Genomic DNA, 55,643 nt, shown 5'->3' with positions numbered 1-55,643 from the left:
ACGATAAGTTTAAAATTAAAGTAAGGGTAAAGGAAAACCGCTCTGTTCATTTGGGCGGCAATTAAATAAGATTAACCACTAAATCGTTACTAAAGACAGGTGGACTGCTCCAATGGAAAGCACCGAGAAAAGGATTATTAAGATTTTCTTGATGATCAGAATATTCATTAATATAGACAAAGTGCCTCTCAAGCAGATCCTTCGAAATCGATTGCCGGAAAAGTTCTCCGAATAAGGTAGTTTTCTCTGGTCAAGACAGATGTAACAAAGGAGATGCCGAAGTATTCGTTCCAAATGCCGTATTCAATCCTTCCGTTTAAAAGAGCCTCCTAAGGCTCTTCTGCTAGATTTTAGATTTTGCAGCTGCGGACTGCATATTGGTGTAAACATCAAAAAACATGGCCGAGCCAAGCGATAAACCATAATTCAAGGTTTCCTTTTCCATCACATTGTGATACGTATCGGAAGGACCCTTTAACATTGGAGGACTACCTCCCTGCTTGTTGATAAAGCAGTTGTCGCTTGAAGGAGTGGCATAATTAAGAATTATCGATTTGTATCTTTCAATGAACAAATCTTAGGGCTCTTTTTAGATACGGCCGTACATATAAATTTTTAGAAGATTGCCATGACTTATAAAAAGCATATTTCGCAAAGCAACGACTTACTTGACCGATTTTCGTCGGCTTTTGCGGGCCTGAAAAGTCATTCCAATCTTCCCAGCGGCACCACCCCGTTCATTTGGGCCATTGCGGTTCTCATCATCGTCATCTTCTCGGCTTTCTATTTCAACGTCCGTGCAAATAACGAAACCATTCTCAGAACTAATCTGATGAAGAGCACGGCAAAGGTTGCCGATAACATCGAAATGAGAATGCGGGGCATCTCTGCCTCCATGGCCCGCATGATCGAAAAAATGGAGCTGGACGGTATCAACCCCGCCGTTGTAAATAAGTATGGCAGAGAAATCATCTCGTCGAGCCCCGAAGTTATTCTGCTTCGTGTCATTGAACCGAGCGGCAAAGGCCTGGAGTCTGTTGTAAATCCTCGGCTTGGCAGAAGCGATCTTCGTCAATATAACTATCTGGATTATCCGCAGGTCGTCCGCGATGCGATCGGAGACGCCTTCCTCTCTAACCGCGTTTCTTACTCTTCTTTCTGGTTTACGCCCGGCGACATTTCTTCGCCTTCTGTCGTCATCATTTATCCCTTTGCCATCGGCGAAAAAACATATGCTCTCCTCGCCAGACTGTCGTTGAACAAACTTTTGGAAGTTTCAACTCCTCAGTCGCTGCTTTCCGATTACGAATTCTCGTTCCTTCACGGAACAAAAGAAATTGCCGGCCGAGCTGCCTACAACCCGCCGGATGACTACACCATCCCGAGTTACGTACGCGCAGCTGACCCGCTGCCGCCTTCCATTCAGTTGTACGGCTGCAACGTTCTTGAAAGCCCGATGATCTTTGCCAGCCCGCTGATTTATTGGCTGGGCGCTCTGATGCTGTTTCTGCTTCTATCACTCTTTTTCCTCAACCGCGAAATGCGCAGGAATCAGTCTGATCTTGAACGCGCATTAAAAGAACTGGAACTTCGCCGCTCCATCGAAGATTCCATGAACCTGGCTTTAATCATCACCGACTTGGACAACAAGATCGTCTATACAAACGGTCAAACTGAGGAAATTACCGGTTACTCCGAAGAAGAACTTTTGGGCAAGACACCGCCTTATCCCTTCTGGGGAGACGGATCTGAACTTCCATCACAACTGCTGAAAGACTGTCCTCATGAAGAACCCGATAAGCCGTACCGCTTTGACCTGACGATCCGCCGCAAAAATGATGAAACGCTTGAAGCGCTGATGCTGGCGATGCCTTTCTACTCGGCATACAACGAACATATCGGCTGGATTTATATGATCCAGGACAACACTGTCGAGACTCAGTCCATGAACCTCACGAACGACTCTATCGCTTCCTACGAAAGACTTCTGAACTCTGTCTTGTCTTGTATTTCCGCCGTGATGCAGAAACCGACCGGGAGTATGTTAGGTATTCACAATAACCACTACACGGAACAGCTGGGAAATACCGCCGACGGTCACTTAGAGATTTCCAAGGCGTTTAAAGAACCGTTCGATCCGCAAGGCAATCGCCAAGGAGAGGTTTGGGTCGACTCTCTTGGCCGCTGGTTCTCCGTAGCAGAAGCCAGAGTGACACTTCCGGGCGGCTCTCACGTCACCCTTCAGTCTGCCCTCGACATCACTAAGAGAAAAATCAATGAGCAGGAATTCGAAGAGCAGACCAGTAAGATGGAAAACTCTTCGCGCCTCATTACGCTCGGCGAGATGGCCTCTACGATTACGCACGAAATCAATCAGCCGCTCACCGCGATTACCGCTTATGCCAATACAGCGCTGGAAGTGATTGACAGGGCGCCGGGAGTAAACAAGGCTCAGGTGCTGGAGATCTATCGAAAGATTGCCAATCAGGCTGCGCGCATCGACAAAATTATTAAGAACATCAGAGCGTTTGCTAAACGCCGCCCGACAACATTGGAGTGTGTGTCTTTGAATAGCGTATTCTCCGACACAATGGAGCTCGGACGTCTGATCGAGAAGAAATATGCCGGTGTCCAGGTGGTTTACGAGCTGCCTGCTGTCGTTCCTGATGTAATTTGCGATCCCGTCCAGATCATGCAGATTCTCATGAATCTTATTCGTAATGCTGCTGAGGCTATTTTGGAACACGGCAGTGAGGACAAAACCATCACGGTCAGTGCTAAGGTCGGCGCTAAAGACGTTGAATTGTCTGTCGGCGATCACGGCCCCGGAATCAGCGATACGATGAAAGCAAGCCTGTTCACACCCTTCTTTTCTACTAAGAAGAACGGCCTCGGCCTAGGTCTGAGTACTTGCCAGACAATAGCAGAGTCTCATAACTCGAGGCTCCGTGTAAGAGACAACGAAGGCGGCGGCACTGTATTTTTCTTCGACCTGAAGATTTGTTTCACGAAAGATTCCGGGGCTCAGAAACAAAAATAATTGTGTTTCAATTTAAAGAGATACGCCTTCTGTACTATCCAGGGGTGTGATTAAGATATATAATATCTTCACGTGATACAAGATATCTCAGTTAGCGATTCTTATCATCCTATAGATTAAGATAATGGATTGCTTGTAAGAATATATTAATTAGAAAGGCACATGATGATTCAGATGACCTCGAAACCCTACACTCAGGAATCTCCGGATACCGCAGGTGTTGTGTATATCGTTGAAGACGACGAAGCCGTACGTGATTCTCTCAAGTGGCTTCTCGAAGCTTCCAGCTACCGCGTTGAACTTTTCGAAAGCGGTGAAATGTTCCTCGCCAAATTCGATCCGAACGCTATCGCCGTTCTCGTCCTTGACGTCAGAATGCCGGGCATGAGCGGTTTGGAAGTTCAGGAACACCTTATCGCCAGAAAGTGCGATATTCCTATTATCTTTATCTCCGGTCACGGCGACGTTTCTATGGCAGTCTCTACCTTGAAGAAGGGGGCGGTTGACTTCATTGAAAAACCCTTTGACCAGGCCGCCCTGCGTTCTTTAATCGAAAGAATGCTGCAGGAAGCCCGTCAGCGTAAAGCCAAGGCTGAACAGCGCTCCTTGAACGACGCTCTTCTGAGCAAACTGACTCCCAGAGAGCAGCACGTTCTTGAAAGAATTGTGAGCGGTCGTCTGAATAAGCAAATCGCCGCAGACTTGGGTATTTCCATTAAGACCGTTGAAGCCCACCGCGCTTCCATTATGGATAAAACCAATTCCGGCACCGTTGCAGATCTGATGCGCGTCGTGATGAATGCAAACAGACCTCCTGTCAAAGACTCCGGATCTATGAGATAGTCTTTTAGACAGCGTCACAAAGGAAGGCACTCCGCCTTCCTTTTCTTTTTGCGGCCTCTTCTCGGCCGAAGATCTTTTGTTACTCGTTTTTGTGGGCAAAGGTTTTAGGCTCTGTGAATATCCTTACAATGGATCGATCTTACTTACTCTTTTCATAACAATGAACGCAAAAATAATTGATGGAAAAGCACTCGCACAATCCGTTCGAGCAGGCTTGAAGGAAAAAGTAGAACAATTCAAATTAAGTTCGAGGGCACCCGGACTGACGGTCATTCTTGTCGGTGATAATCCGGCAAGCCAGGTTTACGTCCGCAACAAGATCAAAGCCTGCACCGATGTCGGCATTACCTCTAAATTGGAAAAGCTTCCTGCTGAAACTTCAGAAGCGGAGTTATTAGCACTTTTGGAGAAACTCAATGCCGACGATTCCGTGGATGGAATCCTTGTACAGCTTCCCCTGCCCCGTCATATCAACGAGCAAAAAGTCATTGAGACTATCCGCGCGGACAAAGACGTCGACGGCTTCCATGTTGCCAATGTCGGCTCTGTTGTTACAGGCATCGGCGGTTTCCGCAGCTGCACGCCATACGGCGTCATCAAAATGCTGGAATCCGTGGACTATCCTCTCACCGGCGCCCACGCTTTGGTCATCGGCAGAAGCAATATTGTCGGGAAACCCATGGCGATTATGCTGCTTGAGAAAAATGCGACTGTCACCGTCGCTCACAGCAAAACGAAGAATTTGAAAGAACTCGCACTCCAGGCCGATGTCATCGTCGCTGCCGTAGGAAAAGAAAAAGTCGTCACGGCTGATATGGTTAAACCCGGCGCCGCCGTGATTGATGTCGGTATGAATCGCAATGCCGAAGGAAAACTTTGCGGAGATGTTGACACCGAAGAAGTCGCCAAAGTTGCAGGCTATATTTCTCCGGTTCCCGGCGGTGTCGGACCGATGACCATCGCAATGCTTCTCTCTAATACGGTTGAAGCTTATGAAAAGCGTCTGCAAAAAATATCTCGGTAAGGAATCTATACATGTCTGATTTAATTAACATCCTGAGCATCATTGACGATAAGACCCAGCTGATCAATTTTCCCAAGCTTGATCCGAACAGCTTTAAACCGGCGGTGCTTGCACTGATTCAACGTCTGAAAGACACCGTAGCTTCAGTAAAAGCTTCCGATAAAGAACCGACTTGGGACACCTTAGTTACGCCGATTGAAGATGCTTCTGAAAATCTCTCCTATGTTTGGTCGGTTGTCGAACATTTGAACAGCGTGGCCGATACGCCCGAGTTGAGAGCTACGATTAATGAACTTCTTCCTCCGATTTCCGAAGTATTCAGCGAACTCGGTATGGATGAGGAACTCTATGCAAAGTACAAAGCCTTGAAAGCCGAGAAAGCTTTTGAGAAATTCTCCTCAACCCGTCAGAGAATCATTAACAAAGAGTTAGAAGGCTTTGTTCTCTCCGGCGCCGAATTAGATGACGCCGGCAAGAAGAAGATGGCCGAGATCAATCGAGAGGAAGCCGAACTTTCTCAGAAGTTCTCTGAAAATCTTCTCGACTGCACTAATGAATTTGCGCTTTACCTCCCGGAAGACACAGATGAGCTCAAAGGTGTCCCTGAGGCCGAACTGCATCTCTATGCCCAGCAGGCAGCCGCCGAAGGCGCCAAAGGCTACAAGGTCACCTTGCATATGCCGAATTATCTGCCGATCATGCAGTACGCAGAAAATCGAAAGCTTCGTGAGAAGATGTATCATGCATACGTGACTCGCGCCTCTGAGTTCTCACCTGCCGGCAAAGACAATCTGCCGATCATTAATCGTCTGCTCGAACTGCGGGTCGAAGACGCTCATCTTCTCGGCTATAAAAATTTTGCCGAAGTCTCCTTGGTTCGGAAAATGGCCGAGTCTCCCGAACAGGTCGTTTCTTTCCTACGCGAGCTAGCTGCCAAAGCCAAACCGGCAGCAGAAAAAGAAATGGAAGAGCTCATTGATTACGGCAGGAACCAACTCGGCATCAAGGACGTCCAAACTTGGGATCTTTCCTTCATCAGTGAAAAACTCCGTGAAGCAAAGTTCTCTTACTCTGAAAATGAAGTAAAGCAATACTTCACGGAACCCGCTGTTCTTAAAGGAATGTTCGGACTCGTCGAGAAGATGTTCTCGATCAAAATCAAAGAAAAAAAAACGCCCGTCTGGAACGATGACGTCAAATTCTTTGTCATTGAAGACAAGGAAGGCAAAGAAATCGCTGGATTCTACATGGATCTTTATGCCCGCAGCGGAAAGAGAGGCGGCGCATGGATGAACGATCAGATCTCCCGCCGAGAGGTCAACGGAAAAATTCAAAAACCGATTGCCTACCTCGTCTGCAACTTTGCCGCACCGGTCGGAGACAATCCTTCCCTTCTGACGTTAAGAGACGTCGAAACGATTTTCCACGAATTCGGCCACGGACTTCATCATATGCTGACTCGCCAGACAGAATTGGCCGTTTCCGGCATCAGCGGTGTGGAGTGGGATGCGGTTGAAATGCCGAGCCAATTCATGGAGAACTTCGTTTTGAATTGGGATGTGATGCAGACCATAACGCACCATGTCAAAACCGGCAAGACTATGCCGCGCGAACTCTTCGACAAACTGGTGGCTGCCAAGAACTACGGCGCCGGAATGGCAAACGTTCGTCAAATCGAATTTGCCCTCTTCGACATGCTCCTTCATATGGACACCCATCCGGAAAAGGACACGGTCAACAAGATCTTGAACGAAGTCAGAAAAGAAGTCGCTGTCGTATTCCCGCCTGAATACAACCGTTTTGCCAACTCCTTCTCGCACATCTTTGCAGGCGGCTATGCGGCAGGCTACTACAGCTACAAGTGGGCTGAAGTGCTGTCTGCAGACGCCTTCTCGCTGTTCCAGGAAAAAGGCATTTTCAATCCTGTGGTCGGAAACAAATGGCTGGACGAAGTTCTCTCCCGCGGCGGCAGCCGTCCTGCAATGGAAAGCTTCGTTGCATTCCGCGGCCGTAAACCTTCGGTCGACGCCCTCCTCCGCCAATACGGACTTGTGGAGTCCAAATGAGCATCACGATTACTACTTGGAACGTCAATTCCCTGAAGGTTCGTCAGCCGCAGGTTTTAGACTTCCTGAAGGAGACTGAAAACAGCATTCTCTGTCTTCAGGAACTCAAGATGCAGGAGGCAGACATCGACGCTAGCGCCTTCAAAGAAATCGGATACACGCTGGATGCATTCGGCCAGAAAACCTACAACGGCGTAGCCACGATCCTTCGTGATCCGCTGACTTTTCTTCCGGACGAGGAAGTTCGCAACATCCCCGGTTTTGAAGATCCGCAGAGCCGTCTCTTAGGCACAACGGTGCGGGTCGGCAGCGAAAGGCTCCGCGTCATCAACGGATACTTCCCGAACGGGGAAACGGTTGAGAGCGAAAAGTTCCCTTATAAACTTTCTTGGCTGGAAGCCTTAGCCGAATGGCTCCCGAGCCAGTTAGAGCAATACCCCAACCTCGTTTTGCTCGGCGACTTTAATATCGCTCCGGAAGACAGAGATGTTTGGGATCCGGAATCCTGGGCCGAATCCGTGCTTTGCACACCAAAGGCCAGAGAAGCTTTTCAGCGTCTTATCGATCTCGGATTAACGGATTCCTTCCGCGCTTTTGAACAGCCGGAAAAATCCTATTCCTGGTGGGACTATCGAATGATGGCTTTCAGAAGGAATCGCGGCCTTCGCATCGATCACATTTTGATTTCCAAGGCTCTTGTCAGCAAGAACCTTGGCGTTAAAATCCACAAGAAAGTTAGAGGAAATGAGCGCCCGAGTGATCACGCACCCGTGACACTAACGCTCGATCTTTAATTCCTGAGCCGGCTGTATCGCCGGCTTCCTTTTTAGCTCTCTGGCGCGAAGCTGACCGCACCCTCCGTCAACATCTTGAGCTGCAGAATCACGGAATTTAAGCAGTATTCCGTTAGCCCGGCATGCTTCCTTAATTCTTTCGATCTGCTCTGCCGACGGGCGCTTATAGGGACTGCCTTCAACAGCGTTGACGGGAATCATGTTGAGGATGGCCTGCCGCGACCACAGCGGAGCGAGCGCTTCAATTTCATCAACTCCGTCGTTGACGCCGTTAATCAAAGTCCACTGATATTGGATCGGATATTTCCCAACCTCTGCGTACTTTGCGCCGAACTCTAATATTTCCTTGACAGTCAGCTCCGCAGCTCGGGGCAACAGACTTCTGCGCTTCTCATCCATTGCGCTGTGCAGAGAAATTGCCAGAGCCGGTTTGATTTGGGATTCCATTAAGGCTTTGAAGAGTCTTTTATCGCCGACGGTAGAGATAACAACTTCTTTATATCCGATGCCGGAATACCGAACGATATGTTCAACCGCAGAAAAAACGGAACGAAGATTATGAGAAGGCTCGCCCATACCCATCAAAACTACCTTCTTAACAGGCGCATTCCTCATGGCGTATTGAACTTGCCCGGCAACCTCCAAGTCAGTTAGCTGACGTATGAGACCGCTTTTGCCGGTCATACAAAAGACACACCCGACTGCGCATCCGACTTGCGTAGAAACACAAACGCCCTCTCGCGGAAGAAGAACACATTCGATCAGCTGACCGTCGGAAGCTTTAAGAACCCAGCGCGTTCCGGTCTCGGATTCTGCCTTTTCCTGAGCAGTTAATTGATTGGCTAAGTATTCCTCCATTTGAGGCAATATCGCCTCGGTGGCAGCAGGCAAGCGCACCTTACTGCGGTTCAGAGGTTTGCCGGAATACCAATTGCGCCAAAAGCGTTCGATGTGAACGCTTTTGCAGCCGGCTTGGATAAGTTGTTGTTCAATGTCAGCGATCTTCATAGAAGCAAATATTATCAAGCTCGTCAGTCTTCGCTTTCAAGTTTGAGCTCGGCGATTTTGCGTGTAATTGTATTTCGGCCGATACCAAGTCTTGTTGCAGCGTCGACACGCCTTCCGTGCGTATATTCAAGCGCGGTTCCGATCACAATGCTTTCGAAGGTATCGGCAAGCTGCTTCATAAGATCTGGAGACTGATTTTTCAGCATCTCTTTGACCTCTCCTTTGAGCAGTTCCTCCCAGCTTCCGCCTGCAGGTGTGCTGCCGGAAACCTCGCCGTTTTTATGAACTTTTTCCGCTTCACCGTTGCGAACTTCCTCAGGAAGATCCGTCACTCGGATATGCTGGGAAGGTGCCATCACGACAAGCCAATTGCAGAGATTTTCTAATTGACGAACATTGCCGGGAAACGGGAAACGCTTCAAAAACTCCATCGCCTCTTCGGACATGAGCTTGGGTTCGACACCAAGATTCTCCGCTGACTTCTGAAGAAAATGATTGACCAAAAGCGGAATGTCTTCGGGTCTTTCCCTTAAGGGCGGCAAACGCAGACGAATGACATTGAGTCTGTGATACAAGTCCTCGCGGAACCGATTTTCCCGAACCATCGCCTCGAGATTTTGGTGCGTTGCCGCAATGATTCTGACGTTGGCTTTTAGAGACTGATGTCCGCCGACGCGATAGTAATAACCATCGGACAATACTCTCAGGAGCCTGGTCTGGAGTTCAGCAGGCATATCACCGATTTCGTCCAGAAACAGCGTGCCGCCTTCGGCTTGTTCGAAGCGTCCGTGACGAATCGCGCTGGCGCCGGTAAACGCCCCCTTCTCATGACCGAAGAGTTCGGTTTCCATTAAGTCTTTCGGAATTGCCGCCATATTGATCGCGACAAACGGGGCATTGGAGCGCGGGCTGTGTTTATGAAGCGCTCGAGCTACAACTTCCTTGCCGGCGCCGGATTCTCCGGTCAAAAGGACGGTTGCCTTGCTTTGAGACAAACGTCCGATAGCGCGGAAGACTTCCTGCATGGCTGGCGCCTTACCGATGATTTCGGAAGCAGTCTCTTCAGCAGGAGTCTGTTCTTCTTCCTCACTCTCTTCCGTTGCACGCCGTACGAGTTCAATCGCTTTATCGATGTCGAAAGGTTTGGGAAGATATTCGAACGCACCGCCTTGGAAACTTGCCACGGCACTGTCCAGATCCGAATAGGCCGTCATGATGATGATCGGAAGTTTTGGGTAGGACTTCTTAATTTCGGCGAGCATTTCCAAGCCGCTTTTGCCCGGCATATGAATGTCACTTAAAATCAGGGCGGGCTGTTCTTTCTTGATCGCCTGCAGCACAGACTCGGCTTCACTAAAAGTTTTGCAGGGAATATCTGCCTTTTGAAGTGCTTTTTCTAATACCCATCTGATGGAACGATCATCGTCCACGATCCAAACATTTTTCATAACGATAAGGGAAACAAGATGCTGAAATCGGTACGGCCGGCTTCACTGCTGACCGAGATACTGCCGCCGTGCTGTTCAACGAAAGTCTGAACCAATGAGAGTCCGAGGCCGCTCCCCTGTTCTTTTCCGCTGACCAGCGGATAAAAAATACTGTCAGCCAGTTCTTTGGGTATGCCTTCTCCGTTGTCGATCACATGGATATTTAATGCCGTGCGGCAAAAACTTTGACCGACCTGAACATGATGGACAACACGGGTTTTAAGCGTGATACAGGCCGTACCCTGTGCTATTTGCTCGGATAAAGCTTCAGCGGCATTGCGCATTAGGTTCAAGGAAATTTGTGTCAGCTGACCTCTGTCGGCCATCATTTCAGGTACACTGATGTCATAATCGCGAACAACCTTCAACCCTTCCGGGAATTCCGACTGCACTAGAAGGCGAACACGTTCCAGGATTTCGTGAACATTGGTTGGCACAGGATGATAAAGCTGACGGTAAGGCGCGAGGATCTTATCGACAAGATGCTGGAGACGGTCGGCTTCACTAATGATCACTTCGGTAAATTCTTTATTTTCCGGATCGTGAAGCTCCCCTTCCAAGAGCTGTGCTGCGCCTCGAATCCCTCCGAGAGGATTCTTAATTTCATGAGCGAGATTTCTCAGCAGGCGCCGAGTATTTTCAGACAACTCATTCATATGACGTTCTCGCGTCATTTGAAGGGTCTTATCTGCCGGCACAATCTCGGCCAAGAGAATATTTTCGTCATCCGGGAAAGGATGAATGGTGACTAGAACCGGAATCAGTTCTGCCGGAGGACGCAGGAAATGGTCTAGTTCGTTCGGAACCAAAAATGAAGGCTCGGGATGCGCACGGTAATTTGCGAGCCATTCATCCGACGAATTCAGGTAATACTGAAGTTTTCTTTCTTTTAGAAGTTTGAGCGACTGCCCGGATAGAAATTGAGCCGCGGTATTGGCGTAAAGAATATCGCCTTCTTTATTACATGCAAAAAGACCGAGCCTGAGGAGATCGAAACTTTCTAAACGCTTAGCATCAAAACTCACGACATCCTCCGCTCGGTCATTTTGCTGTCTTTACTCAGACAGCCTCAAATTACTCTACTAGCTCGAATAGTACATGTCGTATTCTTCAGGTGTCACCGCCATCTGAGTACGTACGACTTCTTCATGCTTGAGTGCAATGTAAGAGGTGATCAGATCTTCGCTGAAGACTCCGCCGGCCGTCAGGAATTCATGGTCGGCAGCCAAAGCTTCCAAGGCCTGTTCCAAAGAAGAACATACGGTCGGGATCTTAGCGTTTTCTTCCGGAGGCAGATCATAGAGGTTCTTGTCAGCAGCTTCGCCCGGATGAATCTTGTTCTGGATACCGTCCAAACCGGCCATCAGCAAAGCAGAGAAAGCCAAATAAGGGTTGGCCATCGGATCGGGGAAGCGAACTTCAACGCGACGTGCCTTATCACTGGAAACGAACGGAATACGCAGAGAAGCAGAACGGTTACGGGCGGAGTAAGCAAGTTTCACAGGAGCTTCAAAACCCGGGACTAAACGACGATAGCTGTTCGTCGTCGGATTCGTAATCGCGTTCAAAGCACGAGCGTGTTTGATGACGCCGCCGATGTAATAGAGAGCCGTATCAGAAAGCCCTGCGTAGCCGTTGCCGGCGAAGATATTCTTGCCGTCTTTCCAAATAGACTGATGAACGTGCATACCTGAGCCGTTGTCGCCGACAACAGGTTTCGGCATAAAGGTTGCAGTCATGCCGTAGGCTGCTGCCACATTCCAAACCGTGTATTTAAGAATCTGAGTCCAGTCAGCGCGTTTGGTCAGTGTGCTGAACAGCGTACCGATTTCGCACTGGCCGCAGCCGCCGACTTCATGATGATGAACTTCAACGGGAACGCCCTGTTCTTCAAGAAGTTCGCACATCTGAGAGCGGACATTGTAGAGAGAGTCAACCGGAGGAACTGGGAAATAACCGCCTTTGACAGTAGGACGATGGCCGCTGTTGGCGCCGTTCATATCCTTGCCGTTGCTCCAATAGCCTTCTTCACTTTCGATTTTGAAAAAGCTGTGATTCATTGTGGTGCCCCAGCTAACACCGTTAAAAATGAAGAATTCCGGTTCAGGTCCGAAGTAAGCATTATCGCCGATACCGGTGCTCTTTAAGTAAGCTTCAGCACGATTGGCAACGCTGCGAGGGTCGCGATCGTATCCCTTGCCGGTAGAAGGCTCAACAACGTTGCAGGTCAGGATCATTGTCGGAATATCTTCGTCGGCGAACGGGTCCATACGGGCGCTGTCCGGATCCGGCATCAGCAGCATATCGCTGGCCTCAATGCCTTTCCATCCAGCGATGGAAGAACCGTCGAAAGCGTGACCTTCTTCAAACTTGTCTTCATCAAAAGCAGAAACCGGTACGGAAACGTGCTGTTCTTTGCCTTTGAAATCAGTGAAGCGCAAATCAACAAATTTGACGTTGTTGTCCACAAGCATCTGCATGATTTCAGCGCTGGTCTTAGCCATGGATATCTCCTTAGTAAATTTGGACGTAGCAATCAAAAAATATGTTCAACAAAGCTTATGCAAATTTCGTGCCAATTTTCGACATGCACGAAATCATGCATTCTCAAAGAGCCTCAGTAAGCAATCGCAAAAACTTTTGTAATAATGCACCTTTTTAGTGCAAAAAGGAACAATTTAGGGATTTTTTTTTATTGATTTTTGATCCGCAATAGAACATTGCGGCGAAATGGTGCATTTCTTCCGAGTGAAACAATTAGCGGCCGAAATCGGCCGCATAGTTTGATGTCGTACGCTGAGATCCTGTCAAAGAAAAGCTTCAAGCACCTCGTTCAAGAAAAGCCAGCCCTTCTCTGTCGTTTTGATTCTCTTGAGATGGTCGCAGACAAGACCTTTTTCTCGAAGTTCCGTCCAAATCGACTCAATAACATCGAAATCGAGGCCGGTCCTCTCGGTGTAAAAATCGAAGGGCACGCCCTCTCTCAGCCGAAGCGCATTAAGCATGAATTCAAATGGCAAATCTTCCGGATCAATGAGTTTCCGCTCGGCGATTTGAGTCTGATGTTCTTTAAACGATAAAAGCCATCGGGCCGGATCGCGATAGTTATAAAAACGCTCCGGACGTCCTTGAATGGTTATTTTTCCGTGGGCACCGGGACCGACGGCAAAATAATCTCCGAACTCCCAATAGTTAAGGTTATGCCTGCAGCGGTACTCTCCTTTGGCATAGGCAGACACTTCATAGTGATCAAAACCGCGGGCTGCGGTTTTATCCCTGACCAAATCGGACATATCTGAAAGCACATCGTCATCAGGAATCCCTTTGGGCGGAAATTTGGCAAAATAGGTGTTCGGCTCCAGGGTCAGCTGATAGCAGGACAAATGCGTCGATCCGAAAGAAAACGCGGTTTCCAGCTCTTCGTCCAGTTCCTGAATAGTCTGGCCGGGAAGCCCGAACATTAAATCCAGGTTGAAGTTCTCAAAGATCTTTCCGGCGCTTTCTGCAGCCCGCCTGGCTTCCTGCGAGTTGTGAACCCGGCCTAAAGCCCTCAATTTAGCGTCATCAAAACTTTGAATTCCGATCGAAAGCCGGTTGACACCGGCCTCCCTGAAGTCTTTAAATTTCTGTTCCTCAAAAGTGCTGGGGTTGGCTTCCAGCGTAATTTCGATGTTTTCGTGGAACGGAATATTGTTGTCGGCCGCTTCAATGATTCTGCCGATGGTTTCCGGCGCCATCAGAGAAGGAGTGCCGCCCCCGAAAAATATACTCTTCAGCTTTCTTCTCTGGACACGGGCGCCCTGCTCTTTGAGCCCTTCAATGATGGCAACCTCATAGAGTGCTTCCGGCGCCGGCCCTCTCAAGCCGTGAGAATTAAAGTCGCAGTAAGGACATTTTTTTAGGCACCACGGCCAGTGAATATATAAAGAAAGCGGAAGTTCTTTCAATTTACCAATTCCAACGTTCGGTTAATAAAGTGCGCATTTTTCTCATGGCTTTGCCGCGATGGCTGACGGCATTCTTTTCTTCGGCCGTCATCTGAGCAGCGGTCTTTCCGTCCGGCGTCACGATAAAGAAAGGATCGTATCCGAAGCCGCCCTCGCCTTTCGGTTCATAACCGATCGTGCCGTTCCAAAAATCAATCGCGATCAGCGGCTCGGGATCGTTTTCATCACGGATGGCGACAATAACGCAGGTGTAATGAGCGTTACGATTGTCTTTGTCTTCAAGTTCTTTAATCAGTTTTGCGTTATTTGCAGCATCTGAGCTCGGCTCGCCGGCAAAACGTGCACTCAGTACGCCGGGCGCGCCTTTTAAGGCATCCGAGCAAATTCCCGAGTCATCGGCAATGGCCGGAAGACCGGAATGCTTCGCTGCCCATCTGGCTTTTGCCAGCGCATTTTCCACAAAGGTACCGAAAGGCTCTTCTGCAGAAGGGATTCCCAAAGAACCTTGAGAAATCACTTCGGCACTCATCGGAGCAAGAAGCTCCTGCATTTCTTTCATTTTCTTTTTGTTATTGCTGGCGAGAACAATTTTCTTAGACATGTCTTTTTACTCCTCGGCAAGAGCTGCTCTCTGAGCTGCAAACAGCTGCTTCAGGCCGTCTTCAGCCAGCTTGAGCAAAGCATCGAGGTCTTCCCGACTAAAGGGTTCTCCTTCAGCGGTTCCCTGCAGTTCAACAAATTTTCCTGCGTCTGTCATCACGACATTCATATCCGTATCACTTAAATGATCTTCGTCGTAGTCGAAATCAGCAACTGGAACACCTTCATAAATACCAACTGAAAGTGCAGCGACTTGTCCTTTGAGCGGAGATTTTTCCAAGGAGCCGTTTTTAATGAGCCAATTGACGGCATCAGCGAGTGCCACATATGCACCGGTAATCGAAGCGCATCTTGTACCGCCGTCTGCCTGGGTCACATCGCAGTCAATTTCGATCATTCTCTCGCCGAGTGCTTCCATGTCCACCACTGCGCGCAGAGATCTTCCGATCAGACGCTGGATTTCCTGTGTGCGGCCGCTTTGCTTTCCTTTGGCGGCTTCTCGGTCCGTGCGAGTACCGGTAGCGCGCGGCAGCATTCCGTACTCCGCAGTCACCCAGCCTTTTCCCTGATCTTTGAGCCAGCCCGGGACCTTTTCTTCAACCGAAGCGGTGCAAATGACCTTGGTACCTCCGACTTCAATTAAAACGGAGCCTTCGGCGTATTTTGTGTAGTGACGTGTGATCTTTATCGGGCGCAGTTCGTCTGCTTTGCGGCCGCTGGGACGGCTCCAAGTTTCTTCTGTCATTCATATCTCCTTCAACAATGTTCTGTCATTCTAATGAAGGCAGATTCGTAAACCATAATTTCCACCCGATCCGAACCTTGTGGAAGTTAGAGCCGGCTTCAAGGAAGGTAAAATACGGCGGCAGAAAGACCGTGCAATCCAGTTCAATCAAGCGCGGCAGAGAAGGAGTTTTGAATGAGTAATATTTCGAGTATGACGGGTTACGCGAATGCCAAAGTCCAGACCGACATGGGCTTGCTGAGCATCGACATGAGAAGCGTTAACTCTCGTTTTTTAGACTTAAGTTTCCGCGCTTCCGAAGAAATTCGTTTCCTCGAACCGAAATTCAGAGAGATCATCTCCGGCAAAATCGCCCGCGGCAAGATGGAATGCCGCTTGAATTTAGTGGATTCCGGCTTATCGGCGGATACAGCCTTAAATGAAGAAGCCCTCAACAAGCTTATGGCTCTTCAGACGCAGGTCTTAAAGACAGACCCCTCCGCCACAGCCCTGCGCGTCGCCGACATTCTGAATTATCCCGGCATCGTCGCCGCTCCGGTCCCCGATCCCGAAGTCTTCGCAAAGCAAGTGCTGACAGGCTTTGAACAGTGCCTCGCTGCATTTAACGAAAGCCGACAGCGTGAAGGCGCTGCTTTAGCTCAGGTTCTGCTCAAATACTGCACACAGATTGAAGACCTCGTCAATACGCTTCGTCCTAAGATTCCTGAAATTCTTCAGGCGCAAAAGGACAAACTCACCGAAAGACTTGAAGAAGCATTAGGCACCACGCTGGCAGACGGCGCTCAGATCACCAAAGAAGAAGTCAATGAACGCATCCGTCAGGAAATCACGCTTTACGGCATCAAGCTTGATGTCAACGAAGAGATGGAAAGACTGTGCACCCACGTCAAAGAAGTGAGAAGAACACTGGATCGCGGCGGTCCCGTCGGCCGTAAACTTGACTTCCTAATGCAGGAACTCAACCGTGAAGCCAATACGCTCGGCAGCAAAGCCGTTTCAATTTCGATGACGGACACGTCCGTCAATCTGAAGCTCGTGATTGAATCGATGCGCGAGCAAATTCAGAACCTCGAATAATTTTTCTTTTTCTGATAATCGAAGGGGCGCCCATCGGCGCCCCTTCTTGTTTCTTTAGCAGTTCAAATGATTAGTTCTTGCTGCGGTCGATATGACGGTGAGCAGAGATGAACGGCATCATGGAGCGCAGGCGAGCACCGACGACTTCAATCGGATGAGCGGCCGTCTGAGCACGGATGGAGCGAAGCATCGGAGCGCCGACTTGGTTTTCAAGGAGGAAGTTCTTAGCGTAAGAACCGTCCTGAATGTCGCTCAGAGCTTTCCTCATCGCAGCGCGAGCCTGGTCGGAAACAACCTTTGGACCGGTGACGTAGCCGCCGAACTCAGCGTTGTTGGAGATGGAGTAGTTCATATCTGCCAAGCCGCCTTCGTAGATCAGGTCAACGATCAGCTTCATTTCATGGCAGCATTCGAAGTAAGCCATTTCAGGAGCGTAGCCGGCTTCAACCAGGGTTTCGAAGCCCATCTTGATCAGTTCGGCAATACCGCCGCACAGAACGCACTGTTCGCCGAACAAGTCGGTTTCGGTTTCTTCTTTGAAGGTGGTTTCAATGATGCCGGCCTTGCCTGCGCCGTTGGCAGCAGCGTAAGACATGGCGACTTCACGGGCTTTACCGGATTTGTCCTGGTAAACAGCGATCAGCTGAGGAACACCCGAACCTTCGGTATAGGTGCGGCGAACGGTATGGCCGGGAGCCTTCGGGGCAACCATCCAAACGTCAAGGTCGGCTCTCGGAGTGACCTGACCGTAGTGAATGTTGAAGCCGTGGGCAAAAGCCAAAGCAGCGCCTTCTTTCAGGTTCGGTTCGATTTGTTTTTTGTAGACCTCGGCGATCTTTTCGTCAGGAAGAAGGATCATCACAACATCTGCGTCTTTTGTCGCATCTTCGATTGTGGCTACCTTCAGACCGGCAGCTTCGACTTTCTTCCAGGAAGCGCCGTCTTTGCGGACACCGACAACGACGTCAACGCCGGAATCATGAAGATTCTGTGCGTGAGCGTGGCCCTGGGAGCCGTAACCGATGATAGCGACTTTCTTTCCTTTGATTAAAGAAAGGTCGCAGTCTTTGTCGTAATAAACTTTCATTTTAATTTTCCTCAAGTTATGAAGGTTGGAACAATAAATTAGAGGTGGAGCATTCGATCTCCGCGGCCGATGCCGCAGGAACCGGTGCGAACCATTTCAAGGATGCATTCCTTATCAACTGCTTTGAGAAAGGCATCCAGTTTGTCGGAATTACCGGTTAATTCAATGGTGTAGGTTTTATCCGTCACATCAATAATGCGTCCGCGGAAAATGTCGTTCAAACGTTTCATTTCCTCGCGATCCTTGCCGACAGCACGAACCTTGACAAGCATGAGTTCGCGTTCTGCGTACTCGCCTTCCGTCAAATCAACGACTTTAATAACTTCGATTAAGCGGTTGAGGTGCTTGGTAATTTGTTCGATGATTTCCGTGCTTCCCGGGCTGACAATGGTCATACGGGAAACCGTCGGATCTTCGGTCGGTGCAACGGTCAAAGATTCAATGTTGTAGCCTCGAGCGGAGAACAATCCGACCACGCGGGAAAGTGCTCCCGGCTCGTTTTCCAAAAGAATAGATAGAACGTGTCGATTCATCTGATTTTCTCCGAGCCTAAGATCATTTCCGTCAGTCCGCGTCCGGCTTTCACCATCGGCCAAACGTTTTCGGTCGGATCCACATGGAAATCAAGGAAGACGAGTTTGTCTTTGTATTTGCCGAAAGCATCCTTCAGGGCTTGTTCGACGTCTTCAGGACGATCGACCACAATACCGACGTGGCCGTAGGCTTCTGCCAGGGTCTTAAAATCCGGTGTCACTTCCATGTGAGAATGGGAGTAACGGCGGTCATATTCAAGTTCCTGCCACTGACGAACCATACCGAGATAGTTGTTGTTGAGCAGGATGATCTTAGGTGCTATGCCGAGCTGTTTAGCGGTAGCCAATTCCTGAATGTTCATCTGAATGGAACCGTCGCCTGTGATGCACACCACCGGTTTATCGGGATGAGCAACGCAGGCACCGATCGCATAAGGCAGGCCCACACCCATCGTGCCCAAGCCGCCGGAAGTCAGCCAATGGCGAGGCTTACGGAACTTAAGGAATTGGGCGCACCACATCTGATGCTGACCGACGTCGGTCGCCACGATCATATCGTCACCGCCGACTTCCTGCAGCTTCTGAAGAACATACTGAGGCTTAATCACCGTATCGCTGTTTTCGTAGTGAAGGCAGTCTTTTTCACGCCATCCGTTGATTCTGTTTTGCCACGCGGCAAGCTTTTCAGGATCGGGACGCTTGTCGGTGGTTTCGAGCAGATTGAGCATGTCGGCGATGACTTCTTTCACGTCGCCGACAATCGGGATATCGACTTTCACGCGTTTGGAAATCGTGGACGGATCGATATCAATATGAATAATCTTGCGCCCGGGCTGTGCAAAGTTGGACGGCAAGCCGACAACGCGGTCGTCGAATCTGGAACCGATTGCGATCAGAACGTCGCAGTTCTGCATCGCCATGTTAGCTTCGTAGGTTCCGTGCATGCCCACCATGCCGAGGAACTTTTTATCGTCGGATGGCATGGCACCCAACCCCATCAATGTTGAATTGACGGGAATGCCGAGTTCAAAAGCTAAACGCTGGAGCAGTTCGCTCGCATTGGCAGAAACGATGCCTCCGCCGATATGGATCAAAGGACGTTCAGCCGAGAGAATTAATTGCAGTGCCTTTTTGATCTGGCCCAAATGGCCCTTCGTCAAAGGTTTGTAAGAACGAAGTTCCATGTTTTCCGGATATTGATATTCGCAGATCGCTGCGGAAACATCCTTCGGAATGTCGATCAAGACAGGGCCGGGACGGCCGGTTTTAGCAATATAAAAAGCTTTCTTAATCGTCTTGGCTAAGTCTTTTACATCTTTCACCAAGAAATTGTGTTTGACACAAGGACGAGAGATACCAACGATATCCACTTCTTGGAAAGCATCCTGACCGATCGCGAGGGTATTGACCTGACCGGTAAAAATAACCATCGGAATGCTGTCGGCATAGGCGGTCGCGATGCCGGTAACGGCGTTAGTAGCGCCGGGTCCGCTGGTGACCAAGGCTACGCCGACTTTATTAGATGCTCTGGAGTAGGCATCTGCAGCATGAGCTGCACCTTGTTCGTGTCGAACAAGAATGTGTTTGAATTTATCCTGCTTATAGATCGCGTCAAAAATATTCAGCACGCTGCCGCCGGGATAACCGAAAACGTATTCAACGCCTTCTTCGGCAAGCGCGCGTACAAGTATCTCTGACCCGTTCAGACGTTCTGCGGGTTTAGACCCTTCTTGAGATTTCATTAGGAAATATCCTTTCAAAGTCCACGGGAAATTGATTGGAGGCGAACACTCTGCTTGTGACGGAGGCCCGCATGTTCTAATACCGACGCCGGCTCATTCTTGCGGAATGGTTGGGTTCAGTTTTTTTATTCTTCTTGTAGAAGACTCTTCCAATATAGCGCAATAAACGCGGGAACTTTAAATCTCAGAAAGAAATTACTTCTTCTCGATTTCTCGATGAATAATCCGATTAATCTCTGTCGGTGTGACCGGCTTCTGTACGATAAGCGGGAGTTCCATCAGGTTAACCGCTGAATCCGCAAAGTCCAGACCCTCGGTCTCTTCTTCGTACTGAGCCATGATGGCATCACGAGAAGTGGCCGTGCTGATAATCGCCGGAATCTTGCGTCCCAGAACACTGCGGATGCGGAAGATCGATTGGAGACCGGTCAAACGGCCGGGACCTAAGTTAAAGTCAGAGAAAATAATGTCTACCGGCGCCTCCTCAATCAACTGAGCAGCGAGTTCGGCATCAAAGTATTCCGCCCGTCTCACTTTGGCGCCCCAGCCTTCTAATAACGTTGCCAGGCTCTCACGAATCAAAGGATCGTCCTCAATTAACAGGACGTTGACATTCTCCAGAGAGAAAATCCGATTCGGCTGTACGGGCGGCTGTACTTCCGTCATATCTACAGACGTTTCGATTGCCATTTCCAAGCGGAAGATAGAACCTTTTCCTACTTTAGAAATCAGTTTGAGTTCGATATTCAGAAGTTTGCAGATCTTATCGACAATCGAAAGACCTAAGCCGAAACCCTCTCGGGATTTATGGCCGGCGCCGCCGCGGTAATAAGCCTGAAAAAGTTTAGCTTGATCTTCTTTCGTAATCCCGCAGCCCGAGTCGGAGACAGTAACAACAAGCGTGTTCTTCTTTGTTTTCTTTGCCCTCAGCAGGATACCGCCGTGCTCGGTATAACGTACGGCGTTTCCGATAAGGTTACGAAGCACCCGTTCAAAAAGCAGTCCGTCGGTGACGATCATCAGAGGCTCGGCCCTCACTTCAAAAGTCAACCCCTTTTGTTCGGCCATCGGCGTAAATTCATTCGCCAATTCAGAGAACATTGAACGAATGGAGACTTCGGTAGGCCGAATTTTCATCGTCTTGGAATCCAGCTTCGAAATAATCAGAATCTGATCCACCAGCGTCGCCACCGTATTGCAGGCCTTCGACAAATTATCAATTAAAGGTTTAGCCTGTTGATCGGCCTGCCCCTGAAGAATAGAGATAAAAATGCCCATAGCCTGGAGCGGCTGACGGAGGTCATGGTTAGCAGCCGCAAAGAATCGTGTTCTTGCAGAGATCGCCATTTCGGACGCTTCGCGGATATAGTCGGCCTTCTGCCGCTGGAAAATCAGCTGCTCCATCAAGAACTCTCGTTCAAACGAACGATAGATGCCTTGGAGATAAATCTTATTCAGACGGACGCCGAAGTAGAAAATAATGAGGAAAAGAATAAGCGTCCAGAATAAAGCGATAAACAAGGACGGCTGGTATATCAGGACGAGCTTCAGAATCGTCGGAAGCAGCGTTGCCGGAACGAATATCCAAAGGGCGGGAAGCCAGATGGCGTAAAGCGGAACACTGCCGAATGTCACGCCCACAATCATGGCCAAGAGAATCATCTCGACAATGACGTTGTCCGGAACCATGAAATAAAAGCCTGCAAAACCGATAGAGAGACCCGACACCAAAATCATCTGGAGCGTGCGGTTCTTCCAGTAATGAAAACGCTTGTCCATGGACGGCTCGTTGAAGAAGTCATCCGCAGATTTCATGCTAGCCAGCGTATGCATCACATTAAAAGCCAGCCAGAGCGCCATGACCCAGCCCCCGACATAGCTCCAGCAAGTCAAGGTAAAAATAAGGTACAGCAGCATGCGGATCGCAACGACCGCTGTCGTCCGGTGCTTTAAAACCGACAACTGACGAAGCTGCACCTTGGAAGCTAACCGAGCGCCTGAAAGATGAAGATGGTAATTAGTCGCCTCGGGAGGGTTCGGCTCAAAAATGGTTTTAAGGCGCTTAATAGCAGAAAAAATCATTTCGGCACTCCCGCAACTCTAAAGTTTGGACAGCCTTTCATCGTGAGTTCTGCCATGTTTGACTGAACATTGAGATGTGCCTCAGAGCCGACTACAAGTGTGGCGGTTTTCATTTCGTGCCCGAAAGGCAGTCCTGAGATAAACGGGGTTTTGGTACGCCCTGCGATGAAACTCAAAGCATCTTCCAGCCCGTATCCGAAATCATGTTCGGAGGACTTAATTTTCGAGAAATCCCCCAGGACCACGGCTTTTTGGTTATCGATCACTCCGGCCTGCAGAAGGTGATTCAAATCACGCTCTATTTTGTAAGCCGGTTCAGCGATATCCTCGACAAAAAGAATACCGCCTTCGACTTTCGGGAAGTACTTGGTTCCGAGCATCGAACACAAGACGGTCAAATTCCCGCCCCAAAGCAAACCCGTTGTTTGAAAGTCCGGAAACGGTGTCGGGAAAAAGAATTTGTATTCTTCTGCCGCCAATACTTCAAAGAAAGTTTGAATGGTATAAGGATCGCACTTGAGGTCGCCGAGCACAGAAGCCGTCGGCGCCTGCAGGCTCTTTCTGCCGGTCAGTGCTAAATAAGCCGTAGTGAAAAAAGTGATATCGGAAAAACCGGCAACCCAAGTTCCATTAGATTTGATTTTGTTGAAATCAAGGTTCGGTAGGAGTCGGGAAAAACCGTAACCGCCTCGAGCACACAAAACAAGTTCATTATCGCTGCAAGCCTGCTGAAAATCATTCAACCGAGCGGAGTCGCTGGAACCGCCGAAACGACCGAAGCTGGTGTAAACATCTTCTCCGATGGTTACGTCCCAACCTCTTTCTCTGAAAAGTTCGGCCGCCCTCTCGACGGATTTGAAATAAATGACATTACCGGAAGGGGCGTTAATACCGACTTTAACCATTTGTTTTACCACGGCTCTTTCTTAATTCGACAAAAAAACTTTGGAGTATCCGGAGACAATCTTCCTCCAGTACTCCTGCTGTCACATCAGTGTGATGATTGACTCTTTTCTCGTCAAATAGTTTAAACACACTTTCGGCGGCACCCGCTTTTTGGTCTTTGGCCCCGTAAACCAATCGGGCAAGTCTGGCGCCGATAATCGCACCGGAGCACATCGGACAGGGTTCAAGCGTCACATAGATCGTGCAGTTATCAAGCCGGTAGTTTTTAAGGTTCTGAGACGCATTTTTAAGGGCAATGATTTCAGCATGTCCGCTTGGGTCATGACCTGCGACAACGCAATTATGTCCTCTGCCGATGATGCTGCCTTCTTTATCGACAACGACGGCGCCAACCGGAACCTCTCCGGCCTGACGTGCTTTTGCTGCTTCGACAAGCGCTTCGCGCATGAAATGTGCGTCACGGGAACGATCGATCCGAGAAAGCCGAACTTCTTTCTCTCGGCTCAAGGCTTGATGTTTTCTTTTTTGCCGAATCTCTTCTCGAAAAGCTTCAACTGCAGAGGTTAGCTCTGAGAGCGGAAATTGTGCGATTTGTTCGTTAGATGAAGAGGCCGATACCTCCAAAAGATTTTTAGGCGTGTCGGATATCCAATTTCCGGCTTCGGCTAAGAATTTTTTTGCATCGTCTTCGTGCAGATGCAAAGGATCCCGGGCCGTTGCCTTAAATGCATCGACAACGATCCGAAGATGGTCGGGTGATTTTGAGAGAGTAGTCAGAGAAGAGCCTCGCCGAATAGACAATTTCACAAAATTCGAAATTAGATCCGTCTGCTGAGGCATCTTGTCACTAGAAATTTAATTGAGACGGGGCTGTTTCCAATTGATATCCGGGCTTTGGTTTGCCACGCCTTCCTTGAGCTCAGACTCAAGGCCTTCTTCATCGTTGGTTAATTGACCAAATTTCTTTAATCGGTCCAAAGCATCCAGCATTGTTCTTGCGCCGTGTTCTCCGACGTAAATATCCATATCGTCGCAGCCATACTGATTTTCTTCCATGGCAGCCAGCGCAGAAGATGCTGCTTCATATCTCTTAGTTAACTGGCGGAAATCCTCTTCGAGAAACACCATCAGTTCCAAGACAGTAATATAAGGCGTACCGGAAAGCTCGGGATGTCTGACAAAAACTGTAAAGACTTCAGTCAGCATCTCATCAACTTCTTGTCTGGTGTTATAGAGCTCATTGATATGATTTTCGGCGACTTCCATAAAATCGTCTAAGTTACTGTAGTCTTCCGGCTGAGGCGTGTGCCGCTCGTACGATTGTATTTTTCCGTTCGCCATCGCGTGGACCTTATGGCCTTCTTCTATCATCTTTGCCAGGTCAGGCGCGGTTTTAAATTTCTTTATTTCGATCTTTTTCATGGCCAAAGTATACCCGAGTTGCCCTTACCTACTTGACATGTTAGCTCGCAGACCTCGGAAGTGAGGGTAAAACCGTGCAAATCGAGTAATTGCGATTTTTTCCCCGATATTGCTTCCGAACCATGAGAATTCTTAAAATGCGAAAGGGACCTCAAGTTAATATGCATGAACGACTTAAAAACTCAACACATTGAGAGGTTCTGCTGCAACGTAAAGAGCAATTACATTCAATGGTGTTGGTATGGGAGATTTTTTGAAATATAAAAGTTTTCTCAGCTCTGTTGAATACAGTGTCGATGACAATTGCCTCTTCGGAAAAGTGATGTTTATCAAAAGTCTTCTGACATATGAGGGCGAGACCTTACAGGAGCTCGAAAAAATATTTCATCAAACTATCGACAATTATTTAGCAGATTGCCAGGCAGAAGGGATCAAGCCGAATGTTCCATGCTCCGGCGACTTTGCGGAGCGAAATCCGGAACGTTTTAAACCGTCCTCGCCTGGGGTAATACATGAGCCGCAGAGACCTCAATCCAATCAGGATTAAACAACTGCTCTTTTAAAAACGTACTGGAGTTCCTCCTCGTTCATTGCTCTATTTCAATCCACATTATGGCTGTCAAAAATCTCTTGAAATACCATCAAATTTCATCAAGAAAAAAATCTATACCATCAAAAATACTATTGAAATAGGCTTACTTAGGTTTAAAGAATACTGAAAGAAAGTGAAAGCTTCTACAAGCGAAAAAACGCTTTTTTGTTGATTTTAGATATAAAAACGGGATGACTTCTGAGTCATCCCGAATGCTTAAGAAATAGCTAGAAATTCAATATTTTTATTCCCACTCGATCGTTGCGGGGGGTTTGCCAGATACATCATAAACGACGCGGTTAATACCCTTAACCTCGTTGATGATGCGGTTGGAAACCTTGCCAAGAAGATCGTATGGCAGATGAGCCCATTTAGCGGTCATAAAGTCGCTGGTCTGAACAGCTCTCAAGCTGACAACCCAGTCGTATGTTCTACCGTCGCCCATCACACCGACGCTCTTAACCGGCAGGAAGACAACGAAAGCCTGGCTGACTTTGTCATACCAACCTGCATTGCGAAGTTCTTCAATGAAGATCGCATCAGCTTCTCTCAGAAGATCGGCGTATTCGCGTTTAATAGCGCCGAGAATACGAACGCCGAGGCCGGGGCCAGGGAAAGGATGACGATAAACCATTTCGGCAGGCAGTCCCAGTGCAATACCGAGCTCACGAACTTCGTCTTTGAAGAGTTCGCGAAGCGGTTCGAGAAGCTTCAGATGAAGTGTATCGGGCAAACCGCCGACATTATGGTGGGACTTAATGGTTTGGGCTTTCTTGGTCTTGGCGCCGTTGGATTCAATGACGTCAGGATAAATGGTGCCCTGTGCGAGCCACTTAGCATTCTGCAGTTTTTCAGCTTCTTCCTGGAAGACTTCGACAAACAGACGACCGATGATCTTACGTTTGGCTTCAGGATCGGTAACACCGGATAACGCATCCATGAACCGGTCGGAAGCATCAACCACAATCAGCTTCATACCCATATTGTCACGGAAAGTCTGGGCGACCTGTTCTCTTTCGTGAAGACGAAGCAGTCCGTTGTCTACGAAAACGCAGGTCAGCTGATCGCCGATCGCGCGATGAATCAAAGCCGCCGTAACGGAAGAATCGACGCCGCCGGAAAGACCGAGAATAACTTCATCTTTTCCAACCTGATGACGAATTTTTTCAACGGCTTCCTGAGCGAAGTTGCCCATGACCCAGTCGGGATTGGCCTTGCAGATCTTAAGAACAAAGGTCTCAAGGATTTCACGGCCCTTCTCGGTATGCGTAACTTCGGGATGGAACTGGACAGCGTAAAAGCCTCTTTCCTCGTCAGCCATACCGGCGATGGGGCAAGTCGGAGTCGAGCACATCAGTTTGAAGCCGGGAGGCATTTCAGTGACTTTGTCGCCGTGGCTCATCCAAACCTTCAGATAGCTCTTGCCGTCTTTATCAGTAAAGTCGGAGATGTTCTTCAAAAGTTTTGTGTGGCCGTGCTCACGAACTTCTGCGTAGCCGAACTCACGCTGAGCGCCGCTTTCAACTTTGCCGCCGAGCTGCTCAGCCATTGTCTGCATGCCGTAGCAAATGCCTAAAACCGGAACGCCGATTTCAAAAACGGCCTTCGGAGCGCGGTCCGTGGATTCTTCATAAGCGCTCATGTGAGAGCCGGAAAGGACGATGCCGCTCGGCTTGAATTCTTTAATAAATCCATCCGATACGTCGCAGGAGTGGACTTCGCAGTAAACGTGAGCTTCACGAATACGGCGCGCAATCAATTGCGTGACTTGGCTTCCGAAGTCAAGAATTAAAATTCGATCGTGGTTCATCTTCGCTAAATATCAATTAAAAACAAAAGTCGGCCCGAGTCTATAAAACTCGAGTCGACCCTTGCCCGTCATATTAATCTGAAATTTCAGACATGTAGGAAAATTAATGTTCCAGTCTGTAGTTCGGAGCTTCCTTCGTGATCTTCACATCGTGAACATGAGATTCACGCCAGCCGGCAGATGTGATTTCAACAAAGCAGGCCTTGTTGCGCATCTCATCAATCGTACGGCAGCCGCAGTAGCCCATAGAAGAACGCAGACCGCCGCACATCTGATAGATGATGGCAAGAACGCTTCCTTTGTAGGGGACCATACCTTCGATGCCTTCCGGAACAAACTTATCAACGTTGCCGTTGTTGTTGTCCTGGAAGTAACGGTCGGCAGAACCTTTATTCATGGCGCCGAGAGAACCCATACCGCGGTAGCTCTTGTAAGAGCGGCCCTGGTAAAGAATGATTTCGCCCGGAGCTTCGTCGGTACCTGCAAACATGCCGCCCATCATGACGGTATTGGCGCCGGCTGCGATGGCTTTTGCGACGTCGCCGGAAAAACGGATACCGCCGTCAGCGATCAGAGGAACACCGGAGCCCTGAAGAGCTTCGGCAACGTTGGAAACAGCTGTAATCTGCGGAACACCGACACCGGCAACAACGCGAGTCGTACAAATGGAACCCGGGCCGATCCCGACTTTAACAGCGTCTGCACCGTTTTCAACGAGGGCCAGGGCAGCAGCGGCAGTAGCAATGTTTCCGCCGATAACCTGAACCTGAGGATAGTGCCGCTTAACCCATTTGACGCGGTCAAGCACGCCCTGAGAATGGCCATGGGCTGTGTCAACAACCAAGACGTCGACACCGGCATCAACCAGCAGCTCGACACGTTCTTCCGTACCGGCTCCGACGCCGACAGCAGCACCGGCAAGCAGTTTGCCGTGTTTGTCTTTGGAAGCATACGGATGTTCGGTTGCTTTGATGATGTCTTTGACGGTCATCAAGCCGCGAAGGTGGAAGTTGTCGTCAACAACCAAAACTCTTTCAAGACGATGCTCGTGCATCAGTTTCTTAGCGTCGTCGAGTGTGGCGCCTTCTTTAATCGTGATCAGGCGTTCGGCCGGTGTCATGATTTCACTGATCTTGGCGTCCATGCGGTCTTCGAAGCGAAGGTCGCGGTGTGTAACCATACCGAGAACTTTTTCGCCCTGAACAACGGGAAGACCGGAAATGTTGTGTTCGCGGGTCAGACGAATCACATCGGCAACAATCATGTCCGGACCGATGGTGATCGGGTCGGCAACCATGCCTGCTTCGTGGCGTTTAACTTTATTAACTTCGGCAGCCTGAGCCTGGGCTGTCATGTTTTTATGAATAATACCGATGCCGCCTTCCTGAGCTAAGGCAATGGCCAAATTAGCTTCAGTAACCGTATCCATAGCTGCAGAGCAGAACGGGATGTTTAAGCGGAGGTCTCTGGTGAATTGTGTGGAAAGGACGGTCTCGCGGGGAAGTACGTTCGAGTATGCAGGAACGAGGAGAACGTCGTCAAAGGTTAAAGCCTTTTGAAGGAGTCGCATTGTTGAACCTCTAAGCACAAAAAACAATTATACGTAAATTGAAGGAGCTGTATTTGTTGACAGCAATAGGTATTTATTCGAAGGGTGAAATTTTATTTCGCATGTTTTCGACCTCGAGTTGCCAAAAGCGGTTTATTTAAAGCGCGAAGCCGTCTGGCTTCTTTCGGATCGATTCGGAGCGGTTCGGTTAATTCAATTCGGTTCCCGTCCTTGAGGAGGTCTTCTTCTTTGCAGCGCCGGCCGTAAATGCTCAGACCGATTTCTTCGTTTTTTTGCCAGCCGAGTGCGCGCAGTGCGTCCCCGACCGTTGAACCTTCAGGAAGCTCAAGAACTTTTTTGAGCAGTCCGGAGGGTGCTTGTTTTACGGCTGATAACAGCAAATGAACCTCCCGTACCTCGAATAAAGTAAAATTGTGCAGATTTTACTCGGCTTTCAGCCTGTTTTCGGCCCTGCCGCATCAATTCGCTGTGAGCCATTATTACTTGGAGAGCAACCTTGGCAATTATTCAAAATAAAAAGGCCAGATTCGACTACGAAATTGAAGAAAAATTTGAAGCCGGTCTGGAACTAAGAGGATGGGAAGTGAAATCCATCCGTGCCGGCGGCGCTTCCATTAAAGAAGCTCACGTTTTCGTCAGAAACGGAGAACTGTTTTTATTGAATGCAAACATTACGCCTCTGAAAACCGCCAGTACCCATGAAAAAGCGGATCCCACGCGTAACCGTAAGCTCCTTCTTCATAAGCATGAAATCATGCGATTAATCGGCCGCGTCGAACAAGCCGGGTATTCGCTGATTCCTTTAGACATGCATTTCAAGGACGGACGTGTCAAACTCGAACTCGGCCTTGGTAAAGGGAAAAAGTTATTTGAAAAACGAGCCGATATCGGTAAGCGAGAGTGGAAACGCGAACAAGGCCGTCTGTTGAAAAACAGAACACTTAACCGAAAATAATCTTTTATCGAGCTGCCGAATGGCAGCTCTCTTTTTGTAACCCTATGAAATACTTCCTTTTATGCCTTGCACAAGCTGCTGCTATTTCTTTGGCAGCCCCTGCTTCTGCCTCTCCTTTCTATCCTACGGAGGCCGCAGTCTTCTTCTCTCCTAACGGAGGCACTGAGAACGCCATCGTTCAATCTATTGACAGCGCGAAGGTCCGAATTCGTATGCAGGCCTTTCTTTTCTCTAACAAGGAAATTACGCAGGCGCTCATCCGAGCTCATCAGCGCGGCGTGAAAGTCGATGTCATCATTGATAAGAAGATGCCTAAGAAAAAACCGAATACAACGGAAGACCTCTTAAAAGCCGGTGTTCCGACTTTCTTTGACACGGCTCACCGAACCGCGCACGACAAAATCATCATCGTCGATGACAATATCGTCCTCACCGGAAGCTTCAATTTCGTCAAAGTCGCCGAAACCAAGAACGGGGAAAACCTCTTAATTTTGAAATCCAAGCCGCTCGCCGAAGAATATGTCAAAAACTGGGAGAAGCATTTCTCTCACTCCATTCTGGCAGCGCCAGAAAAAGAGAAAGGCACCGAAGTGCCTCTCACAAAAAATCAAAATTAACGCATCAGTTTGTAAATCTTGACGATGTCCTTCTCATAAAGCGGGAGGAAATTTCCTAATTTTCCGGGAATTTCCACCGCTTTTTTCGCGAGCTCTTTGGGATCGGCCTTCTCAGCGCCGAGTTCCTTCAGATTCTTCGGGGCACCCATCTTCTTCAGGAATCGTCTAAAGGCTTTGATACCTTTACGAATAATCTCTTCGTCGGTACCTTCGCCTTTTACGCCCATAACGTTGCGGGCAAACTGAACAAAACGTTTCGGATTGGCATGCCAGACGTACTTCATCCAAGCCGGAACTACAACTGCCAGACCTTCGCCGTGCGTAATCGTCGTATCCCAGGCGCTCAGTTCATGTTCCATCCCGTGGGAGGCCCAGTCTTCGACCTGTCCCAATCCGTAATATCCGTTGTGTGCAAAAGATCCGGCCAAACCGATCTGGCACCAAGCGTCGTAATCCTTAGGATTCTTTTTGAGCTTCAGACCGTTCTTCATGATCGTCTTCATGGCGCTTTCAGCCTGACTGTCCACAAAGTCGGTATTTTTGGTCTGGGTAAAGTAGCGCTCCATGATGTGACTCATCATGTCGATCACACCTGCTCTAATTTGCTTTTCCGGAAGCGTAAAGAAAAGTTCGGGATCGATGACGCTTACAAACGGACGAACTAGAGGAGAGCCGGCGCCGAGCTTTCTGTCTCCGTTTGAAATCACAATACGGATACTCTGTTCGCTGCCTGCAGCAGGAAGCGTGAGCACAGCGGCAACCGGAAGCGCTTCTGTCGGCGTAATTTTCTTTGTGAAGAAATCCCAAACATCACCGACGTAAGGAACGCCGATCGCAATCGCCTTGGAAGCATCAATAACACTTCCGCCGCCGACGGCCAAAATAGCTTTGACTCTGTGCTCGCGGGCCAAAAGAATACCCTTCTGAACAAAAGAAAGCTGCGGGTTCGGTGTCACGCCGCCCAATTCAATCGGCACAAGGTCGGCAGCTTTTAACGACTCGGAGATGCGCTCCAAAAGGCCGCTCTCTTTGGCAGAACCGCCGCCGTAAACCACCAGCACGGGACTCATCGTCGGCACACGGGCACGCATTAGCTCTCCGATACGGCTTTCTTCTCCTTTGCCGAAAACTAAGCGTGTGGGATTAGAGTATTCAAAGTTATTCATTATTTTTTCCTATTTTCAGTTTTAGTTATTGCTGCCCATCGGAGCACCGACGAACAAAAGGGTCCAGGATTCGACAAAAGAAGCGACCGGCGCCGGTAACTCATCGGCATCCAGCAGCGGGAATCCGGCTTTCAAAGCATCATGGATCGCCTTATAGGCTTGCTCTACAAAAATCGCGCAGGCTTTGACGACGACCTCATCAGAACTCATCTCCTCGCCTTCCGGATTCTCCTCGATCTGAGGCAGCGCCCGTTTGATGTATTCTGCCAAACCTTCGGTGGTCCAGTCTTCAGGGCCCGGTTCAAAATGACTGTTGTTGCCGCAGAAAGTCTCTCCAAGCCACTCCATGAGCTTCATATCTTTCTCTGCAAGCTCATCTCTCGTCAGTTCGCCTTCCGCACAAGCAATAGCGCGCTTGCACATATTCACGACAGCCTGGGAGAGGATTTTTCGGACGACTTCAATGTCTACGATAGAAGGAGCCTGTTCAGCCTTGGAGCTGTGATCGTGACCGCAGCAGCCGCGGTTGCAGCTCGGTTTAATACATTTAGGCATCGCACTTCTCTTTGGTTAATTTTTTCACCCAAGACTCGAGCAGAGCGTCGAGAGCCTGCGAACCTTTTGCTTCGATCTCATCCGGATTTTTCTGCAGTTCATTAATGAGCTCGTGAACTTGGTTCGTGAATAAGAACATCACGAGCTGCATAAAGACGGCCGGATCAGCGGCCTCTTCCTCTTTGATCCCGAAGCCTTTCAAAGCCTCTGTGAATTCCGCACGAAGCAGCTTTTCAATTCTTTCGGGCGTATTTACTGCCGCCTTTGCATAAGCCGGATTTTGGCCTAAGAGCGTTGTAGCCAAGAATGCAGCGGCTCTCTGGTCGGCTTGAACGACTTCTTCTCGACGAACATTTTTATGAACGGCTTCCGCAAGGCGTTTAGAGACCGCCATTGCATGAGCTCTCAATAAATCTTTAATGACGAGAGGATCGTCAAGATTTGGGAGCCTGACGCCCTCCGGGATTTTTCCTTCTACGGAATCAGAACTAGCCGGTTCGAAAGCATTTTCCATATTTTGTATTTCCCTGCACGAAGATTACCGCCCGCATTAAAAGCAATCTCGGCTTCCCAAACTCGCCCGTTGTATTGGACGGTCGCGTACCGATTGTGCCTCCATTCGTGAACCGTCACGGTCTTACCAATGTGCCGGCGGAGAATTTCGGAATAAAAGTCGACTTCTCTCAAGTGACGCTGTAAAAGCATCAAATAACTGATCACTAAAAGAGAAATGACGGTGAAGATGGCGACTTGTAAATAAACGGAACTGAGGAAGAAGGAAAAAAGGGCTGTCGTAAAGGCGGCAGCTGAAATCACCAATAGAAAAAAATTGCCGAAGTAAAGATCCATCGCGCCGATCACTGCAGCGGCAATAAACCAAAAATACGACAATCCCATAATGCGTTCCCTTCTTTGAGGTCTCTCTTTTGACCGTGAGTCAATTATAGGTTAAGAACGCGAAAACGGCCGCATCCGAAAGGAAAACGGCCGTTTGGTAAAGCTTAGAACCTAAGAATTATTTCTTAACGTCTTTAGCCAGTCTGCGCCAAGTATTGACGACAGTATCCGGGTTCAGAGAGATGGATTCGATACCTTCTTCCATCAGCCACTGAGCTAAGTCAGGATGGTCGGAAGGACCCTGACCGCAGATACCGACATAAGCTCCTTTCTCACGGCAGGCCTTGATAGCACGTGCCAGAAGGATCTTAACGGCTTCGTCGCGTTCATCGAAGAAGTTGGCAACCAGTCCGGAATCTCGGTCCAGACCGAGTGTCAGCTGGGTCAAGTCGTTGGAGCCAATAGAGAAACCGTCGAAGTGTTCAAGGAACTTCTCGGCAAGCAGTGCGTTGCTCGGGATTTCACACATCATATTGAGGCGAAGACCGTTCACGCCGCGCTTGAGACCTTGTTCGTTCAGACGTTCGTTAACTTCCTTGGCTTCCTTAACGGTTCTGACAAACGGGATCATGATTTCGACATTGGTCAGACCCATTTCGTCGCGGACTTTCTTCAGAGCTTCGCATTCCATAGCAAAGCATTCTTTGAAGTCTTCGGAAACGTAACGGCTTGCACCGCGGAAACCGAGCATGGGGTTTTCTTCTTCCGGTTCGTAGAGCTTGCCGCCTAAGAGTTTGCGGTATTCATTGCTCTTGAAGTCGGACATACGAACGATCACTTTCTTCGGATAGAAAGCGGCAGCAATCGTAGCAACACCTTCGGCGATCTTTTCCTTAAAGAATTCACGCGGGTTTTCGTAACCGGCAGAAGCCTCTTCAACCGCTCTTCTCAGATCTTCGGGAAGATCCGGGTAAGCTAAGCAGGCCTTCGGATGGATGCCGATGTTGTTATTAATAATGAATTCAAGGCGGGCCAGACCGACACCATTGTTCGGGATGGACTGGAAGTCGAATGCGAGCTGAGGATTGCCCACGTTCATCATGATCTTAACGGGGATCTCAGGCAGTTCGCCCTGTTTCACTTCTTTGATTTCGAACGGGATCAGGCCGTTGTAAATATTGCCTGTATCGCCTTCGGCGCAGGAGACGGTAACTTCCTGGCCGTCTTTGAGAACTTCCGTAGCGTCGCCGCAGCCGACAACAGCAGCTATACCGAGCTCACGAGCAATAATAGCTGCGTGGCAGGTACGGCCGCCGCGGTTAGTAACGATGGCGCTGGCCTTCTTCATCACCGGCTCCCAGTTAGGATCGGTCATGTCCGTAACAAGGACGTCTCCTTCCTGAACCAGGTCCATCTGTTCCGGACCGGCAACAATACGAACCTTGCCGGCGCCGATCTTCTGACCGATAGCGCGGCCGGTTACCAGGACTTCGCCTTTGCCGAGAAGAACGAATTTCTGCTGAACATCAGCCTTCTTCTGGCGGCTCTTCACGGTCTCGGGACGAGCCTGAAGAATATAGAGTTTTCCGTCGATACCGTCTTTGCCCCATTCAATGTCCATCGGACGCCCGTAGTGTTTTTCAATAATACGGGCGTACTTGGCAAGCTGAATGATTTCGTCGTCGTTCAAAGCAAACTTGCGGCGTTCGGATTCGGGAACATCGACCACCTTCACAGAGCGGCCGTTGGACTTGTCTGTGTTGAAGATCATCTTGATCTTCTTGCTGCCGAGAACTTTACGGATGATCGGGAATTTGCCCATTTCCATGATGGGTTTGTGGACAAAGTATTCGTCCGGGTTCACAGCGCCCTGAACAACGGTTTCACCGAGGCCATAGCTGGCTGTAATGAAAACGACCTGATCAAAGCCGCTTTCGGTATCCATCGTAAACATAACACCGGCAGCGCCCTTATCGGAGCGAACCATTCTCTGAACACCGGCGGACAAAGCCACATCAGCGTGGTCGAAACCTTTGTGAACGCGGTAAGAGATTGCACGGTCGTTGTAGAGGGAAGCGAATACTTCCTTCATTCTTGCGAACACCTGTTCGAGACCGACGACGTTCAGGTAAGTTTCCTGCTGGCCGGCAAAGGAAGCGTCCGGAAGGTCTTCAGCAGTTGCAGAGGAACGAACAGCAACGGAAATTTCCTTCTGGTCGCCCTTGAGCCACTCATAGTGTTCTCTGATTTCTTTTTCGAGCTGAGCCGGGAAAGGAGCTTTTTCAATCCATTCACGAATTTCAGCGCCTGCCTTTGCCAGCTCTTTAACATCATCAACGTCTAACTTGCTCAGACGATCTTCAATTCTTTTATCAAGACCGCCTTCTTTTAAAAAGACTCTGAAAGCTTCAGCCGTCGTTGCAAAGCCGTCAGGTACTCTGATGCCGGCTTCTGTAAGCTGGCTAAGCAGTTCGCCAAGAGAAGCATTCTTGCCGCCTACGATGTCAACATCTGTCATACGAAGTTGGCTGAATGGAATGACGAAACGTCCTTGTGTCATGTTTACCTCGAAATTGAGTGAAAAAATTTGCTAAATTTTAGCCGTTCTTTTAGCGTTAAGTTCGTAACTTCATCTAACAGCGTTAAATTTTATGAATTCAAACGTAAACGAAACCCCTGAAAAATCGACTCAGCGTACCGTGTTTTTTGTATCCGACGCGACGGCTATTACTGCAGAAACTTTGGCAAATGCTGTTTTAGCGCAGTTTCACGGCCTTAAATACCTGCGCTACCGCATGCCTTTCGTCAACACGGAAGAAAAAGCCAAAGCCGCGGCCTTGAGAATCAATGAAGTCGGCAAAGAGAACGGCGTGCGCCCGATTGTCTTCTCTACACTCGTCGCCGGATCTCTGGCTTCGACATTTAACGAATACTGCAACGCCTTCGTCATCGAGCTTTTCCGCTCCTTCGTCGGACCGCTTGAGCGTGAACTCGGTGTTCCGAGTGACCACTCCGTCGGCAAGAGCCATGAAATCGGTGACCAGGAAAGATACAACCGCCGTATTGATGCGATTAACTACACGCTGGCACACGACGACGGACAAACCAACAAAGGCTTGGAAGATGCAGACGTGGTGCTGGTAGGTGTGTCCCGCAGCGGTAAGACTCCGACCAGCCTGTACTTGGCCATGCAGTACGGTATCAAAGCAGCTAACTATCCGCTTATTCCAGAAGATTTCGAGCGCGGCGAACTTCCGCCCGCACTGGAAAACTGCAAAGACAAGATATTCGGTCTTTCCATTTCTCCCAAGCGTCTCTCTGAAATTCGAGGCGAACGCCGCCCGAATTCTAAGTACGCTTCCATAGAGAACTGCGAATACGAAGTTGAAGAGGCTCAGCGGATGATGGATCGTGAAGGCATTAAATATCTGTCTTCCACTTCTAAGTCCATTGAAGAAATTTCAGCGACGATCCTGCTTGAACTCAAAATCAATATTGATCCTCACATGAGTATGTGAGGCCGGACCGAATCGATATTTAGATATGCGGCCGAATCTTCGGCCGCTTCCTATTTGTGCACAATGCCTGAAAGACGGCGTCTGCGCTGTTCAAAAAGGCAGACGGAAGCCGCTGTTGCAACGTTGAGGCTTTCAACTCTGGATTCCAAAGGAATCAACAGGGTTAAATCGGAAAGTTCCAGGGCTTTTTCAGAAACACCCAGACCTTCGCTTCCGAACACCCACAAAGTTTGGCCCTTTCCCCATTTTTCCTCGTAGAGATCTTTTCCGCCGCGCGCGTCAGCCACTAAACATACAGCTCCGGTTTTTTCTTTGATCTCTGCAAGCTCGACGGAAGAAATAATGTTGCAGAAGAAATGAGCTCCCATGGCTGCACGAAGCACTTTGGGAGACCAAACGTAGGCACATTGCGGTGACAACGCAATATTCGTCACACCGGAAGCCAGTGCGGAACGAAGGATGGTTCCGACATTGCCCGGATCTTGGACGCCGTCAAGATAAATCCAATCCTCGTTTTTTTTGATCTTTCCCTCTTCCGGGATGCGGATCTCACAAACTATCCCGGCACTGGTGTCCACCGGAGAAATCGAAGCATAAATTTGAGACGGCAGCTGAACTACAGAAATCTTCAACGACAGGTACTTTTGCAGGATTTCCGATATTTCAAAATTCTTCTCGGCCCCATCTCTTAAAAATACTTTGCGGACAAGCTCAGGATGCGAAAGAAGTTCTCGGGCCAAATGAATCCCTTCGGCGAGAGATAAACCTTCTTTTCTCGCCGCCCTCGGGTGCTGCGCCAAATTCTTCGCAAGTTTAATCGAAGGATTAGCTGCGCTTGTGATCCGCATGAATTCCATTTACTGTCCCTTTCGCTTTTTACGATCGGCTCGCCGTTCAAACTTCTTAGCAATCAAGGCCACAGGACCGAACGTCATTCGGTGCACTGGACACGGACCCCATTTCTCCAGCATTTTAAGATGGTGTGCCGTACCGTATCCCGCATGCTGCTCAAAGCCGTATTTCGGATACATTCCTCCCAAGATTTTCATCAAGGCGTCCCGATAGGTCTTGGCCAAGATGGAGGCTGCGGAAATTTCCGGAATCAAGTCGTCGCCCTTGACAATCGGCTCTGCACGGAAAGGAAGCTCTGGCAGGCGGTTCCCATCAACCAAGACTAAGTCCGGTTTTGGATCAAGCTGAAGAACGGCTTTACGCATCGCTGCCATCGTCGCCTGAAGAATGTTCATTCGGTCAATGTCCGCAACCGAACTTTCGGCGATCGCCCAAGCGAGCGCATGCGTTTTAATCTGCTCTGCAAGAACTTCTCTTGCGTGAGCCGTCAGTTTTTTTGAGTCTCTGAGCCCTTCTATCGGATGATCGGGGTTCAAAATCACGGCTGCAGCAACAACCGGTCCGGCCAAAGGGCCGCGGCCCGCTTCGTCCACACCGCAAACAAGTGTGGCGATCGTTTCCTCACCGTCGAATAAATAGTCAGCCATCAGCGTTTTAAAACCTGATCGATTGCCTCTGTTGCCAGCTGAGCAGTCGGCCTCAGCAATGTTTCATGCATTTCTGAAAATACTTCTTTGAGATATTCCTGCCGCTTCGGCTCCAGGGCGTGAAGCAAATGGGACGAAAGGATCTCAGGCGAACAGAACATCTGAACGCACTCGGGAACCAAAGTCTTCTGCGCCAGGATATTGGGCAGGCTGATCCACTTTGTCTGTCCTTTGGAAAGAATCAGCATTGCCGAAAGAGTCGGCATAGCGTATCCGACGACCAAGGGCTTTTTATAAAGTGCCGCCTCAAGCGTTGCTGTGCCGCTCGCCACCAAAATAGCGTCAGCCGCTTCCATCGCCAAATGAGACTTCCCGTCCAAAAGAACGGTATTGTCTTTGACATCAGGAAAGCGATTGAGAACTTCTAAAATCTCTTTTTTCCTTTGCTCATCGGCGGCCGGAACTATGAATCGAGTTCTCGGTTCCTGCTTCAGCAGTAAGGACGCAGCGCCGAAAAATGCCGGCGCACACCAGCGAATCTCGTCTTTACGGCTGCCGGGAAGAATGGCAATGACCGGCCCCTGTGCAGCGATATTCAGTTTGCGTCTTGCACCTTCCGTATCTGGCACCATCGGAATGATCTCGGCTAGAGGATGGCCGATGTACGTGCTCGGAATGCCGGCTTCTTTAAAAATTTTCTCTTCAAAAGGGAAAACCAAAAGCAGATGATCCACCGCACGTTTGATTTGGTGAATTCTCTGAGGACGCCAAGCCCAAACGGCCGGAGCCACCATGTGAACAACCGGAATCCCCGATGCTCTGACCTTCTCTTCAATCGACAGATTAAAGTCAGGAGCATCAACTCCGATGTAGGCAGCAGGACGAAGCTGGACAGTACGGCGCATCATTTCTCGGCGAATTTTTAAAATTCGAGGCAAATGACGGATCACTTCCAAATAGCCCCGGACGGAAAGTTCGCTGGCATGAAACCAAGGATCCAAGCCGTCTTGAATCATTCGGTCACCGCCGATACCTTCCATCTTAAGATTCGGACGAGACGCGGCAACAGCCGGCAGAACACGCGAAGCTAAATAATCTCCGCTGTTCTCTCCGGCTGCCCAGATAATGCTGTTGTTGGTCAATTGCTCCATTAGCGAGCCAATCCTCGAGTTGCCTGCTCTGTGAATTCGCACATCAGTTCGCAGACTTTCTTAGCCTGTTCATCTTCTAATGCTGATGCGTAAGCCTTGATGGCTTCCACGGCCTCTGGAACGGTCTTGCCTTCACGGAAGATCAGTTTGTAGCTTTCGCGTGCCGCGTGCATGGCAGCCCTTGAATAGCCGTGACGCTTCATGCCTTCAAGATTGATGCCGAAAGGAGAGGCAGGATAACCTTGATACATGCCGTAGGGAATGCAGTCCTGACGAACCATGCTTCCGCCGCTCAGCATCGCGCCCTTTCCGATCTTGACAAACTGGTGGATGCCGGACTGGCCGCCGACGATCACGTCGTCGGCAACATGAACGTGCCCGGCAAAGCCGACATTGTTGGCAATGATGGTGTCGTTTCCGATGACGCAGTCATGTGCAACATGAACGTTGGCCATCAACAGATTGCCGTTTCCAATAATGGTTATTCCTTTGTCCTGCACGGTCCCGACAGAGAGTGTGCAGTGTTCGCGAATAACGTTGTTGTCACCGATGATTAGCTGAGTTTCTTCACCGCGGTATTTTTTATCCTGAGGATCAATACCGATCGCTGCAAAGGCATAAATCTTGTTGTTCTTACCGATCTTCGTATGACCGGTAAGAACAATATGGCTCTGCAAAGTGGTTCCTTCACCGACTTCAACGTGGGGACCGATCGTGCAGAACGGACCGACGACAACGTTCTCCGCAAGTTTGGCTTGAGGATCTACTAAGGATGAGGGATGGATCTGAGCCATATTTTTTCCTTTATTTGGGTGAACGATAAGAGCACATCATGTCGGCACATGCAGCCAGCTGACCGTCAACCGTTGCATCGCAGTGCATTTTGATCATGCCGAGTTTTTCACGGAGGAATGTGCATTCAAAACGAAGCTGATCACCCGGGATCACGACACGTTTGAAGCGAGCGTTGTCAATAGAAGCAAAATAGAAAAGTTTCTCAGGATCTCTTTCGCCGCCCATTCTTGCAAAAGCAAGCATCGCACAGGCCTGAGCCATCGCTTCGATGATCAGAACGCCGGGCATGACGGGAACGCCGGGGAAGTGGCCGGTGAACTGAGGTTCGTTGACAGTGACGTTTTTGATCGCAATCAGCTTATCAACACCGTTCGTTTCCAAAACTCGGTCAACTAAAAGAAACGGATAGCGGTGAGGCAGGAGCCTCATGATGTCATTAATGTCTTGCATTTTTACTCTTTCTTAAGGGAATCAACTTTTTCAGCCAGATGCTTCAGCTGTCTGCGCATCTCAGGCAAACGTTTAATTACGGACAGAATGTTATAGAACTCTCTATGAGGCATTGCGGGCATGTAACCGGCATAGTAGTCAGGTTTCTCGATCGAACTCGGAACGCCTGCCCCACCGCCGATGATCGAACCTGCAACGACCTTGAGGTGTCCGGCAAAACCGGAACCGCCGCCGGCCTGAACGTTGTCGCCGATAATCGTGCTGCCGGCCAAACCGGTTCTTCCGGATAGGACAACATTCTTACCAACTTGGCAGTTGTGACCGATCATAACTAAGTCATCAATCTTGGTGCCTTGTCCGATGGTGGTATTCTGCAACGCACCGCGGTCGATACATGTATTGGCGCCGACTTCGACATCGTCGCCAGTTTCAACCGCACCGATCTGCGGAATCTTCACGTATTGTCTGTCCAAAGGCGCAAATCCGAAACCGTCGGCGCCAATCACGGCACCGGAGTGAATGATATTGCGTCTGCCGATACGGCAGCCATAATAGATGGTAACGTTCGGATAAATACGAGTGTGTTCGCCGAGAACAACGCCTTCGCCGATAACGCTGTTGGCTCCGACAAAGCAGTAAGGCCCGACCTGCGCACCTTTGCGAATTACAACGCCGGCTTCAACGGTTGCGGTCGAATCAATAACGGCACCGTCTTCGACTACGGCTCTGGTATCAACCCCCGGCTCCGGCTGCTCCTGCGGGAAGATGATTTGCAGGGCATATGCAAACCAAGCGTACGGATTGCGGGTAATGACGACGATACGTTCGGGCTCTTTTTCTCCCCAAATCGCCTGTTTGTCTTCTTCTGTCAAAACCAAAGCTGTCGCTTTGCAGGCGGCAGCCGCATCGCGATATTTGCTGTTGGCTAAAAAAGCAACGTCGCCGTGCCCGGCGGTCTCCAGCGGAGCAATAGACTTAATTTCAGCCTTGCCTCCGTTGGCACTGATTGTGCTCAATAAAGTATCGTTGCTTTTTTCTTTAATTCGGTCTACTAACTCAAGAAGAGTCATCGGCGCTGTTTGTTGAATCATTTGAATCGCCCTAATTAAAAAATTTATGCGGCTGATCTGAGAGGGAGAGCAAGTTTGAAATCGCCGAAACCCGAGTCAGGTCATGCCGCACGTATTGCACTAAATGGCAATTAAGCAACAAGCAGACATCTGTCTGCTTGTGCCCGATAAAAATTACTTGAGTTCCTTAAGAACCTGGTCAGTGATGTCAATCTTCGGGTTGACGTAGATGGCTTCCTGAAGAATGAGGTCATATTTTTCGCGCTGAGCGATGTTCTTGATGACCGTGTTTGCCTGACGGAGAAGCTTCTGAAGCTCCTCATTTCTGCGCTGATTGAAGTCTTCGCGGAGTTCGCGCTGACGGCGCTGGAAATCGCGGTCTCTTTCAGCCAAATCACGCTGCTTGCGAATTCTTTCCTGTTCCGTCATTGTGCCGGCGTTCTTTTCGAAGCGCTCGACGTCATTTTTCAAACGCTGACCGGCAGCATTGAGCTCTTTATCGCGCTTAGAGAATTCCTGTTCAAGTTTTTTACTTGCGGCCTGAGCAGCTGCAGAATCGCGAAGAATAACCTCGGTGCTGACAACACCGATCTTTACTTCTGCCTGCACTGCTGTCGCAGCAGAGCAAACCAAGGCGGAAACTAAAGCAACCGCTAACCATTTTTTTTGCATGAATGTATCTCCTACACAATTGTTTAATTGTGCCACAAATTTATTAGAAACCTGTACCAATTTGGAATTGGAATCTCTGAAGCTCGTCGCTGTCCTTCTTGTTGAGCGGGAATGCAAAGCTCAATTTAAGCGGTCCCATCGGAGAAATCCAAGCTAAACCGAAACCGACGGAGTAACGCAGATCGCCGAGATCAAGCTTGTCTTTCTTATAACGCTCGACTTCGTATCTGCCGGGCTCAACCTCTCTGTAGAAGGCTTTGCGGCCCCAGACCCAACCGCCGTCCAAGAAGGTGAACATACGAAGCGTTCTGTCGGCGCCGGGAATCGGCGTCAGCAGTTCGAGAGAGAAATTAAGTTTACGGTTACCGCCAGAAGCATCGCCGTCGGTATCACGCGGGCCAAGAGAAGAAGTATCGTAGCCGCGGACCGATCCGATACCGCCGCCGTAGAAGTTCTTGAAGAACGGGTACTGTTTACCTGCATAACCATCACCATAACCAAGCTCTGTGTTAAAGGCGAAAGTAATGGATTTCGTGACAGGGACGAACTGCTGGAACTGATAAGTTGCACGGTAGTACTTCAGATCAAGGACCGGCAGAGAGATTTCACCGAACAATCTCTGGTAGCGGCCGCGTGTCGGAGCCAGAATGTTGTCTCGGGTATCACGAGACCAGCCGATCGTCGCTGCAATGCTCTTCGGCTTCTTACCGTAATCGTTGACATAGTCGACGTAGCGGCGCGGAGCACCGGAGCCGACGGTCACATCGGTCATTTCAAACTTACCGCCGAGGAAGATCTGGTCGTTTTCCGTAATCGGCACACCGTAAGTTACGCCGGCGCCGTACGTTTCGTACTTAACGTCATCGGTAATTTCGAGTTCGTCCAAGTCGAGCTTACGATCGTAAATTTCGAAGGACTGGCTAATACCCGAAGTCGTGATGTAAGGCTGCGTGAAGCTGGCAGCATAAGTTCTAGAGCTCTTAGACGTATTGACTTCAAGAGATAGAGAATTACCGGTACCGAAAACGTTGTTCTGCGAGAAACCGCCGGAAAGAACAATACCTTCGGAGGTGGAGTAGCCGGCACCGATCGAGATGTTGCCGGTCGGACGTTCTTTCACGTTAACGGCCAAATCAACTTCGTCCGGAGAACCGGGTACGGGTTCGGGTTCCGCAGTAACAGTTTCAAAGAAACCGAGACGGTCGATACGGTCACGAGAAACGGCAACTTTATCGCTGTCAAACCAGCTCGCTTCATACTGACGAACTTCACGACGAATGACTTCGTCCTGAGTACGCGTGTTGCCGGTAATGTTCACTTTACGAACATAAACTCGGCGGCCGGGGTCAATCGTGTATACGACACTAACTTCATCCGGATTTTCCGGATCAACGACCGGATTCGGGATTGCTCTTGCAAACGCGTAGCCCAAAGCGGAAAGACGATCCGTAAATTTCTTTGCCAGACCATTTACTTCGGAAGCGTTGTAGACGGAACCCGGCTTGATATCCACAAGATCTTCAAACTCGGGCTCAAGGCCGAGCATGTCACCGGTTAAGCGGATATCTTTGATTGTGTACTTTTTGCCTTCATCAATATTGATGGTGACAAAAATCTCTGACTTATCGGGACTGACAGATACTTGTGTCGAGTCAATCTTGAAGTCGAGGTAACCGTTGTTGTTGTACAGAGCGCGAATTGCCTCTAAGTCGGCAGTGAGCTTCTCTCGAGAGTACTGGTCGCGTTTGGTATACCAAGAGAACCAGTTCGGGGTACCGAGCTGCATTTCGTCGCGAAGATCGCCTTCGTCATAAACTTTGTTGCCGACAAAACGGATTTGCTGAATCTTTGCAGCAGGACCTTCATCAACGTCGATGTTGATGCGGACGCGGTTGCGTTCGACCGGCGTCACAGTGACTTTGACATCTGCGGAGTAACGGCCGCGCGAGAGATATTGGCGTCTTAATTCTTGAACGGCACGGTCTAACACCGCACGGTCAAAAATAAAGCCTTCGGCTAAGCCCACATCACGGAGAGATTTTTCAACACCTTTGGCATCAAACTCGGAAATACCGGTAGTGTGAATGTTTGCGACCGTCGGACGTTCCTGAACTCGAACAACCAGGACGTTGCCGTCCATGTCGAGCTGAACGTCTTGGAACATTCCGGAGGCATACAGAGAACGCAGTGATTCAGCGCCCAGCTCCGGAGAATACGTGTCTCCCACTCGGATCGGCAGATGCGAAAATACAGTACCCGCTTCCGTACGGGAAATGCCCTCGAGTCGAATGTCTTTAATCACATGACCCTGTGCAAGCACGGTCGTCGCTGCCAAAGCTAAAGCGCAAGCTAGCGCTATCTTCTTAGGATGAGGCATATTCTATAAATTAAAAAATGACCCTGCGTGATTGAAATCACGGCAAAAGTCTCGTCAAATCATTAAATAGTGCAAGTATAGTCAAACCAAAGAGAGCTGCGATGCCAATCTTTTGTGCAGACGCTTGTACAGCCTCAGAAACCGGCTTACCAGTCACTATTTCGAGAGAATAATACAGGAGATGGCCGCCGTCCAACATGGGAATCGGTAACAAGTTCAAAATTCCCAAGCTGATGGAAACCAACGCTAAAAACGAAATAAAAGGAAGAATACCCAGCTGAGCAGTCTGGCCGGCATAGTCGGCAATCGTCACCGGACCGGAGATGTTGCTGATAGAGACATCACCGGTGAACATCTTTCCGATCATTCGAACAGACATCGCCGCGGTATCCCACGTCTTCTTCACACCCTCGGCCAGACTCTTTAGGAGGCCATAAGAAACCTGAGTGTGCGGAAAATCTACCCCGATCGCTGCGCCGATGCGGCCGATTTCATTACCCTGTTCGTCCATAGCGGCTGCCGGTGTAACTTCCAGAGTGTGTGTCGGACCGTTTTCGTCTCCGACGAGTAATGTGACGGGTTTCCCGGGATATTTTTTGATTTCACTGACAAAATCTTTCGGCATCTTAACCGGAACATTACCGACGCGATAAATATGGTCGCCGATTTTGATTCCGTCGCGCTGCGCGGCAGAGTTCTCAACAAAAGATGAGATAAACGGATGGCCCATATTCAAATGAAGACCGACCTCATCAAAAGGATCGGCATCTTTTGCTTTCGGGTCCAGACTCATCTTCGTGAGGTCAATTTCTTTCGTTACTTCGCTGCCGTTGGGACTGTGAACCAAAATATCCGTCGTACTTCCGAACTTATTCAGCATCTCCATACGGAGATCCGTAAAAGTTTTAATTTCGGAATCGCCGACTTTCAGAATCTTGTCGCCGGCATGGAGTCCAGCCATGGCGGCCGGCGTACCGGCGGGAGGCTCAGCAACAACCGGCGTCGGCTGCGTGCTGCCGATCATGAAGATGGAAGCGTAAAGCAGGACGGCGAGCAGAAGATTGGCAAATGGACCTGCAGCAACGATGGCGAATCGCTGCCATACATTCTTGGCCCCGAATTCACGGTTTTTATCTTCCGGTTTAATAGGCAGACAGGCAGGGTCTCTCGCATCAAGCATCCTGACGTATCCGCCTAAAGGCAGTGCACTCACCGCCCACTCGGTTGCGTCAGGATCGTTCTTGCGTTTATAGATAAAAATCGGTTTTCCGAAGCCGAGAGAAAATCTCAGAATTTTTACGCCGCAAAGTCTGGCGACTAAATAATGCCCGAGCTCATGAAAGGTAATCAAAATACCGATCGTTACCGCAAAGGCAGCAATGGTCGTCAACAATGTCAAGGTTAGTTCTCCAGTTTGTCGCAAAAACCTTCGACCCAAGACTGAGCCAGTTTTCTGGCTTCTTTATCCGTTTCCAGAATCTCTTCCAAGTTGGTCGGAGTCGGCGGCTGGAAACCGTACATCATTGCATGACACAGGCGTGCAATGTCGGTAAAGCCGATCTTGCCTTGAATAAACGCCTCGACGCCGATCTCGTTGGCCGCGTTCAAGACGATCGAAGCAGCTCCGCCCAGCTTCAATGCATCATAAGCGTAGCCGAGCTGGGGAAAACGTTTTAAGTCCGGTGCTTCAAAGGTTAACGTTTTGATTTTGGAGAAGTTTAATGGCTTTACTCCGGCGTCCAATCTTTCCGGGAAGCCTAAAGAGTAAGCAATCGTGTTTCTCATGTCGGGAGCGCCCATCTGAGCGATGACGACACCGTCGCCGTATTGGACCATCGAGTGAATGACGCTCTGGGGATGGACGACAACTTGAATGCGTTCAGGCTCAAAGTCGAAAAGCCAGCGGGCCTCGATAACCTCAAGCCCTTTGTTCATCAAAGTTGCGGAATCGACCGTAATTTTCTTACCCATCGACCAATTCGGATGATGCGTGGCTTCCTCGACCGTGACGGCGGAAAGATCTTGTCTTTCACGGAATGGGCCGCCGGAGCAAGTCAGAATAATATTCGCTTCGCATCGCGCTTTTTTGGTAGCACCTACGAGACACTGGAAGACAGCATTGTGTTCGCTGTCTACCGGCATGAGAACAGCGCCGGAGGCCTTGATCGTGTCCATCAGGATCCTGCCGCCGCAGACGACGCTCTCCTTATTTGCGAGCAGAAGCTTTTTACCTGCTTCTGCCGCTTTGAACGTCGAAGAAATTCCGGCCGCGCCGACGATGGCTCCGATGACGATATCAACTTCGGGACTTGATGCAATTTCATCGATTGCTTTTGATCCGGCTCGGGCTTCTGCTTCACTGCCGACGGCCTTAAGTTCTTCCCGCAGAGCCTCAAGGAATTCCTTGTCTGCAATAACAGCAACTTTTGCTCCGCTCTCTTTTGCTGCCTGTGCGAGTTTTTTAACGCTCGAATTAGCCGTCACCGCGTAAACGGAAAACCGATCCGGATAACGGGAGATAACATCTAATGAACTTTTACCGATCGAGCCGGTGGCACCGAGGATCGCAATGCTTTCCATGACTGAAAATTAGAAACCTTGGAGGAAGAGAAGAATAAAGACCGTAAGAGGAAGTACGCTCATCTGGGCGTCCAGGCGATCATAAAAACCGCCGTGTCCCGGAAGAAGATTGCTTGAATCTTTAATACCGGCGGAACGCTTGAGGGCACTTTCAAATAAATCGCCGGCAATAGAGAACAGCACAACGATGATAATGATCAAGGCCGAAGCCCAGCCGGTTAAATGTGCAATTAAAGCATTCGTCCAAAGCGGGAAAGACGACTGCGCCCAGTAAAGAACATAAGAAAGTGCAAGAACACTCACGAATGCCGTCAGTGCGCCTGACCAAGTCTTTTTAGGACTGATGCCTTCTGCCATCTTAGGTCCGCCGAAGCAGCGGCCGCCGAAGTAAGCCATGATGTCAGCCACCCATACGATCGCCAGTACAGAGAGCATGTAGATCGTGCCCTTCTCACGGAAAAGATACATGAGCGAGAACCAGGCAGCCGGAACAAAGATCCAGGCCAAAACAGCACCGATTCCTTCCGGCACCATCCAGCCAGAGACGCGGCGGGTAAAAAGAACCGCCGTGATAACAGCCCAAAGCACAGTCGCCGCAGCCGTGATAATCATGAGTCCGTTGCCGGACTGAACGGTTTGAAGCGCGGCCGGAGAAACGTACTCTAAGAAGAAGAGGAAGGCCGCAAGCAAAACGCCGCAAACCATCGCAACTCCGTTATTCCATTTACAAATACGGAGCCACTCCCAGAAGCAGCATCCGATGGCAATCGCAGCAACCGCCGTGAAAGCCAGAGGAGAAATTAAAAGCGCGCCGATGATGATAATTAACAACACAACGGCTGTTATGACTCTTTGAAGCAGCATGAACTATTCCTTTTTCGCTTCCTGTTGAATTTGTTCGGAAGTCTTACCAAATCTACGTTCTCTATTAGAGTACCAATTTAGCGCATTTAAAAACTCGTTCTCGGTGAAATCGGGCCATAAAATTTTTGTGAAATACAGCTCTGCGTAAGCAAGCTGCCACAGCATAAAATTGCTGATCCGCTCTTCCCCGCTCGTACGGATAAACAAATCCACATCGCCGGAATCCGCCAAAGGAAGCAGCGAAGCAAATTTTTGTTCCGTCAGTTCTTCGAGCGGAATATCACGAGATCTTTTTGCCGCCTCAAGAATTTCCCAACGCCCTCCGTAATTCACGCAGACGTTCAGTGTCAGACCGGTATTGTTTTCCGTGATCTTCATTGAATCGGCGATTTGCTTCTGAAGTTCTTCAGAAAAAGCAGTCAGATCGCCGACAAGACGAACCCGTACATTGGCTTTGTTTAGGGCTGCAATCTCTCTGCGCAGGCTGACGAGAAAAAGCTTCATCAACCCTTTAACCTCGTCTGCCGGCCGGTTCCAGTTTTCACTGGAAAAAGCAAAAAGCGTCAAGTGCTGCACGCCTGCCTTAGCTGCGGCCTGGATCGCTGTGCGAACGGACTCTACCCCTTTTTGATGGCCCATAAGACGAGGAAGTTTTCGAGCCTTGGCCCATCTTCCGTTGCCATCCATAACAATAGCCACGTGACGGGGCACCCTTTCACGTGGCTTTGCAGTCAATTCCTGACTTGTCATAGGATTTAAACCGATTAAACGGTCATGATTTCCTTTTCTTTTTCGGCAATCAGCTTGTCGACTTCACCGATGTACTTATCGGTGAGTTTCTGAATTTCTGTGTTGGAGCGGCGTTCGTCGTCTTCGGAAATTTCTTTTTCCTTCACGAGCGCAGCAACCTTGTTGTTTGCATCGCGGCGCAGATTGCGGATGGCTACCTTAGTTTCTTCGCCTTCAGAACGAACAACCTTCGTTAAGTCACGACGGCGTTCTTCGGTCAGAGGGGGCATCGGAACGCGAATGATTTCGCCGGAAGTCGCCGGATTCAGACCAAGATCGGAGTTGCGGATTGCTTTTTCAACCACGGCAACCATTTTCTTTTCCCAAGGCTGAACGGTGATAGTTCTGGCGTCGGCCAAACCGAGCTGGGCCACCTGAGAAATCGGGGTCGGGCAGCCGTAGTAATCGACGGTGATGTGTTCGAGCAAACCGGTATGAGCGCGACCCGTACGGATCTTCATCAGGTTTTCTTTGAGCGTCTCAACGGAACGCTTCATATGGTGTTCGGACTGTGAATAGATGTCTTTAGTTGTCATGTCAATTTCCAATCTCTGCAGATTTCTCGGCTGCAAGTCACAAAACTTAGTCGCACGCCGGTGAGCAGAAAATCACGGACGCGGTCAAATCCGCCGAAATAAAACAGCGGCGGCAGTGACAGCCTTTATTAATTTGTTGAGTTTACCACGGAGCGCAAAAGCCTCAAACCGCTCGATTCGAGTTGGTTTAATAGGCTCTTCGGCTAAACGCGCTTAAGCTCAAAACATCTGATAAGGAGTTTGAACTATGGCAAAAATTGAAAAAATGTTCGGCGCAATTCTGAAAGATCAGGAACAAAAGAGTGATGAACTGCGGGACAAGATTCACGCAGAGAACAAACTTAAGAAAGAAGAAGCCGAAAAATCCTGCGAACGTGAAAAAGCAGAAAGGTAATTCATCGATCAAGAAAGAAGCTCCGGATCCGCTGATGCAGGTCCGGAGCTTTTTGTATCCGTTTTTTCTCGGTTAAACGTGAACGAGCGTGCCCTCGTCTTCACCAAGCACAACGCGCTTGAGCGCACCGGGCTTATGAAGGTTGAAGACTCTAATCGGCATGCCTTGATCGCGGCAGAGCGTAAAAGCTGTAGCGTCCAGAATCTTGAGCTTCTTCTGAATGGCTTCGTCAAAAGTCAGAGACTTATACATTTTTGCGCTGGGATCTTTCTTGGGATCAGCGGTAAAGACACCGTCAACCTGAGTGGCTTTCAGAACCATATCGGCTCCGATTTCAGCACTTCTCAGCGCCGCGGCAGTATCCGTTGTGAAGAACGGATTACCGGTACCGGCAGCAAAAATCACAACCCGGCCTTTCTTCAGGTGGCTCAAGGCTTTGCCGCGAATATACGGCTCGGCAACCTGGTCGATATCCAGAGCGCACTGAACACGGGCTTCAACACCGGCGTTTCTCAGTGCATCCTGGAGGGCCATTGCGTTCATGCAGGTAGCCAGCATGCCCATATAGTCGCCGGTGGCACGATCCATACCAGTGGAGCCGAGTGCGACTCCGCGGAAGATATTGCCGCCGCCGACCACGATCGCAAGCTGAACGCCTAAGTCAACTACTTCTTTAATTTCACCAACGATACTCTTGAGGGTATCACGGCTGATGCCGAAGGCGTTGTCCCCCATAAGGGCTTCGCCGGAGAGTTTCAGCAGAATTCGTTTGGTTTTAGGCGTTTCAGACTTACTCATCGTTTACTCCGAAAAAAGTTCAACAATTAGGCACGTGCGGCAGCAGCCTGAGCAGCAACTTCGGCAGCGAAGTCGTCGTTGCGTTTTTCAAGACCTTCACCGACAACAAACAGCGCAAATGCAGATACTGTAGCACCATTGCTCTTCAGGAGTTCGCCGACGCTCTTAGAGTCATCCTTAACGAACGGCTGAGAAAGAAGTGTGACTTCCTTGAGGAACTTGTTAACGGAACCTTCGGCGATCTTCTCGATCAGGTGTTCCGGTTTGCCGTTTTCGCGAGCTTTTTCGATCGCAACGCGGCGTTCTGTTTCGATCAGGTTCTGATCAACGCCGTCTTTGTCGAGAGCCTTCGGCTTGGAAGCAGCGATGTGCATAGCCACGTCGTGAGCAACTTCGTCGTTGCCGCCGACCACGTCAACGATAACGCCGATCTTGGCGCCGCCGTGGATGTATGTGGAGAGCTTGCCTTTGCCTTCAATGATCTGGAAGCGGCGGATGGAGATGTTTTCACCGATCTTGCCGATCAGGCCTTTACGAACTTCGTCAACGGTAGAGCCGTTGAGCGGAAGAGCGGAAAGAGCAGCAACGTCAGCCGGTTTGTTTTCGGCGACGAGCTTAGCGATGTCGTTGGCGAAAGCGATGAAGTCGGCATTCTTAGCAACGAAGTCGGTTTCGGAGTTCAGTTCAACGATAGCGCCGATCTTGCCCGGTTCGTCGATGTAGATAGCGACAACGCCGTCAGCGGTAATGCGGCTGGCAGCCTTAGTGGCCTTGTTGCCGAGCTTAACGCGAAGAATTTCTTCAGCCTGCTCCATGTTGCCGTCAGCTTCTGTCAAAGCCTTTTTGCATTCCATCATCGGAGCGTCGGTTTTAACACGAAGTTCTTTAACCATTGCGGCAGTGATAACAGCCATTGTTTTATCCTTAAAAAATAATTGGTTTAAAAAGAAAGGGGCGCGAACGCCCCTTCCCTTGGTACTTCAGACAAGAAGAGGCGAATTACTCAGCTTTTTCTTCGACAGCGGCTTCTTCAACGAAGTCGGAGTCTTTAGCAGCCTTGACAGTGTCTTCAAGGTTCTTGTTCTTGCCTTCAAGAATTGCATCAGCAAATCCTTTAGCGTAAAGAGCAACAGCGCGGGCGCTGTCGTCGTTACCCGGGATGACATAGTCAACACCGGCAGGATTGTGGTTCGTATCAACGATACCGACAACAGGAATACCAAGCTTGTTAGCTTCCTGAATAGCAATCTTGTGGTAGCCAACGTCAACAACGACCAGAGCGTCGGGCAGACCGTTCATTTCTTTGATGCCGCCCATAGCTTTGTTCAGCTTTTCGAGTTCACGAGTGAAGTCGAGAGCTTCTTTTTTGGTCATCTTTTCAAGAGCGCCGTCGGCAACTTTCTGTTCCATTTCTTTAAGACGCTTCAGGGAAACCTTAACCGTCTTGAAGTTGGTGAGCATACCGCCCAGCCAGCGCTGATCAACATAAGGCATCCCGGCGCGTTTGGCTTCAGCAACGATGGCGTCGCGGGAAGTGCGCTTTGTGCCGACGAAAAGGATGGTGCCCTTCTGAGCAGCCAGGTTTGTTAAGAACTTGGCAGCTTCGTCGAACTTAGCAACAGTCTTTTCGAGGTTGATGATGTGAATCTTGTTACGAGAGCCGAAAATGTACTGAGACATTTTGGGGCTCCAAAAACGAGTCTGGTGACCGAAGTGTGCACCGGCTTCGAGCAGTTCACGCATGCTCAGAGATGACATATCTTTAATTCCTTTAGGGTTTAATTCCAACAGCCTCACGTTTTCCGAATGGAACCCTGTTGTGAGACTGCGCTATTTAACAAAAAAGTCCAAACGTTTCCGTTCGGATCGGGGCGGAATTCTATCATGCTTTTTCAAAGAGTTAAGCGTTTGAAAAGAGGCGTTACAACCTTTTAGATTTTCTATTTGGGATAAATCAAATGAAACCTTGTTTTGGCGAGGATTTGAAGACTGATTGTCACCTTTCTTCCGGTTGACCTATATAAGGCTGGAAGGACACCGCTTAACGGTGAATCCACTAAAATTGCCGCATTCAAAAACTTTTTCGAGTCAGATTTAATCAATGTTTGACAATATCCTTATTAAGACCCCGGAACAAATCGAAGGCATCCGGGCTGCCTGCCGCGATGCGGCTTTGGTTCTCGACTACATTGAACCGTTTGTTACAGCCGGCGTCACCACCGAGTACCTCGATGATTTGATGCTCAGATATACCGAAGATGTCCTCAAAGACAAGTCCGCTTGTCTTAACTACGACCCGGACGGTACCAATCCTTATCCGAAAGCTACCTGCATTTCCGTCAATCATCAGATCTGCCACGGTATTCCGAATGAGAAGGTGCTCAAAAACGGCGACATCTTAAATATTGACGTGACCGTCATTAAAAACGGTTATTACGGCGACACCAGCCGCATGTATTCCGTCGGCCATATTTCCGTTGCTGCTAAACACCTCATCAATGTCACTTTCGACTCCATGTGGAAAGGCATTGAAATCGTGCGTCCCGGCGCCCATTTCGGAGATATCGGCAATGCAATTCAGCATTTTGTCGAGCCTCAGGGCTGCAGCGTCGTGCGTGAATTCTGCGGTCACGGAGTCGGTGTCGGCTTCCACGAGGATCCTCAGGTCTGCCATTACGGCAAGCTCGGCACCGGTGCTGTCATGAAGCCCGGCATGATCTTCACGATCGAACCGATGATCAACGCCGGAAGGAAAGAACTTCGCATCCTTCCGAACGGCTGGACCGCCGTAACCAAAGACAGAAGCCTTTCCGCTCAGTGGGAACATACGATTCTCGTCACTGAAACCGGATACGAAGTTCTGACGGTATCGCCGAAATGCCCGCCTGCTCCCTCGTGGGTAAAACCTTCTGCCTAAATTAATAAAGAAAGAATCCAAAGGCTATGGAAATCAACAAAATCGTCAAAAAGTTTAAAGATCAGCGAGAAGTTTTAGCAAAGAAGTTTTTGGCGGACGTTGACGCCGATGCCTATCTTTCTGCGCACTCCAAGGCTGCCGATGAGGCAGTTTTGGAGATTCTCAAACTCAACGGTCTGTCTGAAGCGGTTGCCGTCGTCGCAGTCGGCGGTTACGGCAGAGAGCAGCAGTTCCCTTTCTCCGATTTGGACCTGCTCTTTCTCCTGCCCGATGATGTCAAAGATAAAGACTTAAAAACAATCTCGGAAGTTATCGGCAATCTATGGTCGCTTGGTTTGACCGTCGGCTACTCTGTTCGGAAAATCGAAGAGTGTCTTGAACAGGCAGAAATCGACATCACTGCACAGACCGCGATGCTCGAATCCCGGCTCATCTCGGGGAACGCAGAACTCTTTAAGACCTACTCCGATACGATGGAAAGGAGTCTGAATCTTAAAAAGTTCTATCGGGCAAAATTCATCGAACAGCAGCAGCGGCATTTGAAGTACCACGAGTCCTCTTATGCCCTGGAACCGAACATTAAAGAAGCCCCGGGCGGCCTTCGAGATCTAAATATTTTGATCTGGGTGCTTAGGGCGGCCCGTCTTGGCAACACTTGGCAGGAAGTCTTTGAAAAGGGTTTGATCACTCGCCGAGAATGCGAACTTTTGGAATCCGTTACGAAAAGCCTTTACCGGCTGCGGATCCATATGCATCTGCTCACTAACCGCCATGAGGATCGATTAATTTTCGAAATTCAGGAACCGCTGGCTAAAGCGCTAGGCATTGTCGGGACTGTCGGCAGGCGTCCTAGTGAAGTGATGATGCAGCACTTCTATGTCAATGCAAAAACCATCGGGCAGCTCAATTCCATCATTCTTCAGGCCATTAAAGAGCGCTACTCCAAAGAACCTGAACAAACCGGCGAACCCATTTGCAGCGGTTTTGTACGGCAGGGTGACGTGCTCGGCCTTGCGTCTCCGGACGTCTTCGTTAAGGACCCTGAGAGAATTCTCGAGGCCTTTTTAATTCAGGAACGTCATCCGGACATTCCGATGAAGTCTTCACGGCTTTACCGTGCCTTATTTGAAGCTCATTCTCTGATGAACAAAGAATGGGCTGAAAATCCCGTCAACCGTCAGACATTTTTGAAGATTATCCAAGGGCGCCGAGGCGTTTGGCATGCACTGGAAGAAATGAATCGCTGGGGCGTGCTCGGAAAACTGCTGCCCCGTTTCAACCGAATCGTCGGTCAAATGCAGCATGATTTATTCCATGCCTATACGGTGGATCAGCACACGCTCCTTGCGATTCGTTATCTCAGAAACTTCACACACAGTGAAAACGCCCACGAGCTGCCGCTTTGCACCGAGCTCATGATGGCAATGAAAGGAAGCTGGCGTTTGGTTCTTGCCCTTCTCTACCATGACATCGGCAAAGGCCGAGGCGGAGACCACAGCAAAATCGGGGCGGAAATCGTTCGGCAAATGTGCCGCGACTTTGAAATCACCGGTGAGGACGCTGACTACATCGAGTTTCTTGTTCGTGAACACCTGACCATGAGCATGGTGGCCCAGAAACAAGACATTTCTGATCCGGAGGTTGTTGAAAACTTCGCCAAGAAAGTCGGAACGATGGAACGCCTCGTCGGCCTTTATCTGCTCACCGTTTGCGACATCCGGGCGACGGGACCAAAAATCTGGAACGCCTGGAAAGCCCAGCTTCTTGAAGATTTGTTTTATTCGACCGCCAGATTCCTTAAAGGGAAAGGCATTGATCGAGATTTATTGGTTTCCCGGCGCCGTAAAGATGCTCTGCGCATGACGCGTTTTACATCGGAGCAGAGGGACCAGATCAATAAGTTCTGGGATAACTTTGACGTTGCGTACTTCATGAAGCACTCGGTGCGGAATATCGTTTGGCATGCCAAGGTATTGCTGCCGCATCTCGATTCTTCGAAGTCATTTGTGGCATCCCGACCGCTACGCGGCATGGAACACGCGCACGAAATTCTTATCCTGACGCAGGACCGCCCCGAACTTTTTGCCCGTATCGTTTCTAATCTACAGCAATACGGTCTGTCCATTGCTGAAGCACGTATCCACACGGGACGAGATGGGCGCGTTGTCGACTCCTTCATCGTCGTTGACGACGGCTCAGACCCCAACTTCGAACAAGAGTTCGCTCGTTTCCAAGAAATACTCGCGGAAAAACTGGATTTGGCAGAAAAACTTCCGCCCCCTCTTCGCGGACGCCCTTCACGTCAATCCAAGCTCTTCCCAATCTCACCGCAGGCTTCATTACGGCCGGATGTCGCCGGAAAGCAATACATGCTTTCGATCGTCACAACCGACCGGCTCGGCCTTTTGGCATCCATCGCGCGAGTCTTTGTGCAGTACGGAATCAATCTTGTGACAGCCCGAATCACGACGCTGGGAGAAAGGGCGGAGGACGTCTTCCTGATCGAAAGCTTTAAGCTGCGGGATCCCGTCTTCTGCGCTGAATTTGAAAAGGCCGTTTTGGAAGCTTTGGAGCTTTAGTTAAGGTCCTTTCGAAAACGCAAAACCTGCCTCAACGGCGGGTTTTGCTTTTGGTGTGCTCGGCATGAGCATTCTCTATAGGGTGAAAGTCCCGAGTCTGCCCGCTAGTGGGAAAGACTAGCGAACCCCAAGGTGTCTGCAGTGATGCA

General features: G+C 49.5%; 52 protein-coding genes. 13 read left to right on the top strand and 39 right to left on the bottom strand.

The window, feature by feature from the left end; all coding sequences use genetic code 11:
* Nucleotides 1-343: 343 nt before the first annotated feature.
* On the bottom strand, nt 344-481 hold the full coding sequence (locus ACZND6_RS06900) for a hypothetical protein (protein WP_293737629.1): 138 nt from the start codon (nt 479-481) through the stop codon (nt 344-346).
* A 147-nt stretch (nt 482-628) separates the two neighbouring features.
* On the opposite strand from ACZND6_RS06900, the gene ACZND6_RS06895 reads away from it, so the two are divergent.
* The 5 genes from ACZND6_RS06895 (at nt 629) to xth (ending at nt 7,767) form a co-directional block, all read left to right on the top strand.
* Nucleotides 629-3,040 (top strand): PAS domain-containing sensor histidine kinase, encoded by a 2,412-nt coding sequence (locus ACZND6_RS06895; protein WP_293737630.1) that lies wholly within the window; start codon nt 629-631, stop codon nt 3,038-3,040.
* A 174-nt stretch (nt 3,041-3,214) separates the two neighbouring features.
* Nucleotides 3,215-3,883 carry a response regulator transcription factor gene (locus ACZND6_RS06890; RefSeq protein ID WP_008812055.1) on the top strand — a complete coding sequence of 223 codons (669 nt, stop codon included), beginning with the start codon at nt 3,215-3,217 and terminating at the stop codon, nt 3,881-3,883.
* 160 nt (nt 3,884-4,043) lie between these two features.
* Nucleotides 4,044-4,907 (top strand): bifunctional methylenetetrahydrofolate dehydrogenase/methenyltetrahydrofolate cyclohydrolase FolD, encoded by an 864-nt coding sequence (gene folD, locus ACZND6_RS06885; RefSeq protein ID WP_300876601.1) that lies wholly within the window; start codon nt 4,044-4,046, stop codon nt 4,905-4,907.
* Between the two features lie 11 nt (nt 4,908-4,918).
* The gene (locus ACZND6_RS06880; RefSeq protein ID WP_300876598.1) at nt 4,919-6,973 is read left to right on the top strand and encodes a M3 family metallopeptidase; all 2,055 of its coding nucleotides are present in this window, start codon (nt 4,919-4,921) and stop codon (nt 6,971-6,973) included.
* A complete protein-coding gene (gene xth / locus ACZND6_RS06875; RefSeq protein WP_300876595.1) occupies nt 6,970-7,767 on the top strand; it encodes an exodeoxyribonuclease III in 798 nt (265 codons plus the stop codon). The genes ACZND6_RS06880 and xth overlap by 4 nt, the downstream gene beginning before the upstream one ends.
* Here xth and ACZND6_RS06870 read toward each other — a convergent pair.
* From ACZND6_RS06870 to rph, 7 genes are all read right to left on the bottom strand, one after another.
* The gene (locus ACZND6_RS06870; protein WP_300876592.1) at nt 7,750-8,775 is read right to left on the bottom strand and encodes a radical SAM protein; all 1,026 of its coding nucleotides are present in this window, start codon (nt 8,773-8,775) and stop codon (nt 7,750-7,752) included. The two genes, xth and ACZND6_RS06870, sit on opposite strands and share 18 nt — an antisense overlap.
* 23 nt (nt 8,776-8,798) lie before the next feature.
* Nucleotides 8,799-10,223, bottom strand: coding sequence for a nitrogen regulation protein NR(I) (gene ntrC / locus ACZND6_RS06865; RefSeq protein ID WP_008812050.1), 1,425 nt, complete (start codon nt 10,221-10,223; stop codon nt 8,799-8,801).
* The gene (glnL, locus tag ACZND6_RS06860) at nt 10,220-11,287 is read right to left on the bottom strand and encodes a nitrogen regulation protein NR(II) (RefSeq protein ID WP_293737286.1); all 1,068 of its coding nucleotides are present in this window, start codon (nt 11,285-11,287) and stop codon (nt 10,220-10,222) included. The genes ntrC and glnL overlap by 4 nt, the downstream gene beginning before the upstream one ends.
* A 57-nt stretch (nt 11,288-11,344) precedes the next feature.
* A complete protein-coding gene (gene glnA / locus ACZND6_RS06855) occupies nt 11,345-12,766 on the bottom strand; it encodes a type I glutamate--ammonia ligase (RefSeq protein ID WP_008812048.1) in 1,422 nt (473 codons plus the stop codon).
* A 303-nt stretch (nt 12,767-13,069) separates the two neighbouring features.
* Nucleotides 13,070-14,209 carry a radical SAM family heme chaperone HemW gene (hemW, locus tag ACZND6_RS06850; protein WP_293737287.1) on the bottom strand — a complete coding sequence of 380 codons (1,140 nt, stop codon included), beginning with the start codon at nt 14,207-14,209 and terminating at the stop codon, nt 13,070-13,072.
* Nucleotide 14,210: 1 nt separating this feature from the next.
* Nucleotides 14,211-14,810, bottom strand: a complete 600-nt coding sequence (gene rdgB / locus ACZND6_RS06845; protein WP_300876587.1) for an RdgB/HAM1 family non-canonical purine NTP pyrophosphatase — start codon at nt 14,808-14,810, stop codon at nt 14,211-14,213.
* A gap of 6 nt (nt 14,811-14,816) precedes the next feature.
* Entirely contained in the window at nt 14,817-15,554 is a 738-nt protein-coding gene (gene rph / locus ACZND6_RS06840; protein WP_418805530.1) for a ribonuclease PH, read from the bottom strand.
* A 174-nt stretch (nt 15,555-15,728) separates the two neighbouring features.
* Here rph and ACZND6_RS06835 point away from each other — a divergent pair, with 174 nt between their 5' ends.
* Entirely contained in the window at nt 15,729-16,631 is a 903-nt protein-coding gene (locus ACZND6_RS06835; protein WP_008812044.1) for a YicC/YloC family endoribonuclease, read from the top strand.
* A 70-nt stretch (nt 16,632-16,701) separates the two neighbouring features.
* On the opposite strand, the gene ilvC is transcribed toward ACZND6_RS06835, so the two are convergent.
* The 7 genes from ilvC to ACZND6_RS06800 all read right to left on the bottom strand — a co-directional run bounded on the left by ilvC (nt 16,702) and on the right by ACZND6_RS06800 (nt 24,403).
* On the bottom strand, nt 16,702-17,718 hold the full coding sequence (ilvC, locus tag ACZND6_RS06830; RefSeq protein WP_008812043.1) for a ketol-acid reductoisomerase: 1,017 nt from the start codon (nt 17,716-17,718) through the stop codon (nt 16,702-16,704).
* A 38-nt stretch (nt 17,719-17,756) separates the two neighbouring features.
* Nucleotides 17,757-18,251 (bottom strand): acetolactate synthase small subunit, encoded by a 495-nt coding sequence (ilvN, locus tag ACZND6_RS06825; protein ID WP_008863271.1) that lies wholly within the window; start codon nt 18,249-18,251, stop codon nt 17,757-17,759.
* A complete protein-coding gene (gene ilvB / locus ACZND6_RS06820) occupies nt 18,248-19,993 on the bottom strand; it encodes a biosynthetic-type acetolactate synthase large subunit (RefSeq protein ID WP_489524486.1) in 1,746 nt (581 codons plus the stop codon). The genes ilvN and ilvB overlap by 4 nt, the downstream gene beginning before the upstream one ends.
* Before the next feature lie 195 nt (nt 19,994-20,188).
* Entirely contained in the window at nt 20,189-22,075 is a 1,887-nt protein-coding gene (locus ACZND6_RS06815; RefSeq protein ID WP_293737290.1) for a hybrid sensor histidine kinase/response regulator, read from the bottom strand.
* The gene (locus tag ACZND6_RS06810) at nt 22,072-22,992 is read right to left on the bottom strand and encodes a S66 peptidase family protein (RefSeq protein WP_418805525.1); all 921 of its coding nucleotides are present in this window, start codon (nt 22,990-22,992) and stop codon (nt 22,072-22,074) included. The genes ACZND6_RS06815 and ACZND6_RS06810 overlap by 4 nt, the downstream gene beginning before the upstream one ends.
* Nucleotides 22,973-23,788 (bottom strand): tRNA adenosine(34) deaminase TadA, encoded by an 816-nt coding sequence (tadA, locus tag ACZND6_RS06805; RefSeq protein ID WP_489524485.1) that lies wholly within the window; start codon nt 23,786-23,788, stop codon nt 22,973-22,975. Before tadA ends, ACZND6_RS06810 begins: the two co-directional genes overlap by 20 nt.
* A 48-nt stretch (nt 23,789-23,836) precedes the next feature.
* Complete coding sequence (locus ACZND6_RS06800; protein ID WP_021867348.1) at nt 23,837-24,403, bottom strand: hypothetical protein; 567 nt, start codon at nt 24,401-24,403, stop codon at nt 23,837-23,839.
* A gap of 241 nt (nt 24,404-24,644) precedes the next feature.
* Between ACZND6_RS06800 and ACZND6_RS06795 the strand changes: the two genes are divergently transcribed.
* Nucleotides 24,645-24,950 carry a type II toxin-antitoxin system HicB family antitoxin gene (locus tag ACZND6_RS06795; protein WP_021867349.1) on the top strand — a complete coding sequence of 102 codons (306 nt, stop codon included), beginning with the start codon at nt 24,645-24,647 and terminating at the stop codon, nt 24,948-24,950.
* Between the two features lie 289 nt (nt 24,951-25,239).
* On the opposite strand, the gene guaA is transcribed toward ACZND6_RS06795, so the two are convergent.
* From guaA to ACZND6_RS06780, 3 genes are all read right to left on the bottom strand, one after another.
* Nucleotides 25,240-26,805, bottom strand: a complete 1,566-nt coding sequence (guaA, locus tag ACZND6_RS06790; protein WP_021867350.1) for a glutamine-hydrolyzing GMP synthase — start codon at nt 26,803-26,805, stop codon at nt 25,240-25,242.
* Between the two features lie 103 nt (nt 26,806-26,908).
* Nucleotides 26,909-28,375, bottom strand: a complete 1,467-nt coding sequence (gene guaB, locus ACZND6_RS06785; RefSeq protein ID WP_418571590.1) for an IMP dehydrogenase — start codon at nt 28,373-28,375, stop codon at nt 26,909-26,911.
* A 92-nt stretch (nt 28,376-28,467) separates the two neighbouring features.
* The gene (locus ACZND6_RS06780; RefSeq protein WP_418571592.1) at nt 28,468-28,755 is read right to left on the bottom strand and encodes an RnfH family protein; all 288 of its coding nucleotides are present in this window, start codon (nt 28,753-28,755) and stop codon (nt 28,468-28,470) included.
* A gap of 116 nt (nt 28,756-28,871) precedes the next feature.
* Here ACZND6_RS06780 and smpB point away from each other — a divergent pair, with 116 nt between their 5' ends.
* Nucleotides 28,872-29,330 (top strand): SsrA-binding protein SmpB, encoded by a 459-nt coding sequence (gene smpB, locus ACZND6_RS06775; RefSeq protein ID WP_008812032.1) that lies wholly within the window; start codon nt 28,872-28,874, stop codon nt 29,328-29,330.
* Nucleotides 29,331-29,374: 44 nt separating this feature from the next.
* Nucleotides 29,375-29,947 (top strand): phospholipase D family nuclease, encoded by a 573-nt coding sequence (locus ACZND6_RS06770; protein WP_489524484.1) that lies wholly within the window; start codon nt 29,375-29,377, stop codon nt 29,945-29,947.
* Here the strand turns inward: ACZND6_RS06770 and ACZND6_RS06765 are convergent.
* From ACZND6_RS06765 to ppsA, 5 genes are all read right to left on the bottom strand, one after another.
* Nucleotides 29,944-31,113: an iron-containing alcohol dehydrogenase gene (locus tag ACZND6_RS06765; RefSeq protein WP_293737295.1), complete on the bottom strand. Its 1,170-nt coding sequence runs from the start codon at nt 31,111-31,113 to the stop codon at nt 29,944-29,946. The genes ACZND6_RS06770 and ACZND6_RS06765 overlap by 4 nt on opposite strands.
* Nucleotides 31,114-31,134: 21 nt before the next feature.
* On the bottom strand, nt 31,135-31,668 hold the full coding sequence (locus ACZND6_RS06760; protein ID WP_293737296.1) for a hypothetical protein: 534 nt from the start codon (nt 31,666-31,668) through the stop codon (nt 31,135-31,137).
* The gene (locus ACZND6_RS06755; RefSeq protein ID WP_155165603.1) at nt 31,661-32,182 is read right to left on the bottom strand and encodes a hypothetical protein; all 522 of its coding nucleotides are present in this window, start codon (nt 32,180-32,182) and stop codon (nt 31,661-31,663) included. The genes ACZND6_RS06760 and ACZND6_RS06755 overlap by 8 nt, the downstream gene beginning before the upstream one ends.
* Nucleotides 32,143-32,565, bottom strand: a complete 423-nt coding sequence (locus tag ACZND6_RS06750) for an NfeD family protein (RefSeq protein WP_008812027.1) — start codon at nt 32,563-32,565, stop codon at nt 32,143-32,145. Before ACZND6_RS06750 ends, ACZND6_RS06755 begins: the two co-directional genes overlap by 40 nt.
* Before the next feature lie 118 nt (nt 32,566-32,683).
* On the bottom strand, nt 32,684-35,065 hold the full coding sequence (gene ppsA, locus ACZND6_RS06745; RefSeq protein ID WP_418572898.1) for a phosphoenolpyruvate synthase: 2,382 nt from the start codon (nt 35,063-35,065) through the stop codon (nt 32,684-32,686).
* 91 nt (nt 35,066-35,156) lie between these two features.
* On the opposite strand from ppsA, the gene ppsR reads away from it, so the two are divergent.
* Entirely contained in the window at nt 35,157-36,023 is an 867-nt protein-coding gene (ppsR, locus tag ACZND6_RS06740) for a posphoenolpyruvate synthetase regulatory kinase/phosphorylase PpsR (protein WP_300875866.1), read from the top strand.
* 50 nt (nt 36,024-36,073) lie between these two features.
* Here the strand turns inward: ppsR and ACZND6_RS06735 are convergent, their stop codons facing one another.
* The 13 genes from ACZND6_RS06735 to frr form a co-directional block, all read right to left on the bottom strand.
* On the bottom strand, nt 36,074-36,871 hold the full coding sequence (locus ACZND6_RS06735) for a TrmH family RNA methyltransferase (protein WP_489524483.1): 798 nt from the start codon (nt 36,869-36,871) through the stop codon (nt 36,074-36,076).
* 9 nt (nt 36,872-36,880) lie between these two features.
* Nucleotides 36,881-37,522, bottom strand: a complete 642-nt coding sequence (gene rnhB, locus ACZND6_RS06730; RefSeq protein WP_008812023.1) for a ribonuclease HII — start codon at nt 37,520-37,522, stop codon at nt 36,881-36,883.
* Complete coding sequence (gene lpxB, locus ACZND6_RS06725; protein WP_489524482.1) at nt 37,522-38,673, bottom strand: lipid-A-disaccharide synthase; 1,152 nt, start codon at nt 38,671-38,673, stop codon at nt 37,522-37,524. Before lpxB ends, rnhB begins: the two co-directional genes overlap by 1 nt.
* Nucleotides 38,673-39,467, bottom strand: a complete 795-nt coding sequence (lpxA, locus tag ACZND6_RS06720) for an acyl-ACP--UDP-N-acetylglucosamine O-acyltransferase (protein WP_008812021.1) — start codon at nt 39,465-39,467, stop codon at nt 38,673-38,675. Before lpxA ends, lpxB begins: the two co-directional genes overlap by 1 nt.
* A gap of 10 nt (nt 39,468-39,477) precedes the next feature.
* Nucleotides 39,478-39,918 carry a 3-hydroxyacyl-ACP dehydratase FabZ gene (gene fabZ, locus ACZND6_RS06715; RefSeq protein WP_008812020.1) on the bottom strand — a complete coding sequence of 147 codons (441 nt, stop codon included), beginning with the start codon at nt 39,916-39,918 and terminating at the stop codon, nt 39,478-39,480.
* A 2-nt stretch (nt 39,919-39,920) separates the two neighbouring features.
* Nucleotides 39,921-41,009 carry a UDP-3-O-(3-hydroxymyristoyl)glucosamine N-acyltransferase gene (lpxD, locus tag ACZND6_RS06710; protein ID WP_300875875.1) on the bottom strand — a complete coding sequence of 363 codons (1,089 nt, stop codon included), beginning with the start codon at nt 41,007-41,009 and terminating at the stop codon, nt 39,921-39,923.
* A 153-nt stretch (nt 41,010-41,162) separates the two neighbouring features.
* A complete protein-coding gene (locus tag ACZND6_RS06705; RefSeq protein ID WP_008812018.1) occupies nt 41,163-41,660 on the bottom strand; it encodes an OmpH/Skp family outer membrane protein in 498 nt (165 codons plus the stop codon).
* 43 nt (nt 41,661-41,703) lie between these two features.
* Nucleotides 41,704-44,037 (bottom strand): outer membrane protein assembly factor BamA, encoded by a 2,334-nt coding sequence (gene bamA, locus ACZND6_RS06700; protein ID WP_300875878.1) that lies wholly within the window; start codon nt 44,035-44,037, stop codon nt 41,704-41,706.
* A gap of 37 nt (nt 44,038-44,074) precedes the next feature.
* Entirely contained in the window at nt 44,075-45,436 is a 1,362-nt protein-coding gene (gene rseP, locus ACZND6_RS06695; protein ID WP_293737301.1) for an RIP metalloprotease RseP, read from the bottom strand.
* Between the two features lie 2 nt (nt 45,437-45,438).
* Nucleotides 45,439-46,617 (bottom strand): 1-deoxy-D-xylulose-5-phosphate reductoisomerase, encoded by a 1,179-nt coding sequence (locus ACZND6_RS06690; protein WP_293737302.1) that lies wholly within the window; start codon nt 46,615-46,617, stop codon nt 45,439-45,441.
* A 9-nt stretch (nt 46,618-46,626) separates the two neighbouring features.
* Nucleotides 46,627-47,481: a phosphatidate cytidylyltransferase gene (locus tag ACZND6_RS06685; RefSeq protein ID WP_293737303.1), complete on the bottom strand. Its 855-nt coding sequence runs from the start codon at nt 47,479-47,481 to the stop codon at nt 46,627-46,629.
* Nucleotides 47,482-47,484: 3 nt separating this feature from the next.
* Entirely contained in the window at nt 47,485-48,231 is a 747-nt protein-coding gene (gene uppS, locus ACZND6_RS06680) for a polyprenyl diphosphate synthase (protein ID WP_293737304.1), read from the bottom strand.
* A gap of 14 nt (nt 48,232-48,245) precedes the next feature.
* Nucleotides 48,246-48,806, bottom strand: coding sequence for a ribosome recycling factor (gene frr / locus ACZND6_RS06675; RefSeq protein WP_293737305.1), 561 nt, complete (start codon nt 48,804-48,806; stop codon nt 48,246-48,248).
* Nucleotides 48,807-49,053: 247 nt separating this feature from the next.
* Between frr and ACZND6_RS06670 the strand changes: the two genes are divergently transcribed.
* The gene (locus ACZND6_RS06670; RefSeq protein WP_293737306.1) at nt 49,054-49,200 is read left to right on the top strand and encodes a hypothetical protein; all 147 of its coding nucleotides are present in this window, start codon (nt 49,054-49,056) and stop codon (nt 49,198-49,200) included.
* Nucleotides 49,201-49,272: 72 nt separating this feature from the next.
* Here ACZND6_RS06670 and pyrH read toward each other — a convergent pair whose 3' ends face one another.
* The 3 genes from pyrH to rpsB form a co-directional block, all read right to left on the bottom strand.
* The gene (gene pyrH, locus ACZND6_RS06665; RefSeq protein WP_022099897.1) at nt 49,273-49,998 is read right to left on the bottom strand and encodes a UMP kinase; all 726 of its coding nucleotides are present in this window, start codon (nt 49,996-49,998) and stop codon (nt 49,273-49,275) included.
* 26 nt (nt 49,999-50,024) lie between these two features.
* The gene (gene tsf / locus ACZND6_RS06660) at nt 50,025-50,912 is read right to left on the bottom strand and encodes a translation elongation factor Ts (RefSeq protein WP_008812010.1); all 888 of its coding nucleotides are present in this window, start codon (nt 50,910-50,912) and stop codon (nt 50,025-50,027) included.
* Nucleotides 50,913-50,997: 85 nt separating this feature from the next.
* Entirely contained in the window at nt 50,998-51,756 is a 759-nt protein-coding gene (rpsB, locus tag ACZND6_RS06655) for a 30S ribosomal protein S2 (protein WP_021868607.1), read from the bottom strand.
* Between the two features lie 343 nt (nt 51,757-52,099).
* Here rpsB and map point away from each other — a divergent pair, with 343 nt between their 5' ends.
* Both map and glnD read left to right on the top strand, forming a co-directional pair.
* Nucleotides 52,100-52,915, top strand: a complete 816-nt coding sequence (gene map / locus ACZND6_RS06650) for a type I methionyl aminopeptidase (RefSeq protein WP_300875884.1) — start codon at nt 52,100-52,102, stop codon at nt 52,913-52,915.
* A gap of 26 nt (nt 52,916-52,941) precedes the next feature.
* Nucleotides 52,942-55,494 carry a [protein-PII] uridylyltransferase gene (gene glnD, locus ACZND6_RS06645; RefSeq protein ID WP_293737308.1) on the top strand — a complete coding sequence of 851 codons (2,553 nt, stop codon included), beginning with the start codon at nt 52,942-52,944 and terminating at the stop codon, nt 55,492-55,494.
* Nucleotides 55,495-55,643 lie beyond the last annotated feature (149 nt).

This window comes from Parasutterella sp. (genome assembly GCF_057870745.1).
The sequence above is the reverse complement of the archived record's forward strand: the minus strand, read 5'-3'. Positions and strand labels throughout refer to the sequence as shown.

Bases quoted from the DNA above. Each gene is read 5' to 3' on its own strand.
- ACZND6_RS06835 (WP_008812044.1), top strand. From the start codon at position 15,729: ATGAGTAATATTTCGAGTATGACGGGTTACGCGAATGCCAAAGTCCAG.
- lpxA (WP_008812021.1), bottom strand. From the start codon at position 39,467: ATGGCTCAGATCCATCCCTCATCCTTAGTAGATCCTCAAGCCAAACTT.
- ACZND6_RS06895 (WP_293737630.1), top strand. From the start codon at position 629: ATGACTTATAAAAAGCATATTTCGCAAAGCAACGACTTACTTGACCGA.
- ACZND6_RS06685 (WP_293737303.1), bottom strand. From the start codon at position 47,481: ATGCTGCTTCAAAGAGTCATAACAGCCGTTGTGTTGTTAATTATCATC.
- folD (WP_300876601.1), top strand. From the start codon at position 4,044: ATGAACGCAAAAATAATTGATGGAAAAGCACTCGCACAATCCGTTCGA.
- ACZND6_RS06900 (WP_293737629.1), bottom strand. From the start codon at position 481: ATGTTAAAGGGTCCTTCCGATACGTATCACAATGTGATGGAAAAGGAA.
- lpxD (WP_300875875.1), bottom strand. From the start codon at position 41,009: ATGATTCAACAAACAGCGCCGATGACTCTTCTTGAGTTAGTAGACCGA.
- uppS (WP_293737304.1), bottom strand. From the start codon at position 48,231: ATGACAAGTCAGGAATTGACTGCAAAGCCACGTGAAAGGGTGCCCCGT.
- bamA (WP_300875878.1), bottom strand. From the start codon at position 44,037: ATGCCTCATCCTAAGAAGATAGCGCTAGCTTGCGCTTTAGCTTTGGCA.
- ACZND6_RS06670 (WP_293737306.1), top strand. From the start codon at position 49,054: ATGGCAAAAATTGAAAAAATGTTCGGCGCAATTCTGAAAGATCAGGAA.
- ntrC (WP_008812050.1), bottom strand. From the start codon at position 10,223: ATGAAAAATGTTTGGATCGTGGACGATGATCGTTCCATCAGATGGGTA.
- rpsB (WP_021868607.1), bottom strand. From the start codon at position 51,756: ATGTCATCTCTGAGCATGCGTGAACTGCTCGAAGCCGGTGCACACTTC.
- rph (WP_418805530.1), bottom strand. From the start codon at position 15,554: ATGACAGAAGAAACTTGGAGCCGTCCCAGCGGCCGCAAAGCAGACGAA.
- glnA (WP_008812048.1), bottom strand. From the start codon at position 12,766: ATGGCTAAGACCAGCGCTGAAATCATGCAGATGCTTGTGGACAACAAC.
- ACZND6_RS06755 (WP_155165603.1), bottom strand. From the start codon at position 32,182: ATGGAAAATGCTTTCGAACCGGCTAGTTCTGATTCCGTAGAAGGAAAA.
- ACZND6_RS06880 (WP_300876598.1), top strand. From the start codon at position 4,919: ATGTCTGATTTAATTAACATCCTGAGCATCATTGACGATAAGACCCAG.
- ilvN (WP_008863271.1), bottom strand. From the start codon at position 18,251: ATGAATCGACACGTTCTATCTATTCTTTTGGAAAACGAGCCGGGAGCA.
- ACZND6_RS06765 (WP_293737295.1), bottom strand. From the start codon at position 31,113: ATGAATAACTTTGAATACTCTAATCCCACACGCTTAGTTTTCGGCAAA.
- guaB (WP_418571590.1), bottom strand. From the start codon at position 28,375: ATGCGACTCCTTCAAAAGGCTTTAACCTTTGACGACGTTCTCCTCGTT.
- ACZND6_RS06795 (WP_021867349.1), top strand. From the start codon at position 24,645: ATGGGAGATTTTTTGAAATATAAAAGTTTTCTCAGCTCTGTTGAATAC.
- ACZND6_RS06890 (WP_008812055.1), top strand. From the start codon at position 3,215: ATGACCTCGAAACCCTACACTCAGGAATCTCCGGATACCGCAGGTGTT.
- ACZND6_RS06800 (WP_021867348.1), bottom strand. From the start codon at position 24,403: ATGAAAAAGATCGAAATAAAGAAATTTAAAACCGCGCCTGACCTGGCA.
- ACZND6_RS06870 (WP_300876592.1), bottom strand. From the start codon at position 8,775: ATGAAGATCGCTGACATTGAACAACAACTTATCCAAGCCGGCTGCAAA.
- ppsR (WP_300875866.1), top strand. From the start codon at position 35,157: ATGAATTCAAACGTAAACGAAACCCCTGAAAAATCGACTCAGCGTACC.
- xth (WP_300876595.1), top strand. From the start codon at position 6,970: ATGAGCATCACGATTACTACTTGGAACGTCAATTCCCTGAAGGTTCGT.
- ACZND6_RS06705 (WP_008812018.1), bottom strand. From the start codon at position 41,660: ATGCAAAAAAAATGGTTAGCGGTTGCTTTAGTTTCCGCCTTGGTTTGC.
- lpxB (WP_489524482.1), bottom strand. From the start codon at position 38,673: ATGGAGCAATTGACCAACAACAGCATTATCTGGGCAGCCGGAGAGAAC.
- ilvC (WP_008812043.1), bottom strand. From the start codon at position 17,718: ATGAAAGTTTATTACGACAAAGACTGCGACCTTTCTTTAATCAAAGGA.
- frr (WP_293737305.1), bottom strand. From the start codon at position 48,806: ATGACAACTAAAGACATCTATTCACAGTCCGAACACCATATGAAGCGT.
- ACZND6_RS06760 (WP_293737296.1), bottom strand. From the start codon at position 31,668: ATGCCTAAATGTATTAAACCGAGCTGCAACCGCGGCTGCTGCGGTCAC.
- guaA (WP_021867350.1), bottom strand. From the start codon at position 26,805: ATGAACCACGATCGAATTTTAATTCTTGACTTCGGAAGCCAAGTCACG.
- ACZND6_RS06770 (WP_489524484.1), top strand. From the start codon at position 29,375: ATGAAATACTTCCTTTTATGCCTTGCACAAGCTGCTGCTATTTCTTTG.
- ppsA (WP_418572898.1), bottom strand. From the start codon at position 35,065: ATGACACAAGGACGTTTCGTCATTCCATTCAGCCAACTTCGTATGACA.
- ACZND6_RS06750 (WP_008812027.1), bottom strand. From the start codon at position 32,565: ATGGGATTGTCGTATTTTTGGTTTATTGCCGCTGCAGTGATCGGCGCG.
- fabZ (WP_008812020.1), bottom strand. From the start codon at position 39,918: ATGCAAGACATTAATGACATCATGAGGCTCCTGCCTCACCGCTATCCG.
- rnhB (WP_008812023.1), bottom strand. From the start codon at position 37,522: ATGGCTGACTATTTATTCGACGGTGAGGAAACGATCGCCACACTTGTT.
- rdgB (WP_300876587.1), bottom strand. From the start codon at position 14,810: ATGTCTAAGAAAATTGTTCTCGCCAGCAATAACAAAAAGAAAATGAAA.
- glnD (WP_293737308.1), top strand. From the start codon at position 52,942: ATGGAAATCAACAAAATCGTCAAAAAGTTTAAAGATCAGCGAGAAGTT.
- ACZND6_RS06690 (WP_293737302.1), bottom strand. From the start codon at position 46,617: ATGGAAAGCATTGCGATCCTCGGTGCCACCGGCTCGATCGGTAAAAGT.
- pyrH (WP_022099897.1), bottom strand. From the start codon at position 49,998: ATGAGTAAGTCTGAAACGCCTAAAACCAAACGAATTCTGCTGAAACTC.
- map (WP_300875884.1), top strand. From the start codon at position 52,100: ATGTTTGACAATATCCTTATTAAGACCCCGGAACAAATCGAAGGCATC.
- ilvB (WP_489524486.1), bottom strand. From the start codon at position 19,993: ATGAAATCTCAAGAAGGGTCTAAACCCGCAGAACGTCTGAACGGGTCA.
- ACZND6_RS06815 (WP_293737290.1), bottom strand. From the start codon at position 22,075: ATGATTTTTTCTGCTATTAAGCGCCTTAAAACCATTTTTGAGCCGAAC.
- ACZND6_RS06735 (WP_489524483.1), bottom strand. From the start codon at position 36,871: ATGCGGATCACAAGCGCAGCTAATCCTTCGATTAAACTTGCGAAGAAT.
- tsf (WP_008812010.1), bottom strand. From the start codon at position 50,912: ATGGCTGTTATCACTGCCGCAATGGTTAAAGAACTTCGTGTTAAAACC.